At 49.4% G+C, this 57,502-nt stretch carries 56 protein-coding genes and 1 other RNA gene (2 of these 57 cut by a window edge); 29 read left to right on the top strand and 28 right to left on the bottom strand.

Annotated features, from left to right (window positions below; translation table 11 throughout):
• The 7 genes from ACO6UX_RS09915 to ACO6UX_RS09885 form a co-directional block, all read right to left on the bottom strand.
• Positions 1-299, bottom strand: partial view of a flagellar basal body L-ring protein FlgH gene (locus tag ACO6UX_RS09915; protein WP_422447159.1) — the beginning only. The gene continues 400 nt to the left of window position 1, outside the view; 299 of the gene's 699 nt are visible here — the first part of the coding sequence; the start codon lies at positions 297-299; its stop codon lies off the left edge, out of view.
• 25 nt (positions 300-324) lie between these two features.
• Complete coding sequence (gene flgG / locus ACO6UX_RS09910) at positions 325-1,107, bottom strand: flagellar basal-body rod protein FlgG (RefSeq protein WP_422447157.1); 783 nt, start codon at positions 1,105-1,107, stop codon at positions 325-327.
• 13 nt (positions 1,108-1,120) lie between these two features.
• The gene (locus ACO6UX_RS09905; RefSeq protein ID WP_422447155.1) at positions 1,121-1,846 is read right to left on the bottom strand and encodes a flagellar hook-basal body complex protein; all 726 of its coding nucleotides are present in this window, start codon (positions 1,844-1,846) and stop codon (positions 1,121-1,123) included.
• 31 nt (positions 1,847-1,877) lie between these two features.
• Positions 1,878-3,083, bottom strand: a complete 1,206-nt coding sequence (locus ACO6UX_RS09900) for a flagellar hook protein FlgE (protein ID WP_422447153.1) — start codon at positions 3,081-3,083, stop codon at positions 1,878-1,880.
• A gap of 38 nt (positions 3,084-3,121) precedes the next feature.
• Positions 3,122-3,799 carry a flagellar hook assembly protein FlgD gene (locus ACO6UX_RS09895; protein WP_422447151.1) on the bottom strand — a complete coding sequence of 226 codons (678 nt, stop codon included), beginning with the start codon at positions 3,797-3,799 and terminating at the stop codon, positions 3,122-3,124.
• Between the two features lie 400 nt (positions 3,800-4,199).
• Positions 4,200-4,634: a flagellar basal body rod protein FlgC gene (flgC, locus tag ACO6UX_RS09890; protein ID WP_422447149.1), complete on the bottom strand. Its 435-nt coding sequence runs from the start codon at positions 4,632-4,634 to the stop codon at positions 4,200-4,202.
• A gap of 269 nt (positions 4,635-4,903) precedes the next feature.
• Entirely contained in the window at positions 4,904-5,299 is a 396-nt protein-coding gene (locus tag ACO6UX_RS09885) for a flagellar basal body rod protein FlgB (protein ID WP_422447147.1), read from the bottom strand.
• Between the two features lie 246 nt (positions 5,300-5,545).
• On the opposite strand from ACO6UX_RS09885, the gene flgA reads away from it, so the two are divergent.
• From flgA to ACO6UX_RS09865, 4 genes are all read left to right on the top strand, one after another.
• Positions 5,546-6,208 (top strand): flagellar basal body P-ring formation chaperone FlgA, encoded by a 663-nt coding sequence (gene flgA, locus ACO6UX_RS09880; RefSeq protein ID WP_422447145.1) that lies wholly within the window; start codon positions 5,546-5,548, stop codon positions 6,206-6,208.
• Positions 6,208-6,621 (top strand): hypothetical protein, encoded by a 414-nt coding sequence (locus ACO6UX_RS09875; RefSeq protein ID WP_422447960.1) that lies wholly within the window; start codon positions 6,208-6,210, stop codon positions 6,619-6,621. Before flgA ends, ACO6UX_RS09875 begins: the two co-directional genes overlap by 1 nt.
• 271 nt (positions 6,622-6,892) lie before the next feature.
• A complete protein-coding gene (gene tnpA, locus ACO6UX_RS09870; protein WP_422447143.1) occupies positions 6,893-7,087 on the top strand; it encodes an IS66 family insertion sequence element accessory protein TnpA in 195 nt (64 codons plus the stop codon).
• 185 nt (positions 7,088-7,272) lie between these two features.
• A complete protein-coding gene (locus tag ACO6UX_RS09865) occupies positions 7,273-11,202 on the top strand; it encodes a hypothetical protein (RefSeq protein ID WP_422447141.1) in 3,930 nt (1,309 codons plus the stop codon).
• 462 nt (positions 11,203-11,664) lie between these two features.
• Here ACO6UX_RS09865 and ACO6UX_RS09860 read toward each other — a convergent pair whose 3' ends face one another.
• From ACO6UX_RS09860 to ACO6UX_RS09825, 8 genes are all read right to left on the bottom strand, one after another.
• Positions 11,665-11,973, bottom strand: a complete 309-nt coding sequence (locus tag ACO6UX_RS09860; RefSeq protein WP_422447139.1) for a hypothetical protein — start codon at positions 11,971-11,973, stop codon at positions 11,665-11,667.
• Positions 11,974-12,244: 271 nt separating this feature from the next.
• Complete coding sequence (locus ACO6UX_RS09855) at positions 12,245-12,595, bottom strand: hypothetical protein (protein WP_422447137.1); 351 nt, start codon at positions 12,593-12,595, stop codon at positions 12,245-12,247.
• Entirely contained in the window at positions 12,570-14,003 is a 1,434-nt protein-coding gene (locus tag ACO6UX_RS09850; RefSeq protein ID WP_422447135.1) for a FliI/YscN family ATPase, read from the bottom strand. The genes ACO6UX_RS09855 and ACO6UX_RS09850 overlap by 26 nt, the downstream gene beginning before the upstream one ends.
• Positions 13,996-14,844 carry a FliH/SctL family protein gene (locus tag ACO6UX_RS09845; RefSeq protein ID WP_422447133.1) on the bottom strand — a complete coding sequence of 283 codons (849 nt, stop codon included), beginning with the start codon at positions 14,842-14,844 and terminating at the stop codon, positions 13,996-13,998. Before ACO6UX_RS09845 ends, ACO6UX_RS09850 begins: the two co-directional genes overlap by 8 nt.
• A 4-nt stretch (positions 14,845-14,848) precedes the next feature.
• Entirely contained in the window at positions 14,849-15,889 is a 1,041-nt protein-coding gene (locus ACO6UX_RS09840; protein ID WP_422447131.1) for a flagellar motor switch protein FliG, read from the bottom strand.
• On the bottom strand, positions 15,882-17,537 hold the full coding sequence (gene fliF / locus ACO6UX_RS09835; RefSeq protein ID WP_422447129.1) for a flagellar basal-body MS-ring/collar protein FliF: 1,656 nt from the start codon (positions 17,535-17,537) through the stop codon (positions 15,882-15,884). The genes ACO6UX_RS09840 and fliF overlap by 8 nt, the downstream gene beginning before the upstream one ends.
• Before the next feature lie 280 nt (positions 17,538-17,817).
• Positions 17,818-18,132, bottom strand: coding sequence for a flagellar hook-basal body complex protein FliE (gene fliE / locus ACO6UX_RS09830; RefSeq protein WP_422447127.1), 315 nt, complete (start codon positions 18,130-18,132; stop codon positions 17,818-17,820).
• Positions 18,133-18,279: 147 nt separating this feature from the next.
• On the bottom strand, positions 18,280-19,365 hold the full coding sequence (locus ACO6UX_RS09825; protein ID WP_422447125.1) for an OmpA family protein: 1,086 nt from the start codon (positions 19,363-19,365) through the stop codon (positions 18,280-18,282).
• A gap of 93 nt (positions 19,366-19,458) precedes the next feature.
• Between ACO6UX_RS09825 and ACO6UX_RS09820 the strand changes: the two genes are divergently transcribed.
• From ACO6UX_RS09820 to ACO6UX_RS09755, 14 genes are all read left to right on the top strand, one after another.
• Positions 19,459-20,574, top strand: coding sequence for a FliM/FliN family flagellar motor switch protein (locus ACO6UX_RS09820; RefSeq protein ID WP_422447123.1), 1,116 nt, complete (start codon positions 19,459-19,461; stop codon positions 20,572-20,574).
• The gene (locus ACO6UX_RS09815) at positions 20,571-21,185 is read left to right on the top strand and encodes a FliM/FliN family flagellar motor switch protein (RefSeq protein ID WP_422447121.1); all 615 of its coding nucleotides are present in this window, start codon (positions 20,571-20,573) and stop codon (positions 21,183-21,185) included. Before ACO6UX_RS09820 ends, ACO6UX_RS09815 begins: the two co-directional genes overlap by 4 nt.
• A complete protein-coding gene (fliP, locus tag ACO6UX_RS09810) occupies positions 21,157-21,987 on the top strand; it encodes a flagellar type III secretion system pore protein FliP (protein ID WP_422447119.1) in 831 nt (276 codons plus the stop codon). Before ACO6UX_RS09815 ends, fliP begins: the two co-directional genes overlap by 29 nt.
• A gap of 153 nt (positions 21,988-22,140) precedes the next feature.
• Positions 22,141-22,407, top strand: a complete 267-nt coding sequence (locus ACO6UX_RS09805) for a flagellar biosynthetic protein FliQ (RefSeq protein WP_422447117.1) — start codon at positions 22,141-22,143, stop codon at positions 22,405-22,407.
• A 5-nt stretch (positions 22,408-22,412) separates the two neighbouring features.
• Complete coding sequence (fliR, locus tag ACO6UX_RS09800) at positions 22,413-23,174, top strand: flagellar biosynthetic protein FliR (protein WP_422447115.1); 762 nt, start codon at positions 22,413-22,415, stop codon at positions 23,172-23,174.
• 3 nt (positions 23,175-23,177) lie between these two features.
• Positions 23,178-24,347 (top strand): EscU/YscU/HrcU family type III secretion system export apparatus switch protein, encoded by a 1,170-nt coding sequence (locus tag ACO6UX_RS09795; protein WP_422447113.1) that lies wholly within the window; start codon positions 23,178-23,180, stop codon positions 24,345-24,347.
• On the top strand, positions 24,347-26,482 hold the full coding sequence (locus ACO6UX_RS09790) for a flagellar biosynthesis protein FlhA (RefSeq protein ID WP_422447111.1): 2,136 nt from the start codon (positions 24,347-24,349) through the stop codon (positions 26,480-26,482). The genes ACO6UX_RS09795 and ACO6UX_RS09790 overlap by 1 nt, the downstream gene beginning before the upstream one ends.
• 163 nt (positions 26,483-26,645) lie before the next feature.
• Positions 26,646-27,599 carry a DUF1186 domain-containing protein gene (locus ACO6UX_RS09785; protein WP_422447109.1) on the top strand — a complete coding sequence of 318 codons (954 nt, stop codon included), beginning with the start codon at positions 26,646-26,648 and terminating at the stop codon, positions 27,597-27,599.
• Between the two features lie 449 nt (positions 27,600-28,048).
• Entirely contained in the window at positions 28,049-28,276 is a 228-nt protein-coding gene (locus tag ACO6UX_RS09780; RefSeq protein ID WP_422447107.1) for an AbrB/MazE/SpoVT family DNA-binding domain-containing protein, read from the top strand.
• The gene (locus tag ACO6UX_RS09775; protein ID WP_422447105.1) at positions 28,276-28,698 is read left to right on the top strand and encodes a type II toxin-antitoxin system VapC family toxin; all 423 of its coding nucleotides are present in this window, start codon (positions 28,276-28,278) and stop codon (positions 28,696-28,698) included. Before ACO6UX_RS09780 ends, ACO6UX_RS09775 begins: the two co-directional genes overlap by 1 nt.
• 481 nt (positions 28,699-29,179) lie before the next feature.
• On the top strand, positions 29,180-31,270 hold the full coding sequence (gene zorA, locus ACO6UX_RS09770; protein WP_422447103.1) for an anti-phage ZorAB system protein ZorA: 2,091 nt from the start codon (positions 29,180-29,182) through the stop codon (positions 31,268-31,270).
• A gap of 1 nt (position 31,271) precedes the next feature.
• Entirely contained in the window at positions 31,272-32,024 is a 753-nt protein-coding gene (locus ACO6UX_RS09765) for an OmpA/MotB family protein (RefSeq protein WP_422447101.1), read from the top strand.
• The gene (locus tag ACO6UX_RS09760; RefSeq protein WP_422447099.1) at positions 32,021-33,469 is read left to right on the top strand and encodes an EH signature domain-containing protein; all 1,449 of its coding nucleotides are present in this window, start codon (positions 32,021-32,023) and stop codon (positions 33,467-33,469) included. Before ACO6UX_RS09765 ends, ACO6UX_RS09760 begins: the two co-directional genes overlap by 4 nt.
• A gap of 2 nt (positions 33,470-33,471) precedes the next feature.
• Positions 33,472-36,954 (top strand): SNF2-related protein, encoded by a 3,483-nt coding sequence (locus tag ACO6UX_RS09755; protein ID WP_422447097.1) that lies wholly within the window; start codon positions 33,472-33,474, stop codon positions 36,952-36,954.
• A gap of 229 nt (positions 36,955-37,183) precedes the next feature.
• Here the strand turns inward: ACO6UX_RS09755 and ACO6UX_RS09750 are convergent, their stop codons facing one another.
• Positions 37,184-37,612, bottom strand: coding sequence for a transposase (locus ACO6UX_RS09750; protein WP_422447095.1), 429 nt, complete (start codon positions 37,610-37,612; stop codon positions 37,184-37,186).
• A 456-nt stretch (positions 37,613-38,068) separates the two neighbouring features.
• The gene (locus ACO6UX_RS09745; protein ID WP_422447093.1) at positions 38,069-39,013 is read right to left on the bottom strand and encodes an ADP-ribosylglycohydrolase family protein; all 945 of its coding nucleotides are present in this window, start codon (positions 39,011-39,013) and stop codon (positions 38,069-38,071) included.
• Positions 39,014-39,210: 197 nt separating this feature from the next.
• Between ACO6UX_RS09745 and ACO6UX_RS09740 the strand changes: the two genes are divergently transcribed.
• Entirely contained in the window at positions 39,211-39,570 is a 360-nt protein-coding gene (locus tag ACO6UX_RS09740) for a hypothetical protein (RefSeq protein WP_422447091.1), read from the top strand.
• Between the two features lie 227 nt (positions 39,571-39,797).
• On the opposite strand, the gene ssrS is transcribed toward ACO6UX_RS09740, so the two are convergent.
• The 4 genes from ssrS to ACO6UX_RS09720 form a co-directional block, all read right to left on the bottom strand.
• A non-coding RNA gene (gene ssrS / locus ACO6UX_RS09735) (6S RNA) lies at positions 39,798-39,977 on the bottom strand.
• An 80-nt stretch (positions 39,978-40,057) separates the two neighbouring features.
• Entirely contained in the window at positions 40,058-40,363 is a 306-nt protein-coding gene (locus tag ACO6UX_RS09730) for a cell division protein ZapA (RefSeq protein WP_163373137.1), read from the bottom strand.
• On the bottom strand, positions 40,360-40,569 hold the full coding sequence (locus ACO6UX_RS09725) for a TIGR02449 family protein (protein WP_101749308.1): 210 nt from the start codon (positions 40,567-40,569) through the stop codon (positions 40,360-40,362). The genes ACO6UX_RS09730 and ACO6UX_RS09725 overlap by 4 nt, the downstream gene beginning before the upstream one ends.
• 264 nt (positions 40,570-40,833) lie before the next feature.
• Positions 40,834-41,601, bottom strand: a complete 768-nt coding sequence (locus ACO6UX_RS09720) for a class I SAM-dependent methyltransferase (RefSeq protein ID WP_422447089.1) — start codon at positions 41,599-41,601, stop codon at positions 40,834-40,836.
• Between the two features lie 129 nt (positions 41,602-41,730).
• On the opposite strand from ACO6UX_RS09720, the gene ACO6UX_RS09715 reads away from it, so the two are divergent.
• The 6 genes from ACO6UX_RS09715 (at position 41,731) to ACO6UX_RS09690 (ending at position 47,668) form a co-directional block, all read left to right on the top strand.
• Complete coding sequence (locus ACO6UX_RS09715) at positions 41,731-42,345, top strand: UPF0149 family protein (protein ID WP_422447087.1); 615 nt, start codon at positions 41,731-41,733, stop codon at positions 42,343-42,345.
• A gap of 35 nt (positions 42,346-42,380) precedes the next feature.
• Entirely contained in the window at positions 42,381-43,607 is a 1,227-nt protein-coding gene (ubiH, locus tag ACO6UX_RS09710; RefSeq protein ID WP_422447085.1) for a 2-octaprenyl-6-methoxyphenyl hydroxylase, read from the top strand.
• A gap of 56 nt (positions 43,608-43,663) precedes the next feature.
• On the top strand, positions 43,664-44,881 hold the full coding sequence (locus ACO6UX_RS09705) for an FAD-dependent oxidoreductase (RefSeq protein ID WP_422447083.1): 1,218 nt from the start codon (positions 43,664-43,666) through the stop codon (positions 44,879-44,881).
• Between the two features lie 66 nt (positions 44,882-44,947).
• Positions 44,948-46,123, top strand: coding sequence for a histidine phosphatase family protein (locus ACO6UX_RS09700; RefSeq protein WP_422447081.1), 1,176 nt, complete (start codon positions 44,948-44,950; stop codon positions 46,121-46,123).
• 246 nt (positions 46,124-46,369) lie between these two features.
• Positions 46,370-47,185, top strand: a complete 816-nt coding sequence (locus tag ACO6UX_RS09695; RefSeq protein WP_422447079.1) for a hypothetical protein — start codon at positions 46,370-46,372, stop codon at positions 47,183-47,185.
• A gap of 261 nt (positions 47,186-47,446) precedes the next feature.
• Positions 47,447-47,668 (top strand): DUF2835 family protein, encoded by a 222-nt coding sequence (locus ACO6UX_RS09690; protein WP_101745609.1) that lies wholly within the window; start codon positions 47,447-47,449, stop codon positions 47,666-47,668.
• A 41-nt stretch (positions 47,669-47,709) separates the two neighbouring features.
• Here ACO6UX_RS09690 and ACO6UX_RS09685 read toward each other — a convergent pair whose 3' ends face one another.
• Positions 47,710-47,883 carry a LysR family transcriptional regulator gene (locus ACO6UX_RS09685; protein WP_422447077.1) on the bottom strand — a complete coding sequence of 58 codons (174 nt, stop codon included), beginning with the start codon at positions 47,881-47,883 and terminating at the stop codon, positions 47,710-47,712.
• Between the two features lie 141 nt (positions 47,884-48,024).
• On the opposite strand from ACO6UX_RS09685, the gene ACO6UX_RS09680 reads away from it, so the two are divergent.
• Entirely contained in the window at positions 48,025-48,630 is a 606-nt protein-coding gene (locus tag ACO6UX_RS09680; protein WP_422447075.1) for an FMN-dependent NADH-azoreductase, read from the top strand.
• Positions 48,631-48,849: 219 nt separating this feature from the next.
• Here ACO6UX_RS09680 and ACO6UX_RS09675 read toward each other — a convergent pair whose 3' ends face one another.
• From ACO6UX_RS09675 to rsmD, 6 genes are all read right to left on the bottom strand, one after another.
• Positions 48,850-49,098 (bottom strand): YfhL family 4Fe-4S dicluster ferredoxin, encoded by a 249-nt coding sequence (locus ACO6UX_RS09675; RefSeq protein WP_101745606.1) that lies wholly within the window; start codon positions 49,096-49,098, stop codon positions 48,850-48,852.
• 87 nt (positions 49,099-49,185) lie between these two features.
• Positions 49,186-49,668 (bottom strand): pantetheine-phosphate adenylyltransferase, encoded by a 483-nt coding sequence (gene coaD, locus ACO6UX_RS09670; RefSeq protein WP_209200829.1) that lies wholly within the window; start codon positions 49,666-49,668, stop codon positions 49,186-49,188.
• Positions 49,669-50,119: 451 nt separating this feature from the next.
• Positions 50,120-50,698, bottom strand: coding sequence for a hypothetical protein (locus ACO6UX_RS09665; RefSeq protein ID WP_422447072.1), 579 nt, complete (start codon positions 50,696-50,698; stop codon positions 50,120-50,122).
• 291 nt (positions 50,699-50,989) lie between these two features.
• The gene (locus ACO6UX_RS09660; RefSeq protein ID WP_422447070.1) at positions 50,990-52,447 is read right to left on the bottom strand and encodes a coniferyl aldehyde dehydrogenase; all 1,458 of its coding nucleotides are present in this window, start codon (positions 52,445-52,447) and stop codon (positions 50,990-50,992) included.
• 137 nt (positions 52,448-52,584) lie between these two features.
• The gene (locus ACO6UX_RS09655; protein ID WP_209200832.1) at positions 52,585-53,679 is read right to left on the bottom strand and encodes a malate dehydrogenase; all 1,095 of its coding nucleotides are present in this window, start codon (positions 53,677-53,679) and stop codon (positions 52,585-52,587) included.
• Between the two features lie 252 nt (positions 53,680-53,931).
• Positions 53,932-54,609, bottom strand: coding sequence for a 16S rRNA (guanine(966)-N(2))-methyltransferase RsmD (gene rsmD / locus ACO6UX_RS09650; protein WP_422447067.1), 678 nt, complete (start codon positions 54,607-54,609; stop codon positions 53,932-53,934).
• Between the two features lie 533 nt (positions 54,610-55,142).
• On the opposite strand from rsmD, the gene ftsY reads away from it, so the two are divergent.
• From ftsY to ftsX, 3 genes are all read left to right on the top strand, one after another.
• Positions 55,143-56,486: a signal recognition particle-docking protein FtsY gene (ftsY, locus tag ACO6UX_RS09645; protein WP_422447065.1), complete on the top strand. Its 1,344-nt coding sequence runs from the start codon at positions 55,143-55,145 to the stop codon at positions 56,484-56,486.
• Positions 56,487-56,567: 81 nt separating this feature from the next.
• Positions 56,568-57,236 (top strand): cell division ATP-binding protein FtsE, encoded by a 669-nt coding sequence (ftsE, locus tag ACO6UX_RS09640; RefSeq protein ID WP_422447063.1) that lies wholly within the window; start codon positions 56,568-56,570, stop codon positions 57,234-57,236.
• Positions 57,233-57,502: the 5' portion of a permease-like cell division protein FtsX gene (gene ftsX / locus ACO6UX_RS09635; RefSeq protein WP_422447061.1), read on the top strand. It continues 816 nt past the right edge of the window; only the first 270 of its 1,086 coding nucleotides appear in the window; it begins with the start codon at positions 57,233-57,235; its stop codon lies beyond the right edge, outside the window. Before ftsE ends, ftsX begins: the two co-directional genes overlap by 4 nt.

Genomic DNA, 57,502 nt, shown 5'->3' with positions numbered 1-57,502 from the left:
AGGCTGGTATTGGCCTTTTTACTGGAGAAGGTCTTTTCCTGCAGCATCACGGTCAGAATATCGCCGGGGCGATAGGCTTTCAGATCATCAAACAGGCGCATACTGGTGGCATATGTATAAAGACTGCCCGGTGCCGGTGCCGGAGGGGGCTCCGGGGCACGGGTAAGCACGGGTTCAGTGTCTTCATCGTCGGCATTATTCAGGGGCTGGTTGTGTGGCAATACCACCTGACAGCCCGGCAACCCGATCACCAGCACAGCGATCAGCCAAATAAACATCGATGTAACTGTTTTGCCCATAGGGTGCATCCGGTTTGAATTGTTCCTAACTGCTTTTCACCAGATATTCCTGGGAATTACTGGCCACATCGATGGCCCTGGCCTGCATTTCATAAGCCCGCTGAATCATGATCAGATTGACCAGCTCTTCCACCACATCCACATTGGAGGCCTCAAGGGAAAACTGCCGGATTTCACCAAGACCATTGGTGCCGGGAACGCCTTCCACAGGGGAACCGCTGGCAGCGGTTTCCAGATAGAAGTTATCGCCGATGGACTGCAGCCCCATGGGATTGATGAAATTAACCAGAGAGATCTGCCCCAGAACCTGAGCTTCCGGGCTGCCGGGCATGGCAACGGATACCGTGCCATCCTGACCAATGGTGATGTTCCGGGCTTCCATCGGGATGGTGATCACCGGCTCTATCGGCTGGCCGGTGGCCATCACGATTTCACCTTCGGCATTGAGCTGCAACTGTCCGTTACGGGTATAAGCCATCTCTCCGGAAGGTAACTGAACCTGCACAAAGCCATCGCCGACAATAGCCAGATCCAGCGCATTACCGGTATTCTGGACATTGCCATTAGTAAATATTTTCTGGGTGGCGGTGATTCTGGCACCCGTACCCACCTGCAGGCCGCTGGGCAGTTCATCCCCACTGTTGGCCATTGCTCCGGCCTGTTTCAGGGTGGTATAAAACTGATCCGCAGCCACCACCCGTTCTTTTTTATAGCCATAGGTGCTGATATTACTGAGGTTCTGGGAAGCAGCCATCATTCTGGCATCCTGCAGGGTCAGGCCGCCCTGGTTTATCCACAGACTATTCATAGTGGCGCTCTCATTAACGACGGGACAGGTTCAGCAATTCATTGCCTCGCCCTGCCATCTGATCAAAGGCTGATAACATACGAACATGGAGATCCATGGTTTTTCCGGTTTCCACCACATTCAGGTACTCCGCCATCAGGTCAACATTGCTCTCTTCAAGCGCCCCGCTAACCATCTTGACCCGTGGATCAGGGACTGGCGCACTGCCATCCACCAGCCTGAACAGGCCATCCGGGCTCCGAATCAGGTTGGCCACGGGGGGATTGGCAAAGCGGATACGCCCCACCTCTTCAACGTCCTGACTACCGGCAGGAATGACACTGACAGAACCCTCACTGCCAATGGTCAGCTGACTGAATGCAGGAATGGTCAACGGCCCCGTCTGTCCCATGACGCGGGCACCATTGCCGGTCAACACCTCACCCGTTGCGGTCAGACTGAGCAAACCGTTTCGGGTCAGCCCTGCCTTGCCGCTGGCATCTTGCACCACTAACCATCCGGCACCGTCGATGGCTACATCCAGCTGGCGTCCTGTGGGTCTCAGAGAGCCGCTGGTGAAATTGGTGGCAGCCTGAAGGGAAAATGCGGGTGCCCGTTGTTGGGCCATCGCCGTCTGTGTCTGTGCCAGTTTTTGCGCAAATACCGAGTCGCCCCGGTAACCGGGCACCGACTGACCGGATAAATTACCCGCAAACACGGACAGGCTTTGCCAGATGCGTTCGGCACTGGCGGTAGTCATCTGCATTCCGGAAAACATGGCCAGGTGCCCGTCAGGTGAGATTGATCAGTGTTTGCGACAGGACATCTTCTGCCTGGAATGCCTTGGCGCTTACCTGAAAGTTGCGCTGGGCGAGAATGACATCCGACAACCCGCTGGCCAGATCCACATTGGACTGTTCAACAAACCCCGCCCTGATAAGGCCCGCGCCATTAAGGCCCGATGGACTAAAGAGCGGAGTGCCGGATACCATAGACGACATCCATGTATTATTCCCATTAACCACTAACCCGTTATCATTGGGAAAGGTAGCCAGTGCCACCTGACCAAGCAGGTATTGCTCACCATTGCTGTAGCTACCCTGCAGAAAACCGTTTTCGGCAAAACTGACCTGGTTAAGGCTGCCCGCCATTTGCCCGTCAACCACCTGGGGACGAAATGCCGAATCGATTGCGAACTGGGTGATGCCGGAAAAGTCCATGGCCAGGGGCTGGAGAACGGCACCTGAGGGCAGCTCCGGTGGTGTCAGTGAAAACTGCGCATCGGCGGGTGTCGTCAACAGGCCTGAGCTGTTGAATGTCAGGTTTTCTGTCTGTTTGAGGGACTGCCCATCCACCTGAAATTCAAGCAGCCACTGACTGGTCTCGGTTTTGGTGAAATAGCTACCCAGCGTATGTTGTTCGCCAAGGCTATCGAAAATATTCAATGCTCCGTACCAGCTGAATGTCCTTGGGTCTGACGGGTTAAGGGCAACCGTCGTACGATTAATCACCGGTTCACTGGCATTGAGGTTAATGATAGCTGATGCTTTAGTGGTTGCTTTGCCTGGCCGGTCAGCCTGACTGACCTGCAAGTCAACCAGTTTTGAGGTATCAACCGCACCCTGATTGTTGACACCAAAGCCCCGGAGGCGATAACCACTGGGGTTCACCAGATAATGCTCCTTATCCTGATTAAACAGGCCTGCCCGGCTGAAGAGCTGCTCACCACTATTACCAAGAACAAAAAAGCCCTTACCATCAATACCCAGATCAAAGGCATTACCCGATTGCGTCAGCTGTCCCTGGGAAAACGCCTGTTGGGTTCCCAGCAGCGTGACCCCGGACATATCCACCGATGTGGTTCCTGCCTGGGCATAGACATCACCAAGAATCGCCCGAAACGACTTATAACCATTCGTTTCCGAATTGGTCAGGTTCTGGCTGGCTATATCCAGCTGACTTCGGGCAGCATTCATGCCCGTGATACTGATTGACATAGACGCTTACCTCTCCGATTAGACAACAACCGTCAAGCTTATGGCCGGGTCACGGAATGAATGCTGGACAGTGCCACTGGCTCCATTGCCTCAAGCCTGATCTGCGGTGCCTGATCAGAGCTGTTGAAAACAATACTGTTTGCTTTACTGACAAGTTGCACAGGAACCACTTCACTATCACCATCCAGGGTGCTTTGCAGCCAGTACTGACCATGAGGCAGCGAGCCAAACAGTTGGTCCAGGCTTTTCTTTATGGAAGTACCCGGTGACTCATTATGACGCCCCTGATAATGGGCTTCTTTTACCGGGGTACCATTTTGATCGGTGAGCAAAAAATGCAACAAGTGCCCTGTACCTGGCGAAGGAAAGGCCAGGGCTAATTTATTCCCATCGCCATTGAATGAAAACTGGCGGGCATCAATAGCGACCTCCTGACCCAGCAGTGCCGTAGCGCTGGACAGTTGGGCCGTTGCAAACTGATCGCCCAACCGGCTGATACCGGCGTGAATATCTCTTAACTCTGACACGGAAGTCATGGCCGCCAGCTGATTCAGCAGATCACCGCTTTCCATCGGTTCAAGCGGGTTCTGGTGCTTAAGTTGAGTAATCAACAACGTCATAAAGTTTTTACTCAAGGCACTGGAACTGTCGGAGGAAGACGACGATGCGCTACCATTCGGAGTGGAGGCTAGTTCATGTTGAATGGATGAAATCATAGTGATACCCACATGTCATATCGATTTCGACGGCAGGGGACTGTCTCGAAATAGCCTTCCTTCTTTTAACGCAAATCCCACCAGACCAGGCACTGTTATACATACACAGCACATCTCTCACGGTTCCTCGGCTGTTCATATCCCTCCGGACTCCCTCGCAGAGCGTGGGGGGACTGTATGGGTATAAGTGCTTTATCTGCACTAGTACACGGTTTCAATGTAATTGATGGGTTCCCTCTATCAATGGCACCCAAACTCCGTTCGTCCTGAGCGGAGTCGAAGGACCCATAGGGCCTAAAGGCGTAAACTCCATGCCCTGAATAAAGACTGTACCAATCACCCTTCGACTCCGCTCAGGGTGAACGGAGATTGTGCACAGCAAGCTCATTGAAATGACGTACTAGCTATGAACACCGATCAGCTCCAGTGCCTGGCCCTGCATTTGACGGGCGCTGGTGAACACCGAGACAGCCGCATCAAAAGACCGGGCTGCCGAAATCATGGTTGCCATTTCTTCAATCGTGCTGATATTCGGGTAAAACACTTCACCGTTAGCATTAGCCAGAGGATGGCCCGGTTGATAGCGCACCTGGGGAGGTGACTTATCTTTGATAATACCCGCTACTTCAACGGTAAACGCCGGAATATTCTCTCTGGCAGCGGAGCCAGCATCTACGGTTCTGGCCTGAAGTAACGCTCGCCCCGGCCGCATCACCTCAGCAGCAGACGCTGCTGCAACCTCATTGTAAGAGAGCGCCTCGGCCACCAGTGTCATACGGGTCGCCTGGGCGACCATGGCGTAACCAGACATAGCCTGAACCAACTGCAGACTCATGGGGTACTCACTTCATCGAATTAACAATTTATGACGTCTATTCTCGGACAGCCTTCTAGTAGTACATGGTTTCAATGGGTTTGATGTGTACAATCTCCGTTCACCCTGAGCGCCCTTCGACTCCGCTCAGGATGCACGGACGAAGGGTGCTTGGCACAATCTATCAGAGTCCGGAGTTTCCGCCTTTAGGCCCTATGGGTCCTTCGACAGGCTCAGGACGAACGGATTACGGAGGCACGTCAACCCGTCAAACTCATTGAAACCATACACTAGCGACCGCTGATCACCTTATCAAGCATGCTCAGACGCTCCCGGATTAACGATATGCTGATATTGTACCCGGCCATCGACTGTGCAAGTTTTGCCTGCTCCAGTGCCAGAGATACATCGTTACCATTTTCCGAGGCAATACCGCCTGAATTTTTAAAGGCAATGGATAACTCAACATCCGCCAGTTGATTTGGGGTGATATGCCGTTTGTCTGAGACCGACAAATCCTGAGATAAACCATAAGCCAAATGGTAAAAGTTCAGATTAGCTTCAAGTGCCCGGTATTGTGGTGTTTCAATATTAAAAATATTGCCTGACTGGATGGCAATCTGAGAGCTTCTGAGCTGTGCAACTCTTGGGTGTATACCCATGGCCGACTCAAATGAAATCAACATACAGGCTATCTATTCGTCTATATTAAGTCGTGTGTAAAGAGTAGTACGTTGTCGTAAAAAATGTATTTATTTGTCACATATTTTATTCTCGTCAGGGAGCTATCAATCAGTCGTCGTTTTGTTTTTTCCCTGTGTCTGTGCTTACTCAATATTCCCAATATTGCAAACGCCCATACAGTGTCATGTACGGATACCAGCCCGCAGTCAGATCAATCAGATAAGAGCACTGATCAAAGGGTTCAGGGGGTGGTCATCAGTCAACTCTGTGAGCATTCGCGCTTATTGGCTAAACGCTTTAACGGCCGTAATCCCCGGGTGGTTTTGTTGCATAAAGAACGCTGGCAGCAATTGCCAGACTGTCCGGAAACACCGGATATCCGCTTCTCTGCCATGGCTCAGAACGGTAAACTGCCATTATTGATCAGCTGTCCTGATCATCTCGGCACCTTCCCGGAACACCGCTGGAAACAACGGCTGGCGGTCAGAGTGGATTTTGACGTATCGGTATTGCTTGCCGACAGGGATCTTAACCGGGGCGAGGCGTTGTCGGGGCCAGCATTGTCGGGGCCAGGACAGCCGAGGCTGAAAACATCAAAAGTCCGTTTGAGTTCCCTGAAACCGAATGTATTTCAGGATAATCCTTCCGGATACATCGCTACCCGAAAGATTAGCGCCGGCACTGTGATTACCACCGATATGGTAAAAAGGGCCACTGCTATCCGTCGGGGGCAGCATTTAACCATTGTTGTTCAATCAGAAAATATCGAATTAACTACCACCGGTGTCGCCATGGAAAGCGGCCATGTCGGCGATATTATCCTGGTTCAGAAAGAAAATGGCAGACCGTTCAAATGCCGGGTGATCAATGAAGGTGAGGTACGCCCGGTTGAAGGGGAGAGGCGGTCATAATGTCCAATGATGAGTCTCAAGACGATGGGGGCCAAAAAGAGAGTTCGCAACCTTATCAGTTACTGCAAAATCTGGAGAGGCTGTTGAGCCTTCAGGCCCGGGAAATAACCCGAAAAAATATTGAGTCAGTGGTGCACTTATCAGGGCAATGTGCTGATATTTGCCAGCAGTTAGAACCCATCTTATTAGCATCACGTCAGGATAAAATAACAAGTGACAGTCCTCAGGTGCTTGAAACAGAGCGATTGATCCGGTCGTGCCGGGCACTGCAACAGAGTAATAGCCATCAACTGGCGAGACTGGCCGATTATTGCAATGCATTTATAGAGTTGCTCCGTGGGCCGCCCTTATCCTACGGTAAAAATGCGACTGTCAGATATCAGTCCAGTCGTAATACTTTGTGCAAATTGTAAAATAAAAAAGAATACCAAAAGATTTTAAAGCCACAACAATCAAATATTTCGTTCTTTTGCTGATAAAAGTGTATTCAGAGGTCTCTGGCGATTTCACCATTTGGCTCGAACAGGGTTTAAATTGACATAGGCCATAAGCAGAGCCGCTTCGTTGAGCAGCGCCTGGCTTTTGTAACGTCCTTCCCGGAACGTAACCGCCAAAATAACCCACGTCCTACCCCGCTGAGATTTGATCGTGGATCATAAAGCCTCTGATTACATGGAGGCTCCGATGACCACCCCAGAAACCACTAAAGAACAATGGCTGCAACGGATCGAAGCCTGGCACGACTCCGGGCTTAGCCAAAAAGCCTGGTGCCGACAAAACGGCGTCAGAACATCACAGCCTGGTTATTGGAAAAAGAAGCTGTGTGAAGGCATCTCAAGAATAAGCCGATCCGGCGGGGTTAGCTATTACGCTGGTTAAATTAGCGTTTACGTTCTATTGTTGTCATCCCCAGACGATTCTCCAACTGGAAACAGGTAATCCCCGAAGAAACCATGCAGTCACCTTCCTCCTCAGTAACCGCAGACACGGCATCCCCGTTAACATCCACTGAAGCCGGAAGGCACCGGCCAGCAAACAGCCGAAAACAAGAAAGAAAGCGATCCATGTCAGGTTACCAGGTGGAACAGACAACAACGGGCACTGGAACATTTCCACCGCATCAACTGCAATCTGAATCCGGGCCCATCCCACCCATAAAGCGCAGGCGTGTTACTGACAACAGCAGGCGTATTGTGTGTTCTGCAACTTCGCTACCTACAGAAATTAACAGTGAAACATCAATTTCAGAATTTTCTGTAAGCCAGCAAAATGAACTGCGAACACATTTAAATAATCAAGAAATTCAAGCAATATTAACGAATGCCGGGACTCTTCTGAAAAACCTCAAAGACAGGAAAATCCAGTTAGCGCGAGACAGGGGAAAGCCGCCCGCACATTCCCTCTTTTCCAAGTTAAAAAACTTCAGCATTGTTAAAGATTCTCAGACTTTCAAAGGCTATTTTGCCAAGGCCAACACGTTCTTTTTAGCTGTCAATCCCCAGCAGATTACCAATACCAGCTGCCTTACCAGCATGCTCAACTCGAAGACTCAGATAAAAAAGTTTGCAGAAGAAAGCGAGGAAAACATTCAGGCGGTTGCTGCTAACCCATGCTTGAAACAGATTGCCTCCATGTGTAATGGCAAAGGCTTGCCCGACAAAGCGAAGGTGGAAGCGTTCGTGGCGTGGGAGTGCTGGAAGGTGAACGGCGAATTCAGCCTGGAACTGCTCCGGGCCTTTTCCTCCATGTGTAATGGCAAAGGCTTGCCCGACAGAGCGAAGGTGGAAGCGCTCAAAGCATGGGAGTGCTGGAAGGTGAACGGCGAATTCAGCCTGAAACTGCTGCGGGCCTTTTCCTCCATGTGTCATGGCAAAGGCTTGCCCGACAAAGCGAAGGTGGAAGCGTTCGTGGCGTGGGAGTGCTGGAAGGTGAACGGCGAATTCAGCCTGGAACTGCTGCGGGCCTTTTCCTCCATGTTTCATGGCAAAGGCTTGCCCGACAAAGCGAAGGTGGAAGCGTTCGTGGCGTGGGAGTGCTGGAAGGTGAACGGCGAATTCAGCCTGGAACTGCTGCGGGCCTTTTCCTCCATGTTTCATGGCAAAGGCTTGCCCGACAAAGCGAAGGTGGAAGCGTTCGTGGCGTGGCAGTGCTGGAAGGTGAACGGCGAATTCAGTCTGGAACTGCTGCGGGCCTTTTCCTCCATGATGAGCGGTAGGGGCTTGCCCGACAAAGCGAAGGTGGAAGCGCTCAAAGCGTGGGAGTGCTGGAAGGTGAACGGCGAATTCAGCCTGGAACTGCTGCGGGCCTTTTCCTCCATGTGTCATGGCAAAGGCTTGCCCGACAAAGCGAAGGTGGAAGCGCTCAAAGCGTGGGAGTGCTGGAAGGTGAACGGCGAATTCAGCCTGGAACTGCTGCGGGCCTTTTCCTCCATGATGCGCAGTAGGGGCTTGCCCGACAAAGCGAAGGTGGAAGCGTTCGTGGCGTGGGAGTGCTGGAAGGTGAACGGCGAATTCAGCCTGGAACTGCTGCGGGCCTTTTCCTCCATGATGAGCACTAGGGGCTTGCCCGACAAAGCGAAGGTGGAAGCGCTCAAAGCGTGGGAGTGCTGGAAGGTGAAGGGCGAATTCAGCCTGGAACTGCTGCGGGCCTTTTCCTCCATGTGTCATGGCAAAGGCTTGCCTGACAAAGTGAAGGTGGAAGCGCTCAAAGCGTGGGAGTGCTGGAAGGTGAACGGCGAATTCAGCCTGGAACTGCTGCGGGCCTTTTCCTCCATGATGAGCACTAGGGGCTTGCCCGACAAAGCGAAGGTGGAAGCGCTCAAAGCGTGGGAGTGCTGGAAGGTGAACGGCGAATTCAGCCTGGAACTGCTGCGGGCCTTTTCCTCCATGTGTCATGGCAAAGGCTTGCCCGCCAGAGCGAAGGTGGAAGCGCTCAAAGCGTGGGAGTGCTGGAAGGTGAACGGCGAATTCAGCCTGGAACTGCTGCGGGCCTTTTCCTCCATGTGTCATGGCAAAGGCTTGCCCGACAAAGCGAAGGTGGAAGCGTTCGTTCAATGGCTACCCTCGGATGAAAATAAGAATATTCTGAAACTTTCTTGCCGAATATTTGCAAGTTTTGGTTTGCCTTCACGAAAAAAACTGACTGAAAATGAGAAAACACTTCGCCAATGTCTTAATCAGCATGGTTGTACCACTGAACATGGCGACGATAATAGTGATGAAGATCTTTTAGAATCGAGTCAAATGAAAGCACTGGCTCTGTTCTTCTCCGGGCCCGCAAAATGGCGCATGAAAATTGCCGAATTCCACCAATATCTGGCTGCCCACAAGAGCCCTCGAAATGACAGAGTGGCTGTTCGTGCTGCGCTGAAATCGTTGCTACCGATATTGGCTATCCATGGAGGAACTGGTATCCAGTTCTGGATTGAAAAATATCGTAAAAATCCACGCTGCAAAGGAGTACTCACTAAGGCATTAGCCATTCCTGCACCACTGGCTTTAACAAAATTTGCACTAACGCAACTCCCTGAATCTGAGATGCAGGAATACCTTGAACTTTGCAGAAACCTGAAGCCAGCCCCGACTCAGGAACAGTGGTATGCATTAAAACCACTTTGCCAACAGCTTGGCCAGCGATTTGACTTCACGCAATCTAAACGCACGATGCTGGAGATTCTCTGGCAACAATCAGAAGCAGAAGATAACCGCTCAAAATACGCGGATAAGATGGATGAGCTATTCAAAACCTTGCCCACCATCTCACAGTGGCGCGGGTTACATCGGGTGCTTGGACAACACAAAATGCAGCAATTCATGGATGCCTGTCTTGACTATCAGGCTACACCTGAAACCGCTCCTGATGTCACGATTCAGCAACGGTTGCTGGAAGGAATGCTGCTCACAAACCACTCTCTACCTGAACAAGAGAAAATACCGGATCTCTGCTTTTCAAATCGAGTGTCAACAGATGATAAAAGAGGGGTGATGGTCGGTGGTGATCCCGCCATGTCGGGCCAGGAACGCCTGTGGCGCTTTATCACGGCCATGTTAATTGAGCTTGAACAAACAGAATATCAAGTCAAGAATCAAAGACTAACCGTTTTGCCAGACGATGGCGATCCGGTGGTACTCCAAAATCCAGAGTTTACCCTCAGAGATACCGGCTTTGTTATAAAGAACTGGACATTGCAACAGTTAACCGCCTTTTTCAAGGCAACCGAGTTCACAGAACAATGGTATAAAAAGCCTCAGGACAAGCGCGATCCCTATGCGATCAGGCTTGAGGCAAAATTAGCCCAAATGCAAGCGAGAACCAAAGAGCCCAAGAAAGCCGAGCCGAAAAAAATACCACACCTGGTGGCACCCTCTATGATTATCAGTCTAATCAATTACAATAAACCATTAAAGCCTGCGGTCTGGTCATCTCTTGAACACTATGCCAGCAGCGGCCAGCTAAACGCCCGTTTATGCACGGCACTCAGCCCGGTTATCAAAGATGATAAAGACGGCATTGTTCCAGACCTCGTTAAGAAAGCACTGGTTGCAAAGTTGGAACAGATTGAGGCAGCAAAAACGCCAGTAGTAACATCAATCCCTCAGCAAGGACTTCCAGCAGGGGCAAGCATACCAACTCAAGGGAACCAGGTTGCCAACAGTCGCATTCAAGGGCCGCTATCTGACTTTGACGCGGCAATGGAAGCGCTGGATCGTTTTCGCGAATTGGGAAATGCAGAACTTGAACTGCTGGAACCCCACCGAAGCCGAATGACTTCTGTTGAATTAAGCACTGCTATCTGCAAAATGAGCTACGCAGTGGATTCAGAAACACGGAAAGAATGGAATGAAGCCAGCGAGAAAAGGAGAAGAGACCCACTTGGGCTTGATGAAATAGTGGAATGGGATTTGGATTCATTGGCGACATTGGATTCATTGGCGACAGAGTCAGAACTGGTCAACAACGATGACTGGATAGAAGAGTTCCTACAAGGGCTGTGATATGCATTAAGAAGGTCTTGAAACTGTTGGGACTGCATCACAGAATCTCCCATTTCAGGGCTTTACGACAGTTTAGACTCATCGCCCCTTAAGGAAAACATAGCCTCCTACAAGGATAAACCAGTTGCCCTGACACAAGCATTTTACGGTTAAAATGGCAACATACGCAGGTTAAATGGGCGCTTACCCCGGAACCGTCCCTTACAGTTATCCTCTTTATTGGCTTTTCAGGCTGATTTCTTAGTTGTGAACTCGCGGTTCAGGGAATAATAAGAAGAGGGCCGAAGACCTCTTTTATAAGTAGTTGGCCAAATGGAATCGTATATTTCTGGCTAAGTGGGCAGTTGCTATGCAAGGCGCAACGTAGGGAGCATAGCCGTAGCTATGTGACCGTAGTTGCAACGCCGCAGAGTGACTGACAACTTAGTCAGAAATATATGATTTCATTTGGTTAACTACTTACTACCAGATGATATCGTTACAAGTCTTGATAGCATCTTTCCGTTGTTCGCGGGACATTTCCTTAGGCTTCTTACGGAAGCCAAATTTGTTGGATACAACGGCCCAGTTCAAGGCAGCCTTATCACCGGCGAAGTTATGGTAGTAATCATCCGCCTTGGACTTGAAGATAGCCGCCAGGAGGGGGTTATCCTCCAGTCTGGCAATCTCCACGCACGAACGAACGCGGGTGTAGAGAGCCTTCTCAAGGCGAGGTGCATCCGCCATAGCCGTGGATGATACAAGCAGTGCAGCGATAATAAGCTTTTTCATTTAAAGCTCCTTAATAAGTTTGATAAGACGGTCGAAACCTTCGTTATTCTTGAATTGTTCCAGAACCAGTAAAAATCCCTCGTCATTTTATAGGATGAAAATTCAAACGAAATAAGTTGTAATACCAATAATAAAAAAGGAAACCCAAAGATTTTAAAGCCACGACAATCGTATTGGGTTCGCTAAAAGATCACTGTCTATTTCAGGATAACTCCCGACTCAGACTCGCTCTGGAGGTTTCCTGTCTGTTGGAAAAAAGCTGACCTGGGCATTATCTGTACCGCTGGCGTAATCGTTCAAGTCGCTGCATTTTCACCGTTATCTCTGTCGATAGAGCCCTGTTGGTGTCGACCTGTCGTGAACGTGCCTCAATGCAAAGCTGCCAGCTATTCAGCAATTGCCAATGAAACATTGCCCGATTGATGACTTGTATGCCCGTATAGTATGACCCGGTTTGAGTATTTTGGGCCACTGTCGCACTGCCTGCGGTATCCAGTGTTTCGATTAATCGATTATGTTTTTCCAGTACTTCAAGCTGACGACGGATAGCACTCAGTCGCTGTTGATGTTGTAGCTCTTCAAGATGGAGTAAGCGGTTAATCATTTTTTTGCTGATGGCCATGACGAAGTCCGGAAATTAACGCCTTTAACTGCTGAACACTGTCTTCTAACGTCTCTCGCTCTTTGATATTTTGCTGCAAATAGCCAAGCATACCCGGCTCTGCAGCCATGGCCATATCCATATCAGCGTCATTACCCGGTTGATAGACCCCCAGTAATTTTAATTCACTCCCTTCACGGGCTTTTTCTAACAGTCGTCGGAAGGTCAACGACATCTTGAGGTGCTCTTCGGATACGGATTGCGGCATCGTCCGGCTGATGGAGGTCACCACGTCAATGGCTGGATAGTGTCCGGAGATTGCCAGAGCATGGCTGAGTACCAGGTGACCGTCCAGGATGGCCCTGGCGGATTCACCAATGGGGTCCGTATCTTGTTCCCCTTCCGTCAGAACGGTGTAAAAGGCCGTTAATGAACCACTTGATTGATAGCCATTGCCAGCCCTCTCAACCAACCGGGCAATCCTGTTAAAGACTGAGGGTGGGTATCCCCTGGCTGCGGGTGGTTCACCGGTAGCCAGGGCAACCTCCCGGCGGGCCTGGGCATAGCGGGTCAGGGAGTCCATTAATAACAGGGTATGATGTCCGGTATCCCGATAGTACTCGGCAATACGGTGTGCCACCAGCGCGGCTCGCAGCCGCATTACCGGTGAATGGTCGGCAGGGGCGGCAACAACAACGGAGCGCTGAAGACAGTGGTCATTGATATTCTGGCGGATAAAATCGCCAACCTCTCGTCCCCTTTCGCCAATCATGGCCAGTACCACAATATCGGCGCTGGTATTTCTGGCAATCATGCCCAGCAGTGTACTTTTGCCAGAGCCGCTCCCGGCAAACAGACCAATACGTTGTCCTCTGCCAATGGTCAGTAATCCATTAATAGAACGTACACCGACGTCTAATGGTGTGGCAACCGGGCATCGTTGCAGTGGGTTAATAGGAGGACTATGAAGGCGGATATTAGCGCTGCCTGTGGGCTTTGCCTTGCTGTCCAGTGGTCGGCCGACACCGTCAATAACCCGCCCCAGCAAGGCGTCGCCCACCACAATAGATGAATTATCCCCCATCGATGTGACTCTTGCGCCGGGGGATAATCCGTCATGGTAGTCAATCGGCATCAGCAGCAGCGTATTTCTGTCAAAGCCAACAACCTCGGCTTCTACAGTAAGACCATCACTGCCCTGAACCAGGCACCGCTGACCGGTTTGCATCCTGCAGCCCGCCACCTCCATAATCAGTCCGGATGCCTTGATCAGCTGTCCTGACAACCGCTGAGGTGTCAACAGGGTGACCTGTTCTCCGGCCGACATCAATTGTCGGATTAGCCGGTCCCAGAGATCGGTTCTGGTATTGTCGGTTCTTTCAACTGGAGGGGAAGGAAGTGTCGAGAGGGGCACGCTGGCATCAACCATTCATTAATAACTGTTCATGCACCGTATCAATGCAGGCCATAACACGACTTTCCACCGTCGCATCAACTTCGCCATAATCGGTAATAAGACGACATCCGCCTGCTGTCAGACGGTCATCCTCCTGAATGGACCAGCCTTCGGGTAACTGTTTGACAATGTTGTCTATCAGAAGACGATCCACCGGATTGATCACCAGATGCCCCCCTTTAATATCCGGAAGCATGGTCAGAGAGTCGGTAACCAGTTGCTGTAATGACTCCCGCGAGGTCGCAAGTTCATGGTTTACTACCTGCCTGACCACTGTGCTGATCAGTTCGCTCAGCGGCTGGCCTAAATGCAGCAGGGTTGATTGATGCAGGTTGTACAACTCATTCCAGAGGCTATTCATCAGAGCCAGCCATTGTTCCGCGCTGTCTTTCTGCTGTTGCTGTGATTCATGCAGTCCGGCCAGGTGTCCGGCTTCAAAGCCATTCTGATAGCCATCCTGGTAGCCGTCCTGTAAACCATGTTGCTGGCCTTCAGCATACCCGGCGTCTTCTGCTCTGCGACGATGGTCAAGTTGCCGTTTCCGGTTTCTTCGAACGATCTCACGCAGCATTTGGAAATTACTGGTTGGTTTTTGAGCAGGAGTCCCGTGGCCAGTGCCTTGGTCCTGTTGATAACAGGACGGTGGAAACTGATAGCGATGGATGCAGGGCTGCTCAGGTTCTGAGAACTCATCCCAGGGCAATCCGCCGTCCGATGGAGTCCCACTATTATGGGAATGGGTACGGGTACGGGTCTTATTCCGGTCAGCACTGTGCATTTCAGCGCCTTGCGTTAATGCTGTGGTCTTGATCATCGGGTTACTCCAGCATTACTTCATTACCACGGGGCATTTCAATCTCTCCGCTTTTCAACAGATCGTCCATTACCTGCACCACTTTCTGCCTTGCCTCTTTGACTTTACTCTGTGGAACGGCACCTAATGCCTCTATTTCTTCCCGCAGGTAGTTGGCAGCTCTTTTGCCCATGGACTGGTAAATATGTTGACGAAAATCATCCGTTTCTCCTTTAAGCGCCATGGTTAAATCCAATGGATCAACACTGGTAATGAGTCTGGCAACATTATCTGTTGAAAGGTCGATGATTTGGGCAAATACCAGCATTTGCTCTTCTATTCGCACCGCCATGGCACTGTCAGATTGCTTCAGGTTGAGAAGAACCTGGTCCCTTGATTCACTGTCAAAAAGATTCAGAATGTTAGCGACTTGCTGCTCACCGTTAACGGGCAGAAAGTGGTCAATCGCCTGTTCATTAAGGAAAGACTGCAGAAAGGTTACAATGGCCCGCAGAGATGTCTGGGACAAGCTGCCAAGATGGGCAATCCTTTCCAAAATACCCTGCACCCGTTCCCGGGGAAGCAGGTTAATGACATCCGAGGCCTGATCCGATTGCAGGCAGGCGAGCACTGCCGCCTGAAACTGCTCCGGTTCATCCCTGATCATGGTCGCCAGAAGTTCCGGCTTCATTAACTGCAGCCCGGTCAGTGGTTCCCGGTGGCTGCCAGGCGGGTTTACCAGACAGCGAGCCTGTTCTTTACCCAGTGCTTTTTGCAGGACCTGCCGCATCTGGATCTGATAATCACCCAGCAATAAACTGACATTGGCGTAAGACTGCTCGAACTGATTCAACATCATCATCAGCTGGTCACGATTCTTTACCCGTATTTTTTCAGAATATTGGCTGATGACTCTTATTTCGCCGGGTGTTAAGTGTTTTATCACGTTGGCGGCCGCCTGCTCACCGAGCAATAACAGAAAGACAGCAGCCTCCTCCCCGGAGCAATTGCTACCGGGCAGGCTCTGTGCGGAGCTGACAGGCTGCCCTGTTTGCGGCTCAGCCATTGGCGTGATTCCTGTTGATCCACTCTTTTAATACGGCAGCGACTTTTTCCGGCTCATTCTGGGCCAGCTCCTGGTATCGGGCGACCTGCTCCTCCAGAGTGACCGGAGTCCGATCAGTGGGGATGTCACCATCGGCCACTGTTGACCTGAACTGATCCGCCATGGTGGAGACGGTGGTACTGTTACTGCCTGTCGGCCCGGGTGACGACAATAAGACTTCCCGTAAAAGCCTTCGACAACCCAATACAATTAACAGAAGGAGTGCCACCAATACTATCAATTGAATCACTTTGATACCGAGGTCAAGCCAGCGATGGAAGCTCTTCTGGTCGCTAGTGGTCAGGGGCGACGGAGTACTGGCAAAAGGGAGAATGGCGAGGCTGACGGCATCTCCCCTGGAGGCATCAAATCCTGCCGCTTGTTTGATCAGTGTCGTCAATCTTGACTCACTGTCCTGTACCATTGTTTCGGGTTTTAACCTGCCGTCGTCAATGACCACGGCAATGGTTAATCGCTTGAGTTGACCGGGGTATCGGGTTTCGTTGCTGATCTGGCGGCTGACCTCATAATTACGAATCACTTTCTGTTTACCGACTTCTTCCTGACCGGGTTCAGGTGCTTTTGCCCCGGGTGCAGGAACTGCAGGTGCCTGGCCGACAGGGGCTGGTTTGCCCAGCAAAAACGGTGTACCGGACTCCATCGATTCGCTTCGTAAAACAATGTTTGGGTCAAACTGTTCGGAATTTTGTTCTATTTTGTCGTATGTCAGATCAACGGCGACATCGACCCGGTAGTAACCCGGGCCGACCACCGCATCGAGAATTTTCGATAACTGCAGCTCCAGATGGCTTTCAATACGGGTTCTGGCCGTAAGATAGGCATGACCGGTGCCATCAGTGCCGGTGATCAGTGAATTGGCAATAGCCTGGCTGAGCAGATTGCCGTATTGATCAACGACCGTAACCTCCTGTTCACTAAGCGTGGCAATACTGCCGCTCACCAGACGCATAATACCTTCAACCTGATCCGGCTGAAGCCGCATGCCACTGTAGAGTTCCAGATACACCGACGCTTTGGCTGCCGGGCGGCTCCGGAAAAAGACACTTTGTTCAGGGACAGATAAGTGGACGCGGGCATAGCGAACCGAATTGATACCACTGATGGTTTCGGATAACGATGTTTCCAACGCACCCAGAAACTGCATTTGCTCGACAAAGTGACTGCTGCCCAGCCCCGATGGCTCCGGCATCCATGGCTGTGAGCCGGTAGCGATAATTCCCCCGGTGGCCATGGTCATACGTGCCTCCGAAAGCTGATTGGCGCGAACCAGTAGCTGCCCGTCGTCCGGGTTGATTCGGTAGCCAATTCCCTGTTTATCCAGAATGTCGATGATGGCTGACATATTGTAGTGTTCGCCATAACCATACAAAGGGCGGAAGCCATGGTCATGCCACCAGAGGGCGGTATTAATCAGCACCGCTATCAGCAAGGCACTGGCCACCAGCAGTATCAGCAGTCTCTGGTTGGTTCCAGAGCCTGTGGGCGTTTCTTTCAATATTGCAGCAAACCAGCCATACAGCTGGTGCCAGTATTTTTTAAACGCCGCACTGATACCATCTGACGATTGCAGGGAGGTGTTTTTATCCACCGTTTTTGCCCACTCTTTTCTTTGCCCACCAGAGATTCTAATCAGCCCCGGGCCTGGATTTTCACGACAATCTCAGGGTATATGTAATAAGTAGTTGGCCATGGGGGATCGAATATCGTTGGCTACTCAGGAATAGTTCCTGTACGGACGCTCCCCGCTGTCTGCCACCCGCTGCCCGAAAAGCCGTAACCGCTTGCGCTTTTGCGGGCGGCGACCTTTCCCAGACTGAGTAAAATGATGAAGCTGTTCCGGGACAAATCCTTAATAGACGACTGCTTGATTAAATCTGCTGATTAAAGGTTTCATGATATCCTTCAACGATACGATTTCTGACCTGTATCAGCATACTCATGGTCTGGCTCGCTTTTTGAATCGACATCACCGTCTCAATCAGATTATCCTGCCCCGCTTCCAGTTCAGTCATGTGCTGCTCTGCTTGCAGCTGGGTATTGTTGGTATGGTTCAACAGGGTGGCAAAGACCCGATGAAAAGAATCAGGTTGCTGAGCGCTGGCATTGATGGGGATTGGCATGAACTCCGACAGAGAACCTGCCTGAAACGCACTGTCCAAAGACAATATTACTGGATTGGGCATTGATAATTTACTCGCATACTTGAGCCGTCGCTTATTACTTCAATACACTCAACACGATGTTTAAAAGCAATGTTTAAAAAATGTTCTGATAACCGGTTCAGTTTTGAACCCTCTTAAAGATAGATTGTTTACTGGTACTTGCCATGATTAATGAGGCAGAGAATCTTCAGATTCTTCCATCGGGCCAGTGATGGTATCTCTCACAAGGGTAACCTCAACCCGTCTGTTTTTATATCGTCCGGCAGCGGTCGCATTGTTGGCGACAGGGTAGCGTTCGCCATGGTAACGGGTAATGACCTTGACAGGCCGGGCAATCCTGGCGTCCTTCAGGTATTGATCCAACTGGTTGCGCACAGCATCAGCACGTTTTTTTGACAGCTCCAGATTTTGTAATCGGTCAATGGTCTCATCGCTGCCCGTGAAGGGCGTATTATCACTATTGCCGTCAATGGTAATTTCGCTGATGCTTTTATCCACCGCTACATAGCGTGCAGTATCCAATAACCACTGTCGTTGATATTTATTTAATAAAAACTCTCCGAGGGCATAATGAAGATTGTATTGATGCAACTGCTGGAAGTTTCTGGGCAGCAGGCTGGTTATGCAGTCTGACATTTTTTCCATCGCTGGCAACATACCCACCGTGGGAATTCTGACTTCAATGGCATTACTGCTGTTTTCCGACGATTTTTTAACCATATAAACCGAGAGATAACTGCGACTGTCAAGCAGGTCAAGCAACTGCCTGACAGGCAGTTGCAGTTTCAGTTCAAGACCTTTCACCGGAACATTATCGGACAAATAATAATCAGTAATCTGGAGTTTTTGGCCGTATCTGCCTGGTGTGCTTTCGTCTGATGCGCTTTCGAAAGAGTCTTTAGAGGAATATTTCGAGGAATGATTGCGCCCCCATGGCTGGGGCCTGATCCAGACCTCTACTGATTCCGGCCGTGTTGGGAACAGCGAGGTTTCCAGCTCAATAGCCTGCTGGTGTCCCGCTTCAGCGATAATGGCAACGCCGCCAAATAACGGCACCTTCTGATATAAACGACATTTAAAGTGTTTTTTTTCATGTAGTTGCCAGTCAACATCATCCATCACTACATCATAGAGGCTGGCAGAATAGAGGCTGGCAGAGACTGGCGAATGAAGCAGCATCAACAATAATGCCCGGGTTATCAGGAAAACAGGGTTAGTAAGCAGTAATGACAGTAAAAAACTAATCTGTTTCATAGCACATTCATATCACAGGGTTCTGTCCGGCAGGATGGAAAAAAAAACAGTATGAACTACTTTTTCAGGAGGCTGCTGACGGGAAAGTATCGAATGCCTTCTACAGAGTTTAGTTCCCCGGGTCGTGGTGTGGAGCACAATTTGGCGAATAGCAGTGTGGCGAATAGCAGCAGTGATTCGGGGCTTTTGCAGCGAAGTTATCTGCATCAGATGTCCCCTTCGGTATTGCACATGACAAAGAAGCTGGAGACGCTTTCACAGTCATGTCCTGAGCAGATGCTGAAGGCTTTGGAGGAAATTATAGACAGCCCGATGATTGGTGCCCGCTGTCACTTCAATGGTGATGTTTATACGACGATTAAACAATTACAGCAGTTGCCCAGACAAACACTCTACCGTTTTCAGCTGCCGTTTGGTGATCAGCATTTTTCCAAGGCAATTTGCCGTGAATCCAGCTTTGCATTCTTACTGTTAGATCCGCAGCTGCCGGACTTTCTGACGGTCCTCTGCTTTGGTGGCAGCCTGTCTTCGCTGGCTTCCGGGGCTGAGGATTATGCACCTGACGGCTCTTCATCTGACGGCTCTTTAGCTGACGGTTCTCCCCCGGCTTTTACCAGAGAGTTCACAAGAATTGGCAAACAACTTCTGGATCAGGTGGCCAGTGCGCTGGCAGAGGTCTGGATGGCGCTTTGTGCGGCTTATTGCTCAGTATCAGATACTGGCTTTTCTTCTTTGGCTGAACGGATGGGCGCTCAATGGATGGGGGGATCACGGATAACCCCCGTGTTATTCACGGATGACTGTCTGCTGAATCAGTTTGATCTTGAGTTTCATGACCCGGCTTACGCTGACTCGCCATGGTTAGTCCCTGTTTGCTTCTATACCCCGGTCAATGCTTTTACCAGTGCCATGGTAGAGCAGGGTTCAATGGCTGACAGGGAAACGTGTTCAAAGCCGTCATGCCGGGATCGTATCATGCGGTTTCTTGGCAAAATCGAAGTTGATATTACTGTTGATCTTGAGCCACTGTTTTTGCCGATGAGCAAATTATGTGATCTGAAAGTTGGTGATGTTCTATCGATACCCCATCCAGGAAAGTCACATATAAGCGTGGAGAACTCTCTCCTGTTTCGAGGAACTACAGGGCAGCATAGAGGTCACCTTACCGTGCGAATCAATGAGTGTTTAAGAGGAGAGAACAGTCAGTGAACGACTTAAGATCATCAGTTGATGAAAAGCCCTTAGCTGATGAAGAGCCCTTAGCTGATGAAGAGCCCTCAGCTGATGAAGAGCCCTCAGCTGATGAAAAGCCCTCAGCGGTTACTAATCCAGAATCATCGTACACTACAAGAGAAGTCTTGCCGTATGAATCTTCTGATCAACCCGGGTTGAGTGGCTCTGATGAACAGCCTGTGAATGAGGTTGAGGCCGACAAATCAGCAGGCGTTCCTGAAGAGTATGATCATAATGAAGCAGACCATAAGACGTCAGAGTCGTTAGAAGATGGTCGTGCGGAACCAGTGACAGCAGACAATGCAGAGCCCGATTCCCATGAACAACCTGATGAACAGCCTCTGGCCAGGCTTACTTCGTCCAACCTGGGGCTTGTCGAGTCTGTAGAAGTCACTATGACCCTGAATGTCGGCAGCAAACGTATGACCATTGCCGATATTCTCAGCCTGCAACAAGGGTCTGTCGTCAGTCTGAACCGTCGGGAATATGACCCTCTGGATGTCTTGATTAACGGGGTATTATTTGCCCGTGGCGAAGTCGTTCGGACAGGGGAGTATTATGGCCTGCGCATTCTGGAAATCCTCTGATATTGATCTTTTGTCCGGTGTTTCAGGTATTCCTGTTTATGTCCGCCTTCTCTGGATACCCGTCACGCTGCTGATTTTACCCGCAGTATCCGAGGCATCGCTTCAGTTGCCGTTGTTATCCGTCACCTCCGGTGATAACCAGCAGGATTACACGGTTAACCTGCAGATTTTTTTAATATTGACGGCACTGGCTTTTCTCCCCGGGCTGCTGATGGTAACCACCAGCTTTACCCGGGTATTGATTGTTCTGGCCATACTTCGTCAGGCTCTTGGGCTGCAGCAAACACCACCTACCCGGATTCTGATTGCCGCAGCACTGATCCTGACGGCATTCATTATGAAACCGGTATTTAACGAGATCCGGGAACAGGCAGTGGAACCCTACCTGGCAGAGCGAATGCCATTTCGGGAAGCGATAGAAGTCGCGGGACTGCCGCTGCATCAGTTTATGCTGAAGCAAACCCGAAAGGTCGATATGGAGCAATTTTTAGTATTAGCCGGTGAAATTTCTCCTGTCGACGACAGCGGCGGTAAACCGGATGTGGTACCAGAGAATATTCCGTTTTCTGTACTGATGCCGGCTTTTTTAAGCAGTGAAATTAAAACCAGCCTGCAGATGGGGCTGATGATCCTGTTGCCATTTCTGGTTATTGACCTGCTGGTTGCCAGTATTCTTATGGCACTGGGCATGATTATGCTCTCGCCGATGTTGATCTCTCTGCCCTTTAAACTGTTGCTGTTCGTTCTGGTGGATGGCTGGGGTCTTATTATGGCTGGTACTATCAGGAGCTTTTCTACCTGAGAGGCTGTTTGGGAAAAGCTCGCCGCCCGCTTCCCGCAAGAGCACAAGCGGTTACGGCTTTTCGGGTAGCGGGTAGCGTCTGTAGAGTAGAAATGTGGAAGTTATTTCAGGGCAGTTCCTTACAACATGTTTTTTACGACGCGGGATACATAAATGTCACCTGATGATGCGGTCTACATGTTTGCCAGTGCGTTGCGGAGTGTTTCCTGGATGGCTCTGGTGCTGATTGCTCCCGGTCTTCTGGTGGGCCTGCTGATCAGCATTATCCAGGCGGCAACCCAGGTAACCGAACAAACCCTGAGCTTTCTGCCCCGGTTACTTATCACATTGTTAACGCTGTCACTGTCAATGCATTGGCTGGTTCAGGAATTAAGTGCCATCTTTAATGACTTTTTTGTTGCCATTGTGAATAGCCAGTGAGCATTATGGCACTTTCTGAGCTGTCACATCAGATTGTGCTTTATTTGCTGGTGTTCTGTCGTATTTCCGGATTTGTCATGACCTGTCCGCTGACCCGGGAGTGGTTACCTCTCTCAGCACGCTTACTGCTGGCTTTAGCACTGTCTGTGGCCGTCATGTTGCAACTGTCATCTGCAATGACTACCGATCTGTCACTGAGCCTTGTCCTTGCGGCCTGTTCTGAGTTTATTACCGGACTGTTATTTGGCGCGGTATTACTGATCTATTTCAGCGTGTTTACCCTCGCAGGGCATTTAACCGGCCTGCAGATGGCGCTGGGATTTGCAGAGCTGAGCGACCCTGCCAATGGCATCAGTGTTACCGTGGTTGCCCGTATCTATCAGGTTATGGCTCAGCTTCTTTTTGTTCTGATCAATGGCCACCTGCTGTTCTTTATGGTGGTTATTAACAGCTTTCATGCATTACCCATCGGGCATTTTCTGATGATTATCGACCGAGTACCAGCCCTGATCACCATGGCTGGCTGGATGTTCGGAGCCGGGCTGCTTATTGCTCTTCCCGCTATTGTCTGTCTGCTGATTGTCAATCTCACCTTTGGTTTCATGACACGATCAGCACCACAGATGAATCTGTTAACCCTCGGTTTCCCCATGATTGTTCTGGTCGGAATCGTACTGTTGAGCCTTAATATACTGCAGGTGCCTTATGTGGTCGAACAGCACATCCACTATGCATTGAAGACTCTTGGGTTTCTCCTTTCTGGTTAAGTGATGAATTCCGAACAGCAAGAACAGGGCAGTGAACCCACGGAGCAACCCAGTGAGCGGCAGAAAAAGAAAGCCCTGCAAGAGGGGCAGGTCTCCCGGTCAAGAGATCTGATGATTGCCATGCAGACCCTGGCCATTTTTTTACTGCTTGGCCATTCCCGTTATTTTGATCAGATCGACACCGTTATAGCCATGCTGGCACAGGTTGACGCACCATTGAGTGATGCCTCCGGAGCCCACGCATCAATCATGGACAGTCTGCAGACGGCATTTTCCGTATTTCCGTCGGTCATGATCACCATGTCCCTGGTGGTTGTAGTCAGTGTCACCGCTGGTGCCCTGATTTCCGGCCCCTTTATCTTCAGTGTGACCATCGTGGCAGCAAAAGCCCGGCGGATAAATCCGGTGGCAGGGTTGAAGCGGATCTGTTCTGTTCAGGGGCTGGCTGAGGTGGTGCGGGCATCATTAAAAACCCTGTTATTAGCCGTGGCGCTTTTTTTGATTATCCGCTACCGATTGCCAGAAATCATGGCACTGCGTAACTACCCTGTGCCGATGGCCGCAACCCGGGCACTAACGCTGTTATTGTCCACCGGACTGGCATTATCGGGTGTACTTATGGTCATTGCCGCTGGTGATGTTGTGTGGCAAAAACACCGCCTTCAGAAACAACAGCTTCTTACACGACAACAAGTCAAAGACAATCTGAAGAACGAAGATGGCTCACCACAAACCCGGCAGAGGATTCGACAGACACGGCAAAAACTGGCCGCAGTGACGCGCAAAAAAATGCTGGATGCTATCCCCGGTGCAGATCTTGTGCTGACCAATCCGGGCCATTTTGCGGTGGTATTGAAATACCAGCCGGACAGTTATCGGGCTCCAGTGCTGGTGGCCCGGGGGGTTGATCATATGGCAGAACTGATTATCAGTATCGGGCGCTCGGCGGGCAAGCCGGTACTGATTCAGCCCATGCTGACCCGGGCCCTGTATTATCATACTGACATTGACCAGGAAATTGCCCCGGATTTGTATCAGGCGGTGGCAAAAATCATGGTCTACCTTTATCAACTTGATCGTTATCGCACTCACCAAAGTACCTTCTGTCCCAGCTCACCCAATATACAGATACCTGAAAAATATCAGCATTCATCAAGCACAGGAAATCCATAATGAGCAGTACCGGCTTGTTCCTGCCGACTCCTTCAAAGGCTTCCTTATTGGCGACACCGCTGCTATTGCTGGTGGTTCTGGCCATGCTAATGCTGCCTATTCCGCCATTTCTACTGGACTTCCTGTTCAGTTTTAATATTACCCTGTCGTTGATTCTGCTGATTCTTACCATTTACATAAACCGCCCCCTGGATTTTTCCCTGTTCCCGACACTGTTGCTGGTTGCCACTCTGCTGCGGCTGGCCCTGAATATTGCCTCAACACGGGTGGTGCTGATCAATGGTCATAATGGACCCTATGCGGCAGGCAAGGTGATTGAAGCTTTTGGCAGCGTGGTGATTGCCGGTAATTATTTTGTTGGTTTACTGGTTTTCCTGATTCTGGTGATCGTCAACTTTGTGGTTATTACCAAAGGTGGCAGTCGTATATCGGAAGTGACTGCCCGTTTTGTGCTCGATTCGATGCCAGGCAAGCAAATGGCCATTGATGCGGATCTGAACTCCGGCGTGATTGACCACAATGAAGCCAGGGTGAAACGGGAAGATATTACCCGTGAAGCTGATTTTTACGGGGCTATGGACGGTGCCAGCAAATTTGTCCGTGGTGATGCCATTGCCGGGTTGATGATTTTGCTCATCAATATTCTGGGCGGTGTGAGCATTGGCGTCTGGCAATATGACATGAGTGGTACCGAAGCCGTGCAGCTTTATGGACTGATGACTATTGGTGACGGGCTGGTGGCCCAGATCCCTTCACTGCTGCTATCCACCGCCGCCGCCATTATGGTGACCCGTATATCCGGGGCTGTGGACATGAACCAGCAGGTTCAACAGGAAATTATCGGACAACCCAGGGCGTTGATGGTCGCTGCTGCTGTATTGGTTGTGATTGGTCTGGTACCGGGTATGCCTCATGTGGCCTTTGTTATACCGGGCTTACTGATGATGTTGTTTATCTATCGACGTATATCCCTGGAAAGAGCGACTGAACGGAAAAATGCACTGGCTGGCAAAGGTGATAAAAGTGGCGTGGCATCAAAGGAGCGACTCACATGGCAGGATATATCGATCGTTGACCCCATTGGCCTGAATATTGGCTATCGTGTGATATCACTGCTGAGTCAGAACGCTGCGAATCATGTAACCAGTCATGTAACCAAAGGTGAATTGGCCAGTCAGATCAGGCACCTGAGACGGGAATTGTCGGAAAAATACGGCTTTCTGGTACCAATGATTCATATACGCGATAACCTGAATCTGGACCCGGACAGTTATTCTATTCAGCTGCATAATGTTGCCGTTGACCATTTTAAACTGCACCTGGATCAACTACTGGCCATTGCCATGGAGAATGCCCGGCCTCTGCCTTATGATCCTCCGGTCAAAGACCCCTGTTATGGGTTGACGTCTTACTGGATTCCAGTGACTGAACGGGAGGCATCATTACAGGCCGGCTATACCGTGGTTGACTGTGCCACCGTGATTACCACCCATGTCGGCAGAATGATCGAAAATCATATCGATGATCTCTTCGGGTTCGAAGAGACTCAGGGGTGGCTGACCCATCTCCGACAAATCTCACCGAAGCTATGCGACGAACTGGTTCCGGATAAACTGCCTCCGGGCCTATTGATGCAGGTTCTCAAGCGACTGCTGGCTGATAATATTTCGATTGCTGACAGCCCACGCGTTGCCGCTACATTACTGGCTGCTTCAGGGCCACAGCAGGATATTCTGACCCTACTGAGTCTGGTTCGTATCACCTTACGACGACAGATTATCGACCCACTGATCAATCATCAGGTTCTGCCGGAACAGCTTGTTGTGTTTACCCTGTCGCACGAACTGGAAAAAATGTTGTTGATGGCCAGAGAGCAGGCCAGACGGGATCCACAGTTTTCAGAAGAGTCTTTCGTTATCGAGCCCGGCCTGTCGATGCAATTGCAGAATAATATTCCGGAGTTGGTCAGTCAGGCCCATAACCAACAGGTAGAACCCGTACTGCTGGTTTCACCCCAGCTCTGGCCTCTGCTTTCCCGATACAGCCGCATCGCGCAATACCGCTCATTAACAATATTGTCGTTTCAGGAGATCCCTGATGATCTTCAGGTGGAAATTATCGGACAGCTGGGGTGAGATGATGTTGGGAGCATCAAAAAAATCCGGAGGGTCCATCAAAAAAAGGCTTATGGGAAGCTGCCATCAGGAATAACCGGGCAAACCCTTCAAGGGCTGTATCTTAACACCGTGAAGGTCTATCCTAGCGGCCAATTTATTGAATACGTTGGATTAACTGGTTATGCCCCTTTCTACCGAGGATCTCTCCAGACTGAAACAAAGCCTCTCCCGGGTTTCCAGTGAGTTGCCTCTGCCAGCCTTAAGAGAGGCCACAGAGCATCGGCAGGAGATCACTCCCATGCTTCTGCAGGCGCTGGAAGCGGTGAAAATACGTGGTCAGCGCAGCAGCTCATCGGCAAAAAGCCGTCTGGCACTTCATGCCCTTTATCTGTTAACGCAGTTTCGTGAGCCAGCGGCGTGGCCCATTGTTGTTGATCTGTTCAGCTCCATGAGTTCTGAACAGAATGTGGCGATTGGTGATGACTTTGATGAAGTGGTTTGTGATCGCCTGAGCCAGATTTTTGCCACTGTATGTCCCGGCGATATTCGCCCACTGCAGTCCATTATTGAAAACACCAGCATTGATGAATATGTCCGGGATGCCGCACTGGGAGCCCTGGTGGTCCGTTATCAACAGGGAGACCTGGAGCTTCAGGTGTTGACGACCTATCTGCATCAGCTGTATGAGTACGGTCTTGAGCAGGAAAAAAATCAGGTGTGGAATGCCTGGGTTCAGGCCTGCTACAACACCCAGCCCGAGTCTTTTATGATGGCCCTGAAAGACCTCTACGAAAAAGAGTGGGCGGATACCTATTACATCACCCTGGACGAACTGAAATTACGCTGCGGTGTTGCGCCGGAAGTGATTAATAAGTCAGTGATGAAGCAGGAAGGTGAGTTCTACTGCTATCTGGACGATGCTGTGGCGGCATTAAGGCAGTTGAGCTGCTATTCCGGGGAGGGCAACGAGCTGTTAACCAACCTGGAGAATATGGTGATCAATCAGACAGCACCAAAGCAGGGTGAACAGTCTCAGCGAGCATCGACGTTTACTTCATCACCCGCCGGTGTTGGCAGAAATGATCCCTGCCCCTGTGGCAGCGGCAAAAAATTCAAGAAGTGTTGTTTGCACTGATAACCAGTAGACAGTTTCAATGTAATTGATAGGTTTACTCTATCAATGACTCCCAAACTCCGTTCGTCCTGAGCGGAGCCGAAGGGCGCTCAGGGTGAACGGAGATTGTATACCGGGGCATAGAGCGCAGAGCAGAAGCAAACCCGCAGGGCAAAAAAACGCCGGTACATTCCTGCAACCGGCGTTTTTATTGTTAGCTCAGGCGGCCATTAGCCCATCAGCTGAACAGCGTACTGTGGCAGACTTTTGGCCTGGGCCAGTATAAAAACCGGCCTGCATCAGCATCTGGCTCTTGGTCATGGAAGTGGTTTCCTGAGCGAAGATTGTTCGCATCAAGCTCATTGAAATGGTGTGCCAGTGCTGATGTCTGAAAGTGAAAATTTGCTTAGTGATATATTATTAACTATTAATTTAGTACTTATTAAGTTATTTCAGAGCGATCAAATACCATGATGAAACTGACCACGCAGGGGCAGGTCACCATACCCGCCAATATCCGCAAAAGCCTTGGTCTTAAGCCCGGTGACCGGGTCAGCTTTCTGGAGAATGACCGTGGTGAAATCGTGGTTCAGAAAGTTGACGTTAAGTATTCCGACCCGGTAGAAAAAGCCGCCGACGATTTCAGTTTGTCCATGGGCGCTGACGAGCTGATGAAACTGCTGAGGGATGATCGCTGATGCCCAATCTGCTTATAGACACCTGTGTAATATTGGATATTCTGGATCGGGAAAGTCGCTGGCATAACTGGTCTAAAGATCAGTTCCGTCACCTTTCGAAGACCCATAGCCCAGTAATAAACCCCATTGTTTTTTCTGAACTCTGTGCAGGAATGGAATCTCCCGCTGTCGTTCTGCAGCTATTAAGCAGCCTGAGTATCAGCGAACAATCACTGAACCATGAGACCTTGTTTCTGGCCGCCAAAGCCTTTGTGCAATACAAGAAACGGGGTGGTACAAAAACCGGTGTATTGCCGGACTTCTACATTGGTGCCCAGGCTGCAGTATGCAGCTGGCCCCTTATCAGTCGCGACAAAGGGCGCTTTACCCGCTATTTTCCAACCGTTCAGGTTATCATGCCCGAAGCCATTAAATATAATTAATGTGAATTGGTGTCAGTAATTGTCCAGCCCCAACTGTGATTTACGACAGTATAATGAGTGGGTTTTGCATGCTAGAATGTCAGAATTTTTATATACGTCGCTGTCTGGCTAGATAAGTTTGGCATACTTAAAGCAACCTGCTCCGTACTTGGTAGCAAGGCTACATGGGCTGTTTCGATATATGCGTACTTTGCACCTTGTAAAACAAGTGGTGCATATCAAGTCTTCCTACCTGAATCCGTGCCATTGGTGGTAACGCCCTCTACTACTCGGAGACTATTTCGTAGAACATCAGGCGTCACCTGAGCTTCGGAATGATGTTTACTGCAGACATTTTTGGCTTTTCTCTCTTACGTTAATTCAGGAAAGAAGAAACAGCGAGCCAAAATATGGATTATCAGGATGGCTATTACTGGTACGGTAAATTCAATGTGATTTGGCCTATGCGTTTTGGGACGGGAACTATCTTAGGAAATATTGTATGGCGTCCGATACTTACAACACTTTAAACCTCGGGCAGTTAATGCCCGAGTTCGACACTATTCTTAACGGATTCCCCAATACCGGAGCCGAACTCAGTGCCTGGTTTGTGGCGGTACTGCTGGGTTTAACCGTTCTGTTCTTGTTGATTTCCCTGCGACAGGTATTTTTAGCTCGTCAGCGGATTGAGTGGATTAACGATCTGTTAAAAGGACACACATCAGAATCCATTGCCAGGAACCGGCAGGAATTGATCGAAAAAGCACAGGAAACCAAGCATGAAGCTGGTCATCTCTGGCTGGAATTTGATGAAACCCTGATTGAAGACCAACACTTGGGCAGGGTTAATCTTTATAACACATATGACGCCGCCTATTTTTTCAACAACTCTACTCTGGCTGCCGGTATCACCGAAAGCCGGTTGCTGGCGGCAGTGCCCGGATTTCTCACTGCCCTGGGCGTTATCGGTACCTTTGTGGGGTTGCAGCTGGGTTTATCGGAGCTCAATATCGCCGGTGATGTATCCATTGAAGAAATGAAGGGCGGCATTGCCGGAGTTATTAACGGTGCCAAGTTTGCCTTTATGACCTCGGTCTGGGGTGTGGCGCTAAGTGTACTTTTTAATTTTATCGAAAAATGGATAGAGCGAATTGCCCGCTCCAAGGTCTCCGAACTTCAGAACCGTATCGATAAGTTATTCCCCCATATCACTGCCGAAAACCAGCTGCAACGGATTGCTGATGACAGCAAACAATCCCGGGAAAGTTTACAGGGTCTGGCTGAAAAGATTGGCGAGAAAATGCAGGAATCCTTGCTTCAGGTCAGCACGAATATTCAAACAGGCTTAGAAGAGAGCCTGGAAAAAATCATGGCACCCGCTATCAATAAGCTGGTCGATGAAACCTCGGATGGCAACCAGAAAGCACTGGAAAGCCTGGTTGAAAAATTCATGGACAGGTTTGGTGAACAAGGCACTCAACAGCGTGTAGTCATGAACCAGACTTCCGAAAAAGTGAATGCTGCCCTGGATGGTTTGAATACGTCCATGTCCGACTTTATCAGTAGACTGGAAGCGTCACAAAATGCCTCTGGTGAACGAGAAATAGAACTGGTTAATACCATCTCCCGGCAAGTCTCACAGCTGGTTGAACAGGGTGATGAACAAAAGCGGATGCTTACCGGATTTGTCAATGAGCAGCTTGGCAATATGACCACGGAATACAACCGGCGGGAAGAGGCAGCACAACAACGGGAGCAGGCCCTGGTTGAAAAAATCTCTACTCAGGTGGACGCCCTTGTCTCCAACGCTAAAGAGCAAAATCAAGCCATGGCTGAATTTGTGGACAGCAAACTGGGGGCAGTCAGTCAAACCTTTGCAACCCACCAGCAGAGTGCCGCCGAACGGGAAACAGAAAGCAACCGTATTTTTGTTGAACAGACCACTGCCATGAAAGCTGGCACAGAAAAACTGATGGAACGTGTTGAACGGGGTCTTCAAACTCAAATGAACGCATCCAGTCAGCTGCTTGAACAAGGCAGAGCCCTCCAAACCAGTATTGAAACCTCTGTTCGTGCCAGTGCTGAAGCTTCATCAAGCATGAAAGCCACAGCCACCGAGTTAAATTCTGCGGCCAGCAGCATGAATTTGTTTGGTTCCCATATCAGAGAGGCGGGTAATCAGCTCTCGGGCGCTGTTACCAGCGCAGTAGAAAGTACTAATGATCTTGCCCAGCAAAATCAGCTCAGCAGTGAGAAGATGGAACAACTGCGTGGTCAGTTACGTCAGGATACCGCCCGGCTGCATGATGTTATTGAGAAAATGAATGATATTGTTGAGATAGCGGATAATACCTTCGACAACATGACCAGCCATCAAAATGCTTACCTGAGTGGGCTAAATAAAAATGTTAAGGAGTTAGCTGATCATATGACCCGGCTTCTTAATGATTACGCTGAACGAGCAAACAGCCAGACAGAACGTCATTTGAACGTCTGGGCTGAAGGAACAACTCAATATACAACCCAGATGAACAGTCTGGCTAAATCGCTCTCCAGCGTAGTAGACGAAATTCAGGGTAAGACTGGCCGCTGATATGAAACGACGATTTGGAACACAGCCGGTTCAAATTGACGAGGAGAACCCTTACTGGCTCTCCTTTTCCGACTTAATGTCAGCCTTACTGGTTGTTTTTATTCTGGCGGCGATTGCTCTTATTATAGAGCTGACCCAAACCCAGAAAATCATCCAGCAAGATATTGAAGAGCTGAGAAACGCAGAAAAAGCCCGGCGGGAAATACTCTACGAAATCAGAGATGAGCTGGAAAGACAAAATATTCTTGTTCAGATCACCGACAATGATACAGTCTTGCGTATTCCGGAAAGTACGTTGACCTTTGCGTCCAATAGCTACGACATACCCACAGATCCTGACGTACAGGCAAATATTATCGCTATCGGTAATGCATTGCACAACGCCATCGATAAGCCTTTTGATGACAGGGATTATAACTTTAAACGCTTTGAGTACCTGGACACGGTGTTTATTGAAGGTCATACCGATAGCCTGCGCTCTCCAAGAATCAAAGGTAACTGGGGGCTGTCATCATACCGGGCTATTTCACTCTGGGAATTCTGGGAAGAGCATCTGGAGCAGCAACCTCGCTTCAACGATATGACTAATGCGTTTAATCAGAAGCTATTTTCTGTCAGCGGTTATGCGGCCTCACGACGGGTACAGGCTGTGGAGACTACTCGTGAACAACGCAGTCACAATCGTCGTATCGACCTGCGCTTTACAATAAAACGTCCGTCTATTTCCGAGCTGGAGAAAATTTCAGACCGATGAGACTTAATATTGGACAACTGCCATTTTCATTACCCGATAAACCTTTTGGTGGTCGGCTGGAAACCATAAAAAAATTACAGGTTGAGTTAAGCCAGCTTGCCACCAGAGCGGGCACTGGTAATGTCAAGTTCGAGAAGGCTTTTGCCGATGTCTTAAACTGTGTGAGAGGAGGTCGTGATCTTTATCTTGTGATGGATGAGCCAATCAAGGTAAGAGCTTTGGCACTGGCTTTTAGTACGAAAATCGGGCCAGATATCCGAATTACACAGCCATTGCTGGATAATATTGACGAGCTGAGACCCACGCCAACAACCTTGTTTATTGAGAGTCTTTACCAGCACTTTTTGAAAATGTATGACCGGCTTGGCGATTATCAAATGGTCGCCCGCTGGCTGCTTAATGCCCTGCCAAAACGTAATTTGAAAAAAGATTTCCATAATCATCTTTTAGGGGAAAATGGCCCTCAATGGGTGGCTCAGCAAGCCATAAAAGAGCAGAGAGAATTTCACAATCAAGTGCAGCATATTGGGCTAGGTAACTACGTTTCCGGACGATTTATGACCGTTGCCAACAATATTTACTTTGTTGAGCAGCTAAAAACCATCCCAGTTAATGAACCCCATAGAATTTTGCAGGAAGTTCAGAAGCCATCTGTCTATGAAGCACCTTATGACAGTCGCTATCTTCTGGGTCATAAGATTCTTGAAACCCTGATAACCCGCGCGCAAAACACCAATGTCCATGACAGCTGGCTTCAAGTAGTCATCGCAATAGCAGGAGACCCCAGAGTTCCCAAAACTCATCCACGATATCAGAAGTGGTGGAGTCAGCTGGATAGCAGCCTTCATCGAGTGGTTCAGGGTTGGTTATCAAAACTGGACTTACGTTTGTTTCTTGAAGCACTTGAGGACTTTTCAAACCTGCCAGGTAAAGAAGAGTTACGCAGGATGTTCCCATCCCGGAAAAAATTTCTTGAGGGTTTGGACGATAAAGAGCTGGTTGGGCATACCCGGCTTTATCTTTCACGCGGTGCCGAGCAATATCTGAAAATGAACTACAAGAAGGAGCATTTGCCTGCTTATTCCCGGGTGAGTAACGGTGATAAATCGCTGATCTATGTTCAGCTGGCTAACGGGCAAGCTCATATGGTGGAAGGCAGTCATAGTTGCTATTTGTGGATCTACCGCGACTTACATGAGACTGCACTGGTTTTTGATCATGCAAGGACGTCTGTAAGTTACGACAATCTGACGAGTGGGTTAAATAGACATATGGAGAGACTGGGTTGCCGTGCAGAAGCCAATATTACGCATAATCCCAGCAATTTCCATTGGCAGCGGCAAGCGATAGAAACCCTCAGACGTATTGGCATCCATGTTAGTCCACAGGATGTTTTATCGCCACAGGATTATCAAAGCTTCAAGCGTCGATTCGGAGTGATGTGACAATGATCAAAGGATGGCTGAATAGATTACGGGGACTTTCCGGCTCCGCAGAAAACTATCGCTTTGAAGCTGATTTTGAAGGTTTAAATTTTTCTACAACAACAGTGAATTCGGAAAAAATCCCTACAGGGAACGCTGATGTCTGGATTACCCATCAGCATATTGCCCTGACTATGCTGGTTGAGCAGGGTGATGCTGAAAAAATACCAAACGGATTTATTGTTCCTACCGAAATCGCCGTTCAGCTGGATGAAGAGCATCGTGAGCTTCTGGGGTTGCCCGAGCAATGGCAGGGGCATATCCAGGCCGATATAAAAGGAGTGACCAGTGGCTCAAACTTCGGGGTCAGCCTGAAAGTAGAAACAGCTAATGGTCAACTAACGCAATCTTTCAAAATTGTCGGGCCGTTACTCCGTTTTACCGAAAAACAACAGTATATTCTCACCCCTGCTCAGCAGTTAATTTTCGGTGCTTATGATGCTCACGAAGCATCGGAAAAATCAGAGTATGACAATCTGAAACTACTGCTGGCCTTACAGAAAGGTCAAAGCATTGGAGCCAAAATTAATCTTGGCCATTTTGATAATGACAAAAAAGAAATCAAGGCACCGGACTCCATCTCAATAAAAGCAGAGCTGGATACTAACGGTAATCTGATTTTAACGCCCTTCATGGGGCAAAGTGCCAGTCCGGAAAGAATTGACAGGGTCTTGGGACAGCTACACTCTGACAAAGCCACCGCACTGCGAGTAGATGACGAAATCATTCTGTTTGACGAGCAGAAGCTAAAAGCCGTTCATGAAATACTGAATAACCGCACAGTTCCCAAGAACAAAGTTAAAGATTTCATTAAAAATCCTACGGCGTTTATCGATGCCAGCCTGGTTGATCTCGACCTTGGTTTTTCTCTCCGGGTTAAAGGCGCAACAGCGTTTAAACATGCTTATTTTGGAGAAACGGACGGTGCTGGTATTGACTGGTTTGGGCGATCTTCTTCTGGTTCAGAAGTGTTGCCTGCCAGTAAATTAGCCGAACAGGTTGAGGATCAGGATACACTCAATAAACTGAAAGGCGATATTGAAAATGCCCGGAAAACAGGGGCTCAGGAAATAAACTTTCAGGGAAAATCCTACGATATATCCTCAACAGAAGCTGTTGCACAAGCCTTAGACAAGATTGAGAAGCGTATTCAGGAGGGGGCAGATAAAGAGGATTCGGATGAAGCATTGGATGATGAGCCCACTGATCAGAGTGAAAACTCTGATAATGAACTGGAATACGATGTTCCTGCGGTTGTGGATATTGAGCTTAACGATGAAGACTTACAAGCGTCCTCACCATCAGTAAATAAAGCTATCAGTGATATTCTCTATCCTGCTGAAAAACTCGATTGGTCAAACTACGCCAGACAACCTTTCCCCCACCAATTGATTGGTGTGCAATGGATTGCAGGGTTGAACAAGAATAGTGATGGTGGCCTGCTCGCGGATGATATGGGCCTGGGCAAGACGTTTATGGCTCTTTCAGCTATTGACCAGATATATAAAAATACTCCTGACAGCTCGACAAAAAAACCAGCACTGATTGTTGCCCCTTTGAGTGTATTGGAAAACTGGAAAGATGAAGTCGATAAAACATTCACTGGCTCACCGTTCAAGTCAATTGTGATTCTTCAATCTGCTGGGGATTTGAATACTTATCGCTCAGGCGGAGTTGAAATCAGGAACCAAAACCTTAGTTCAGAAAAGACTATTTTCGATGATGGTCAGGCAGATATTAAATACTCCCTGAATATAGGCAAGAACTTTGGTCATGATCGTCTGGACATGCCAGAAAGACTGGTGATTACCACCTACCAGACACTGCGGGACTATCAGTTTTCCTTGTGTCAAATTGACTGGGGCATGGTAGTTTTTGATGAAGCACAAAATATAAAAAACCCCAATGCCCTGCAGACCCGTGCAGCTAAAGGTCTTAAAGCTGATTTCAAGCTGATCGCCACGGGTACGCCTGTAGAAAACAGTCTGGCTGATTTCTGGTGTTTGATGGATACAGCTTGCCCTGGTCATTTGGGCAGTTATCAATCATTCAGAGCAGAGTATGTTACCCCTATTCTGCGAGCAGCAGGTGATGAAATTGAAGAAGTCAGAGCAAGGGTTGGCCGTGACCTCAGGTTGAAAGTCGGCTCTTTCATGTTAAGGCGAGTGAAAGAAGACGAGTTGGAAGGCTTACCCCAAAAAACTATTTTTGTGGGTATTGAAGGTGACGACTGGTCTTTCATGGATTTACTGAAAACTGAAATGACCGGTCTCCAGCTGGATAGTTATAACGCAACTCTTGGGTTGCAGGTTGAAGCAGAAGGCAATCAGGTCCTGGCCTGCTTACAGCGGCTTCGTGATGTATCACTCCATCCACGGTTAGCTGACCAGGGACGGCTTGATGTTCCTAATCATAAAAAAGAGCTGCTGAACCTTTTTGGTGAATCCGCCAAAATGAAAAGCCTGATTGAAACGCTAGAGCAAATTAAACAGCGTAAAGAGAAATGCATCATTTTTTCCGTTAATAAACGGCTTCAGGCGTTTTTAAGTCTGGCTTTGGGCTCATGGTTTGGGTTGGGACCGTTATCGGTTATTAATGGCGACGCTAAGGCTGTGGCTAAGCGGGCTTTAGTGCCAACCCGTAAAAGCATGATTACTGATTTTGAGGCAGTCAATGGCTTCAACATCATTATTATGTCTCCAGTAGCCGCCGGTGTTGGCTTGACTGTAGTGGGTGCCAACAATGTGATCCATTTTGAGCGGCACTGGAACCCGGCCAAAGAAGCTCAGGCTACCGATCGTGTTTACCGGATTGGCCAACAAAAAGACGTGAATATTTACGTGCCTATTTTACATCACCCGGAGTTTGAATCGTTTGACGCTAACCTGCACAAGCTGTTGAGCAAGAAAACGTCCTTAAAAGATGCTGTTGTTACCACCGAACAGGTTATACCGACTCCGCCGGGGTTTGGTTCCAACGTATTTACGCCAGGCCACCGCATTACACCTGACGACCTGCTGAAAATATCCTGGGAACAGTTTGAAGCACTTTGTGGCCTGCTGATGGCAAAAAGCCTGAATGCAAGCAGTTGCTGGTTGACTAAAACCGGGGCTGATTATGGTGCCGATGCTGTCATCCTTGCAGATTCATGCGGTTATTTATTGCAATGCAAACACACCAAAAATGCCAGTTATGATGGCTACAGGGCTGTTACTGAGGTTTACACGGCCAAGCTCAAGTATGAAAACGGTGTAGGCAAATCAATTTCACATCTGTTGTTTTTGACTAATGCAAAGCAGTTATCTGCCAAAACTCGGAAGATTGCCAAAGAATATGGTGTAGAGGTGATGAGCTATGACCAGATCGAATCTTTACTTGAATTGCATCATATTTCATTTGAGCAGATACTGACACTCCTGAAAAAGAAACGACTGAATATTGATTAGTCAATTAGCACTTAATGTGGACAACCGGAAAAACAGGGGGGCTTGACTCTTGAGTGTGCCGTAGCGCAATTTCCAAATAATCTATAACCCGGATTCGGCCGATCACCTCCATATCCGGTTTCTGGGTACTTTTAACTTCCATACCTTTAAAGGTGATATGGAAGCTGCACAACGCCTTTTTATCGCCCTCCTTTCGCTAGTGCATCCAAGCCTTAATACCCATACATCTTCACACCTGCAGAGGACGGTCTTTGAAAGCCCACTTAAATGGCTTGGCCATCCTCTCATTGAAGAACTCAATGAAACCGTAGAGCCGTACCTTCAGGTCCTCTTTGGTAGTGAAGCTGTTCCTCTTCAAAAACCTTCTGACCAGGATGGAAAACCAGATTTCAATCTGATTCAGCCAACACGCATGCTTCGGTGTGTAGTGGAACATAATCTTGTGGGTTGGATCGGTCAGGTACATGGCACGGGTCTTTAGATTCTGCAATATCCCTGACTTACGTTTGGTGCCCAGTTCTTCTTCAGACGTCTTCTCAACCCTTGCTGCTGTCATCACTGCGGCTTCACACATATGAGTGTTCAGCAAATCGGAGAAGTCTATTTCGGCCCTTGTATCTCTGATCAGGGGAATGATTTTCCCGGTTACAACATCCATGTCGGCCTGATTTTAAAAAACGCCCCACCTGCCTCTGAGAGATAGATGGGACGATACCTTTATCTACTGCTGCCATGGCCAATGAGTTTTCTGACCAATGACTGAAGGGATAACCATGGTCTTCAGGTTTGTCGCAAGACATGGCGATAATCTGGCAAATTTGTTCTGCATTAAACTTGGGTATGGAGGAAAAGAAGGGATGGCAATCAAAACATACGTGCGTTTGTATGGATATCAGGGCTTCTCGGTACTAGGATGGTGGTACGCCCTATAGCTGGTTGAAAATCCGGGAAAATGCAGGGTATCAGAGAAGGGGGATAAAACCTCCCCACCCTGCCGCTGCCACGTTTGTCCGTAACGGTCTCTGTTATTTATCGTAAATACTTGAATTTAATCTTCTAAAAAATCGAGTTCAGTTGTTTGGGATAAATAATGGGATAACTCTGTGTGTTGGTCTTATAAGGCTTGCCATTCAGCGGGCAACACAGAACCGGGTAATGAGGTTCGTGCAATCCAGGCGGTTGGCATTGCTTTATCTGAACCGAAGAAGCATGCAGACAAAATTGCACCTAATGGAATGGCCCTTCCACAACTGTCACCCCCGCAGTAAATATTTTCTCTCACTGTTTTTTCATAGTTCTCGGCCTGCAGCAGAAGATGGGTAATCACTGTAAATGAGGCGTCAAGACCGCAGTGCATTCCCACTTCCTGTGCAACCTCTTTTGGGCTGCGCTTGAGCATTGATTCAGCGATTTTGATTGCCTTGGTAATGTCTTCGTTTACCTCTTTTGCCTTTTCCACGCACTGCTCAGGTGAAAGGCCCTCATGAGCACTTTTTATCATTATTGCAACGGCTCTGGCGTAGGTAACGGCACTGTCGTTATTATTGGTGACACGTACTGCTGATTCTACCTTTTCCATCAAGTCCTGGTTCTGGCCATGGACAGCAATCAGAGGTGGTAGCTTTGATAATGCCGGATTCTGGGTATCGTCAGCACCGCAGGCAGCAAGAGGTTCATCATTGCTCTTTCTTTGATGGAGATTGAGCAGGGTTTGCCTGGTTGGATGATCCGTATAACCTTGCCACTGACCACCAAAGTCAAACCATTTTTGGAAAGATTCTATGTAACTCTGCTCCGAATAATGGCTGTTGGCTATGATGGCATCCTGCATCGACAGCAACTGAGCGCCGTAATGGGAAAACTCACCGGCCTGTTTTCCTTCATGGGCAAAGTATCCCTTGTCCTGGTATTCGGCCCGGACAGGCGTATGAAACTCGGGACTTTCACCTCCGTACTTTGCAATCAGGGCCTGATCGTATAACCAGTGAAATCCCATGGCAGCGGCATCAGCGACCAAGGCACCAATAACTGATTCATAGGCTCTTTGTCGTTCATTCATTGCAATACCTTTCTGTTACGTTATATGCCTGTCTGAATTTTTAGCATACTCCCTGCATCATCACCCGGTTTCCTTTTGTGAAGGACTTTGTCTTGGTCAGGGGGGGCACCTGTTTTGACTTTTAATTGATAAACCTAAATTCAGCGGTTAACCCATCAGCTAAACTCTAAACCCTCAGCCATACCGAGGGTTCACAGATGGTTCGTCCACCAAAACCCGCTCCCCTAAAGGGTGAGCTGTCAGAAATGAAAAAAGACCCCTTGTCGGTCACGCTCGAAGTCGATTCTTTCGATGGAAAAATTCATGTTGAATGGGACCCGGAAGCTTCGGTCACTCCAATGGGGCAATTGGCTTTTTTTATCCAGTATTTAAAAGCGGGTCATCGATTTGGACCTTGGGTCGATGATTGCCCATTGATCTATAAAAGCCCCAATGCACCTCAAAAAGTTGATGTGCTTGGGTCTATAATGCTCTCCATACTTTCCGGACATAAACGATACGCACGCATTGGAACCATTAATCAGCTCGGGATAAATGCTGGTATAGAGCTCAGTTGAGAGGTTCAAAAGCTATCCCTGCGGGCATGGCTAAGGGGGGATCAACTGTTGAATTTAGGATGATGCTTTTGAGTGGGCAGAACGTAATCAGTTTGCCCATCCCGGGTTTTGAATGTTTTAAATGGTACGAATATTTAATTAAGTTAAAAGGGCGTGCATCCTAATGGCAAGGCAATCTATTGGAGTAGAGGGGAAGAGTGAGGGGGCGATTTGTATCGAGTGGTTGAAACCTCCCCACCCTGCCGCTGCCACGTTTGCCCGTGGCCGTAACGGTCACGGTGGGGGCTGCTGAGGTGAATCGGGCTTTCCGCTACAAGGCGGACCTGCACTCCAGCACCTGCCAGGAGCTCCCTGGGTAGTATTATCGGCTCGGGACGTATGATGACTGGCGAACAGGCCAGGGAGGTTTCTGCGGCATTATATCGACTATTGAGGAGATGTCTGCAAGTTTTTTTTGTTTTCGTGAACATCAGAAACGGTGATCAGATCAACGCTCCACGGCTGCCAGTGCCTGATCCAGTTTACCCAGCAGTTGGTCAATGTGCTCCTGGGTGTCCTGCTTCTCATCTTCATTCTGACGACGGCTCTGCATTAACTCGTAGCTGATATTCAGCGCGGCCATCACAGCGATTCGCTCAATACCGACAACTTTGCCTGAAGAACGGATTTCATGCATTTTTTCGTTCAGGTAGCGGGCAGCGGTGTACAGTGCCTCCTGATTGTCTTTGGGACAGGCAACACGGTATTCCTTATCCAGAATATGAACGGATGTCACTGATGATTTATCCGTCATGACTCGTGCTCCAGAGACCTGAGATGCTGGATCATCGCTTCTACTTTTGTACGTGCAACGTCATTTTTTTCCATCAACTTCGCTTTTTCAGCTACCCAGGACTGCTCCTGCTGTCGAAGTTGCCTGTTTTCAGTCGTCAGCTTCTGACAAAGGGCAACCAGATAGTTAATTTTCTGATCGAGGGCGATGAAATCGGATTCTTTCATAGCTTCCCTGAATGCTCGGTTATTAGGGTTACTATAGCCTCTGGAGAAATTCAGAACAATGACTTAATGGTTGACAATGTTTTATTTTTAATTTGTCGGGTAATACCTTGTACCAATGGATCAAGTTGTCCTTTGTTGAAGAGGATATAACGCGAAATGCCTGCAAACAGAGGCGACGCATTTTGGTTGATCGGGGTAATCATAGTAACCTTAAGACTGTCAGCCCGGGCTTGCAAAAACGACGTCCGTAATAAAACGGGCAAATCATGCGGGCTTTCTGGCAATAATCCGTATTTGATCCTGATCACCATGACTCCATACCGGGTAATGGGGAGCCTCACCCTGTTCGCATACTTCGATAACAAATCCGGCATGTTTCATTAATACTTCCAGTTGTTCGGACGCAAAAAAACAAAAGTCTCTGCCGGGGATATTAATTTTGTGGGCAGCCAAAACCGGATCGGTTATCTCCGGACAGTTAACTGCTTTGGCCGCCTCTGCCAGCAGGTTGAGATAATCCCGCTGACCGGTAACGGTTAACGGTGATTTTCTTACACCGTCGTGTATCTCCCTGCCCAGGTCGGTACTTTTCAGCACTTCAACGTCACAGGAACAGCAGGTAAGCAGAAGCGTGCCCCCTGGTTCGAGAATTCGGTAGATTTCATTAATAGATGGCACCACTTCTTCATTGGCCAGAAAATGGAAAACTTCGGCGCAGAGGATTCCGCAGAAGGCATTATCGGCAAAAGGGATATGCTGTGGCAGTTTTGCAGCTTTGCAGGTCACTGCTTTCTGCTGAGTCTCAGGCAAGTCCTTCAGCCATTCGGACAAGTCTGGTTTATCCATATCAGTGGCTATTACCTGTGCGCCATGCATCAGGGCTGCGTGAGTATTAACTCCGTGGCCACAGCCAATATCCAGCAGGGGTTTATCGTTTTTCCAGCTGCCTAGCCAGCGATCCAGATAGATAACCGGATTATGAAACGTAAAACCAACGCCCAGCTGATTTCTTTCGTACAAAGGCTCTGGCATGGCAGTATTCCAAACGGGTTGGACTTAACAGGATAGACACTTTCTTTATTTAATGACTGACAAGTTTGCCCGGGAAGTCTGTTAGAATCCCGGTTAAGTTCGACTCAGTAATTTCAATGGCCCTATATCATGACGATCCACATTTCCCAGCCCGGCGACAAACCCACCTTCATATCGTTTGATGAACTCGCCAGTCATCTGGCAGAGCAGACTCATCCATCAGAGATTCATGGCTACCTATGCGGCCTGTTTTCCGCCGGTGCCCATCCGGGCCTTGAGAAATGGCTGGAGCAGCTTGCTGAGCAGATGGGTGACCAATCGATTGATGAACCTGCGAGGCAGTTATTAAGCCAGTTATTTCTGCATACTCAGAATGAGCTGAACTCTGGTAGTCTGGCGGCAACACTGCTGCTTCCTGATGATGATGAAGCGCTTGGGCTGAGGACGCAGTCACTTGGAATATGGTGCCAGTCATTTATCTCTGGCTTTGGTCAAGGGCTGGACAGTCGTCAGGTCAGTGAGATGGTGGAAGAAGTGCTCAGGGACTTTGCCGAAATCAGCCTGATAGAAACCGCAGAAGAGAGCGAAGAATCAGAAAAGCTGTATGTTGAAGTGAGTGAGTTTGTTCGTTTGGCCTGGCTGAATGTCTATGCAGAGGTTTGTGGTTTGCCCGAGCTGCCCGACGATGATGGCAGTGCTGGACAACGTTCTGTAAAACAAGGCGCTGCCAAAACCCTGCACTGAGCAGAGTTCCACAAAATCATGGTGGAGGCTGAAACGTGAATAATTCTACAGACAAGATGGATTTCGATGTTTTGGTGATTGGTGCCGGGCTGGTGGGAGCCAGTCTGGTCTGTGCATTGGAACAAGTGGTTATCAAGCAGGGGTTGAGGCTGGCGATGGTGGAAACCCATGACCTGAGTCAACCCAGAGATATTCCGCCGAGTTTTGATGCCCGTGCCTCGGCGCTGTCCTGGGGAACCTGTTGTATTTACCAGCAGCTTGGGCTGTGGCCGGATCTTGTGGATCAGGCTCAGGCGATTACCGATGTTCATGTGTCTGATCGGGGCAGTTTTGGGGTTTCCCGCTTGCGGGCTTCTGATGAAGGTGTCCCGGCACTGGGGTTTGTGGTCAAGAATCATGTGCTGGGTGATGTGCTTTTGCAACGGTTAAAGGGTTTCCAGAAGCAGGGCAGGGTGACCATGTTCAGTCCTGATAGGGTGGCAAGCCTGAGCCCTGTTCCCGGAGGTATGAAAGTTCAGCTCAGGCACTCAGAGATTTCCGCCTCGCTGGTGGTTCTGGCTGATGGTGGCCGCTCAGGGTTGATGGATCAGCTGGGAATTGGGCTGCAGCAGTGTGACTATCATCAGCAGGGGATCATTGCCAATCTTGCCCTTGACCGCTCGCATAATGGTGTGGCCTGGGAACGCTTTGCCGGTCAAGGTCCGATGGCACTGCTTCCGTTAACCGGTGATCACCATTTTGCACATCGGGCAGGGCTGGTGTGGACGTTACCGGATGAGGAAGCCGATTCGCTTTATGCTCTGGCAGATGATGATTTTCTGGCGTTATTGCAACAGCGGTTTGGCTATCGGGCCGGCCGCTTTATTGCCGTGGGTCAGCGGGACAGATACCCACTCACCATGCGCATCGCCAAGGAGCAGGTAAGGCCGGGGCTGGTTATTTTGGGTAATGCTGCTCATGCCATCCATCCAGTGGCAGGTCAGGGTTATAACCTTTCTATTCGGGATACCCTGGCTCTGGCAGGCAATATCTCGGACTCATTGGAACGCCAAATCCCCGTAGGTGATCTTGGCCGGTTGCAGGAATACTGGCAACAACAGTTGAGCGACCAGAGTCTGACCAGCCAGTTTTGTGATGGCCTGGTGCGCCTTTTCTCACGGACTGACACGGCCTCGGTAGTGTCCCGGAATCTGGGATTGGTGGCGCTGGATTATTGCCATCCGGTGAAGTCAACATTCACCCGCAGGGCCATGGGATTATAAACCGGCGAGACTCTACAGTCTCCCGTACCTTTGAATCTGGGAAATAGGGATCAGAAATGCAGACAATTGACGTCATTATTGTCGGGGGAGGTATGGTGGGGGCCTCTCTGGCCCTGGCGCTTGCCCGATCTGGTATGCAGACGGCCCTGGTTGAGCAGCAGACATTGCAGCCCGGCTCGCTTTCGATGGATGATCCCTGGCAGCCCAGGGTCAGTGCCTTGACGGAAGCATCGATAAAACTGCTGAACTATCTGGGGGCCTGGGAAGGAATCATTGCCCAGCGGGCCTGTCCTTACACTCACATGACCGTCTGGGATGGTGAGGGTACGGGACAAGTTGAGTTTGACGCAAAATCGCTGCCACAAAAAAATCTTGGCTACATTGTCGAAAATGACGTGATTCGCAACGCACTGTTGCAACAGCTGGCCAGTTCAACCGTGCAATGTTTTGATCAACAGACCACCCTTGAATACAAACTGTCCGGCCAGGGCGGTGAAATAGTTCTGGAAAATGGTGACGTGCTTTGCGCTCCTCTGCTGGTGGCTGCGGATGGCGGCGAGTCGCGTTTGCGAAAATTGTCTGGCATTCCGGCAAATCAGAAGGACTATAAGCATCATGCGCTGGTCACCACCGTGGAGACAGAGCTGTTTCATCATCACACAGCGAGACAGGTGTTCCTGGATTCCGGCCCATTGGCATTTCTGCCCCTGCAAAGTCAGGGAGGGCGGCATTATTGCTCAATTGTCTGGTCCCTTTTACCGGCAGAGGCAGACCGGATAGAGGCCTTGAGTGACGATGCTTTCTGTCAGGAGCTGGCGAGAGTTTTTGAGCATCGGGCGGGCAATATTCTGAAGGTTGATCAACGGTTCCGCTACCCACTGCGTCAACGGCATGCCCGGCAGTATCATCGACAAGGTGTGGTTCTGGTGGGCGATGCTGCTCATACCATTCATCCCCTGGCGGGGCAGGGGGTAAATCTGGGCTTTATGGATGTGGCCGTGCTGGCGGATGAGTTGATCAAAGCGGCCGGTCGCGGCGATGACTATTTTGCCGCGCACGTTCTGGATCGCTATCAGCGTCGTCGCATCGGAGATAACTCGTTGACGATGGCGGCCATGACTGGCTTTCAAAATCTGTTCGGGGCCAATGCCCTTGGTATTCGCTGGATACGGAATACCGGGCTCAGTCTGACCAATCGATTACCATTCATTAAGGATATGATTGTGGATCAGGCCTCCGGGTTATCAAAGGATATTCCCGGGTTTCTTCAGTAAATCTCAACCAGTCCCTCAATTTTTTCCTATCCTGTCTGCTGGACGTAATTATCACGCAGGCAGGGTATGAAACTTCAGTCTGATATTAAAAAAAGAGGTTTGGTCTTTGGTGCTGTATTTGCCATGTGTTTGCTATCTATCCGTTCTGATGCAGCGGATATTGAGTCGGCATTAGCTGCACCCGCTGATTACCTTATCAGCCTTGTCAGGCACGGCGACCGCTCTCCCAGGGATCTTGGGGGAATGACAAAATACTGGCCAATGGGGCCCGGGCAGTTAACGGCTGCAGGCCTTCAGCAGGAGTACCTTTTGGGGCAGACAATCCGGAGATACTATTTTTCTGAAACCCTCCCCGATTCCTGGTCACCCAAAGTCAGTCAACATTTTGCCAAAGGTCTGGATCGTACCATTCAGAGCGCCAGTGCCTTATTGCTGGGGTTTTATCCTGAACAGGCGGGTAAAACAGGCTTGCCGGGGGGCATTCAGGTTCCTCCGGTTTATGCGTCACCCTTGGCCCATGATGATCTTTTTTCAGCGCAAAGATTATGTCCGGGGTATCTTCATCGTGTTCAGGCGCTGGAAAAAAGTGCGGACTGGTTAAGAAAAAAAGAACAACACCGTGATCAGCTGGCTTTATGGCTGGAACTGAGTGAGCGTGAAGGTAATGGCGATCTCTACTCTTTTCTTCCCCTGATCGATCAAATTGCCATACATAGAATTCACCAGCTGCCAATGCCCGAAGGTATTTCAAATCAACAGGCGGTGGAACTGGAGGAGTTATTACATTGGATCGTGAGCCGGATTGTGGCTAATTATGAAATTGCCCAGCTTATCGGTTCCCCTTTAGCCAAAGCGATGATCAGGGATTTCAAGCGTGTGCAGCAGTGTCTGCAAGAAAAAGGCAGTTGCCACTCCTGCCAGCGATGGACGCTTTACTCAGCCAGTGACAGTAACTTATTGGCGATCATGACCATGCTGGGTGCGCCATCTGACAAAATGGTGGATTATGCAACACACTTTGGCGTCCAGCTTAACTGGAATGATGGTCGCCCGGAAGTTGCCCTGTCGTTGAATCACCAACCTTTTGCGGTACCCGGGTGTGCGGGACGCTGCTCGCTGGATCAGTGGCTGGTTTTGCTTGAGCAATCATTGCCCGAAGACTGGGATTATTTGTGTGCCAGGGAGCGGGGTGGAATGAACTTTGAACCTTATATCCCCACGGGGAGTGTTGCTGCCCGTTAATTGCCGACCTCCTGTTGTGGGTGGAAACATTAATGTATTCAGGCTGTTACTGTTATTAATCGCTGTGCTCCGGAAACAGTAAAGCAACTCATGTCATTGACCTTCAAAGGATAAGGGCTTTATCAGGAAGTTCATAAAATCAAGTGCCTTCAGGGAAATCAGAAAAAAAACTGAACTATATTTAATCAGTTCCGTCAAAACTGTATTGAATAACAAGTTCATTAGTTTCTTTGAAGGAGTAATTAAATGCAGAAATATTTTCTGGCGGCAGTATTGCCAGTGGTTGCAATACTGATTGGTCTGCAAGGCTGTAATAAAGCCCATGAGTGTCCAGAGGTCACGACGGTAGTGTATGAAGACATGGCCAGTGTCGATCAGGGAGCTGAGTCCTATACCTGTAATAATCCAGACAAAACCAGCTTGCTTGAGCAGACATGGTGTGAAGCCAAAGACCAGTTCGAACAGCGTGGTCAATCCACCAGTTCGGATGATTTTCTGGTTTATATCAACGGATTTCGTGAGGGATATGCATTGGCCAACCAGGCGGCTGACAGTCGATTGGGCCTTGGTGGTGATCTCGATAGTCCATCTGATACTCCCTATGACATGGGCTATCGTGACGGTTATTTTGCCGTTATGGAGGCAATGGGCATTGTAGAGTATAACTGTGCTTCAGCAGACTTGATGAGTGAGTATAAAGATCGCTGGTGCGAAGCTGCCGATGCTTATCGGAGCGCTGGTGCTGGCAGTGATAACAATCCGTTTGTCAGGGGGCGGTTTATTGATGGCTATATGACCGGAGGGCGTGTTGCCTTAACGGTTCCTACCTCAATGGAGGCATTTTTTGGTGGCGAGAATCCTGAGGGTAAACAGCCTGCCGTTGTTCAGCCATCCGGTGAGTTGAGGAGCACAGAGCTGGCTTTCTACCGGGGCTTTGATGTTGGCTACAAGGCAATGATTGATAGTATTCGAGATTCCATCAATCAGGTCATGCAACAGATGCAAATACCCAACAATATGGATTTTCCTGAAGGGTTGATGCCTCCGCCTCCCGGGCAATAACTGCCTGGTTTTCCTGCAGTTATGGTTATCAGCCGGGTACCTGGTACCCGGCTAATTAAGGAAATGGTCCTCGAACAAGCGATTTGGTGTCTGAAAACGATCAATTTGCTGATTTCAGTTACATAGGTTTGGATAGCCCACTTCTTAGAAAACTAACCGTAATTTAGCCTTGTTCTATAACCTTTGTGAGAGAAGGTTGCTAAACTGAGAGATGCCTTCTTTTAACGATTAGTCTTAATAAGAAACACAAAGGTTTGAGCAATGCATAAGGCTGTGTTCTCCGTAAAACTCAATTCTGAGCAAGTTCTTCAGTTCTATAAAGGGCAGAAGCAATCTGTAAGAGTTCGCACTGAATCGGGCCAGAGTATGAGTATTCCCTATGACATCATGCTGAAATTTGTCACCAGAGAGGGAATTTATGGTCGTTTTGAAATTTCCTATGGTGATGATGGCAAGTTTCTGGATCTTATCCGCCTAACCTGATTCTGAGAAACTCTGGTAAGCGGCTCCTTGGCAGCAATTCCTTAAGATGGCTGCCAGTTTTTGTGCAGCAGGGCCAATATAGCTGAGGTCAGGAAATACCAGGTACAGCTGATGGTGGACGGGCTTTTGAAAATCGCCTCTGAAGCCTGGGTAAAGCCGCCATGTTCTACCACTGCCTGAAGCATACGCCACTGATCGAGTGTTGCTTTTGACATTTTGCAGTTCTCTATATATCCAAAAAATCGATACATTCATGCAGTATTTTGAACTTTTCTTTCGTTAATTTCGACGATAAATTTAAACCATGCATACAACAATCAAGTAAATAACAATAGTGATCTGAAAAGGTGGGAAGCATGGCTAAATTACTCCAAATCAACAGCAGCCTGTTTGGTGAACATGGGCAGTCGACCCAACTGTCACAGAAGTTTGTTGAGCGATTTCTGACAGCGAACCCTGACACTCAGCATCAGGTAAGAGACCTGGCTAACCAGCAGATTCCCCATCTGGATGCGGAAATCGTGATGGGCTTTGGTATCCCTGAGGACCAGAAAAACCATCGACAGGCTGAAATGACAGCGCTTTCTGATCAGTTGATTGAGGAAGTGAAGACCGCTGATATTCTGGTAATAGGCTTGCCTATGTATAACTTCAGCTTGCCTTCAACCCTGAAATCCTGGTTCGACTTTATTGCCAGGGCAGGGATCACATTTAAATATACCGAGCAGGGACCGGTCGGTCTGGTGGAAGGTAAGAAGGCTTACATTATGGCCGCGCGAGGTGGTCAGTATCAGGGGACTGATCTCGATACGCAAACGGCGCTTGTTCGCCAGTTTCTTGGCTTTATCGGTATCCAGGATGTTGAGTTTGTTTATGCGGAAGGGCTTAACATGGGGGATGATATCAAGGGGCAGTCAATCCATGATGCAGAGGATGCAATGGACCATCTTGTTGCAGTTTAATGGGTAAAGTCTGAAGCTGGATGCCGCAAATGTAACGATAAGTAGCTGGCCATATGAAATCATATATTTCTGGCTACTTGGGCAGGTGCTATGCGAGGCACAACGGAGGGAGCATAGCCGTAGCTATGTGACCGGAGTTGTAACGAAGCAGAGTGCCTGAACAAGGAGTCAGAAATATATGATTTCATATGGTTAGCTACTTACATTTGCGGGGTATTGTCAGGCAGCAGTGATGATCAGATACTTTTCCATCAGCTCATCCTGAGTTTCTTCGCAGTCCGGGTTCTTCGGAATACAGTCTACCGGGCACACCTGTTGGCACTGAGGTTCATCATAATGGCCAACGCACTCCGTGCACAGCAGTGGGTCAATCTCGTAAATTTCTTCCCCGGGTGAAATAGCACTATTCGGGCATTCCGGTTCGCAGACGTCGCAGTTAATGCAATCGTCAGTAATCATTAAAGCCATAGGTGACCTTTGGATTCCGCTCCGCCTGTAAGTAGCTAACCTGGCTACCTTTCAGCTTGTAAAAACAAATGAATAACGGACAGTATCTCAGTTTCCGTTGAACTTATCTGTCAGTGCTTTCTGAACACATGGTGATACAAACTTGGAAATATCCCCATTCAGAGAGGCTATTTCCCGAACCAGTGTAGAGGAAATATAGGAGTATTGCTCTGCTGGTGTCAGAAAAAGGCTTTCCACTTTGGGTGCCAGCACCCGGTTCATATTGGCCATCTGGAATTCATATTCAAAGTCAGAAACGGCTCTTAACCCCCTGAGAATAACCTGGGCCTGCTGCTCCGCCACAAAACTGGCAAGCAGAGAGCTGAAGCCGGTTACCTGAACATTTGGCAGATGAGCGATGGATTCTTTGGCCAGATTGACCCGGGTTTCCAGATCGAACAATGGCTTTTTCTTGGGGCTTTCAGCAACGGCAATAACAATGGTATCAAACAGCTTGGCCGCTCTTTCAACAAGATCCATATGACCCTTGGTAATAGGATCAAACGTACCAGGATAGATTACCTTGATCATTAAAAATGACTCTCCGGCCACAAATCCAACAACAGATCAGAGATACAAAACATTTCAGGAGTTCCGTTGTTTACCAGAAAACTGTCTTGTAATTTGCTGGACAGACTCCCATTGACGTCATTCACTGATCTGCGAATATGGCGACCTTTTTTTAGTAAAAGGGCATGTTAACGAAATAGTCAAAAGGGTTCAAATGATCAGCGTTCTGGGGCACTTAATGTTGAGGATATGAGAGTTTTCAGGAGTTATGCGTTTATATAGTCATGGCACTGGAATGGTTATTAAGTATACAGATTCATGTTAAAAGTCTGAGAATGTTAAACTGCAATGCGGACTTAAACAGTGGGTAGAGCAGACGACTGGATTACCCTGATTGGCATATTATCTCTTTATCCAGCTTGACATGCCTTGGCCAGGGCCTTGCGCAGCACGATGAACGTGCTCCTGTTTGTCAAACATAGTCTGCCTGTGAACCCGGGCAGAAGGCAGGGCACGCTATCCCCGTGGTTGATTTCTTCCCGGCGAGGTCAGGCTGTAAAAATACTGGAGGGTCACTCTGAATGCCGTTGCCTGATAATAGGAACGGATTCATCAGTTCTGGTTGGGACTGAACAGGCGTTGTGTAGTTAGAGTTAGCATCTAAACTTTCTGCTCCCAATAAAGGTGGTGCCGATGGTAGCTTCAGGCTCTGTTGCTGCCCATTGGCAAGGGAGTCCTGTTTGGTGCAGGTGGTGATCTGTCGCTGCCGAAGTTTGACGCACTCGCTACCATAACAGGCAATAAGAAAACCGGTGGTGAGGGTTGCACCAACACCAGCGCCAGCATATGCACCGGCCAGTAAACCCATTTCGCCGCCGCGAACGCAACCTATGAGACCACCAAAAAGGCCAGAGGGAATTGTGCTCATGACAATCGGGCAAGCCCATTCGTTAGAGAAGTCATCTGGACAAGTACAGGTGTAATCCGATGCCCGTTGGGCAAATTGTTTAACGGTTGTCAACGGTAAAGTCAGTGCATTACATGGATTCATGTTGCGTATTTCCTCAAAATAGAAGCTGCTTCCACCCCATACTCTGTTGGCAGTTAACCTGACAGAAAATTGGTACTTTACTTTCAGACTGATTTATCCCGCAAAAGTTCCTATGTCCTGAGTTGCATAAGGAATAATGGAACTTTCGTAATAACTCGATGGATTTCAGTGCCGACGAAATTGATCATCTTCGTAAGTTTCTGGTGTTCAGTGAAAATACGTACCTGAACGTCTGAACCAGTTTTTGCAGGACCGCTGGCAAGCGGCCCCGAAGTCTGAAAGAGAAAGGGCCTATTGTCGGCCGGAAAGGAACTTCAGCATTTTTTTCTGCAGCCAGCCGCCATAGGGCGGGTAGATCATTTTAGTGCTGTTCAGCTTGCCTTTGGTTAACACCGACTTGGCCTTGGAGAATGTCAGGAAGCCCTCATGGCCGTGGTAGTGTCCCATGCCTGATGGGCCAATGCCGCCAAACGGCATATCTTCAACAGCGACGTGTAACAAACACTCATTAATACAGACACCGCCAGAGTGGGTCAGTGCCAATACGGCTTCCTGATTGTTTGTATCAGAACCGAAGTAGTAGAGTGCCAGTGGCCTGGGTCGTTGCTGGACAAACTGAATGGCTTCATCAAGGCTGTCGATGCCGATGACAGGAAGCAGTGGGCCAAAAATTTCTTCCTGCATAACGCCCATATTATCAGTTGGATTCTCAATTAAGTGGATGGGGATTCGACGGCTTCCGTCGTTAATTTCCCCATTACCCGGCGTGTGGATGGTTGCGCCCTGCGCTTTGGCATCAGCCAGTAATTTCAATAATCGCTGGTGGTGGCGGTCATTGATGATCGAGGTGTAATCATTATTTCCGTTGACCGTTGGGTACATTTTTCGAAAGGCGTTGAGATAGTGCTCGATAAAGGCTGCCTTCTGGTCATTTTTCACCAGAATATAGTCCGGCGCTACGCAGGTTTGACCGGCGTTCAGGGCTTTTGCGTAGCAGACTCTTTCTGCCGCTTCCTGAATCGGGAAGTCGTTATCGACAATAACCGGTGACTTACCACCCAGCTCCAGGGTTACCGGGGTCAGGTTTTTTGCAGCGGCTTGCATAACATGGTGACCGACCGCTGTTGAACCGGTGAAAATAATGTGGTCAAAGTGCAGGCTGGTAAACTCGGTTGCCACTTGTGCATCACCGCAAACGACGGTGACCAGATCAGCAGGAAATGTTTGCTCAATGATTCGGGCAACCAGCTCCGAGGTTTTTGGTGTGAATTCCGACATCTTGATCATGGCCCGGTTGCCGGCGGCAAGAATCGTCAGTAATGGACTTAGAGACAGGAACAGTGGGTAGTTAAAGGGCACCACAATACCGACCACGCCCAAGGGCTGGTACACGACTTTTGCCGAGGCAGGCAAGAACTGAGGGTTCAGCTTTCGCTTGCTGGGTTGCATCCATTTTTTAAGCTGCTTGATCGTGTAGTGGATATTGCCCAGGTTCGGTATGATTTCAGTCAGTGATGACTCACTTCTGGATCGGCCGCCAAAATCTTCATCCAAAGCAGACAGTAATGCGTCTTTATTGCTCAGCAATGCTTTCTTAAGGGCCTTCAGGCGATCCACCCGCTCCTGATAGCTGGGGTTAGGGTCTTGCAGAAAGGCTTTCTTCTGGGCGGCAAGCAGATCTTCCAGGGGAGGGGGGATTTGCCGGGTCACTTTCCTGTGCTCGGACATAATGGGTTCGGCAGCGGTCATTGTTGTTTCCCTCTTGGGCGCTAATGGTTTATTTAATAATTTTTATTGTCTGTTTTCTTGTGTTGATGACGTTGACAAAAAGAAAGGCTCACATAGAGCCTTTCCTGTATTTTTGTATCACTGACCAGGCAAACTGCTCAGCAGATACGGTCAGCCTTGTAGTATGACTCGCCGGTATCAATGCCTGCATCAAACTCAGTCTGGCCGCTGCGGCTGGACGTCCTCAGCGCTTCGCGGGAGGCAGCTGTTTCTTTGGGCAGCAGGTGATCTACCGCTGCCTTTTCTTCTAACAGCTCCTGTTCAGTTTTCTTCATCATTGACTGACCGTAGTCGTTAATGTGAAGGTTCTGAACAATCTGGTAGCTGCCAAATTCACAAACGACAGGGAAAGAGTAGTAGATGCCTTTGGCAACACCGTAGCTGCCATCGGAAATTATGCCCATGGATACAATACGACCATCGCTGCCCAGGGCCCAGTCACGCATGTGGTCCAGAGCGGCCTGTGCGGCGGAGGCGGCACTGGAGAGGCCGCGCCACTCGATGATTTCGGCACCACGCTTCTGGATACGAGGGGTATATTCTTCCTTGTACCATTGCTCATCGATCATATCGATGGCCGCTTCATCACCCAGTACCTGGGCGTGGTGCAGGTCAGGGTACATGGTTGGGGAGTGGTTGCCCCACACGCAGACACCTTCGATATCCGCAGGATTAACCCCCAGTTTGTTACCCAGGATGCCCTGTGCACGGTTGTGGTCCAGTCGGGTCATGGCGCAGAACTGGGATGGTGCCAGGTCGGGCGCATTGCGGGACAATATCAGACAGTTGGTGTTTGCCGGGTTACCCACCACCAGGGCTTTAACGTCACGGTTAGCCACTTCGTTCAGCGCCTTGCCCTGTTCGGCAAAGATAACGGCGTTGGCTTCCAGCAGGTCGGCGCGCTCCATACCCTTGGAACGGGGACGGGCACCGACCAGCATGGCGTAATGAATGCCACGGAAACCATCAAACGGATTGTCGTGCAGACTGATACCGTGAACCAGTGGGAAGGCGCAGTCTTCCAGCTCCATGGCAACGCCACGAAGTTTGTCCATAGCCTGTGGGATCTCAACCAGTTGCAGAATCACAGGCTGATCAGGTCCCAGCATTTCACCGGCAGCGATTTTGAACAGCAGAGAGTAGCTGATGTTGCCAGCTGCACCTGTGACCGCAATTCGTACGGGTTGTTTCATGGGGAACTGCTCCTTAGAGTTTTCAGGTTCATTCTTAGATTAGCAATGCGTCTAAATCACCATGAGCCGTTCTTTAAAGCAGCTTTTCGTGCTTTCTTGCACTTAAAAGTCATAAAAGAGACATCCGGCCACGGCCTACTGAATGGTAAGCCTGTGGATGATACAGCGTTCAGACGTACTGTTTATTTGATAAAGATCAGCCGCGCACAGATTACTGATATCATTTCGGTAAGTCCATATGTGAGACGTTGGTTATTGTTGTTTTTTCATGCGCGACCAGAGGCTGAAGCTTACTTGTCCTGCGGTTTTGCACTTTTCCAGCTGCCAGTTCTCCGGGGTTGGCAAAGGGTTCAGCTCTTTCTCTACCTCAATGTAAATATGGCTGTTTTCATTCAGGTAACCATTGCTTTCCAGCAGCTGGCAAGCAGGCTCCAGCAGGTTCATCCGAAACGGTGGGTCCAGGAAAATCAGGTCAAAACCGGTTTCAGCCGGTTGCTTTAACCAGGTAAGGCTATCGCACTCAATCACCCTGGCACGCTCAGCTTTTAACAGTGCAAGGTTACTCTTCAACGTTCTTGCGGCAACCGGACTTTTTTCCAGCAGCACTGCTGACGATGCGCCCCGGGAAAGCGCTTCCATGGACAGTGCGCCGGTACCACTGAATACATCCAGCACCCTGGCTCCCGGTGTCATCATGGTCAGCCAGTTAAATACTGTCTCTCTTACCCGGTCTGATGTTGGGCGCAAGCCGGGTACATTGGCTACGGGTAACTTACGACTGCGCCATTCACCCGCAATAATCCGCAGCAGACCACCACCGGTATGAGCAGGGCCGGTGTTAGCGCGTGATTCAGGATGCTTGGGGTTTCGAGACTTGCGAGGCATTAACAGGCTCCAGCCGGGCAGGGGGTCAACAGGGAGCGTAAGCATACTCGTTTCATCGCTTCAGGTCATGGAGTTACCAGTCACCCTGATGTGTATAGACAGCAGAGTCTGGTGAAATACAACAAACCCGGAGAAAGGTGTCAGACTTCCAGTAGCCCGAAGTCGCCGTTTTTTATTGTGGATGGTTCCATTCGGGTTCATGAAAGATGGACTATTTTCCCTGAGAAAGTTCGTTTCGTGACAGTCTGAATTAAGATAGGATTAGCGATTATCCATAGCCTGCATGATGGATTGTCATTGCGTTTCATCGCCTGTTACGGGGACTTCTCCGGCCAGGCTTCAGATCAATGGCAATCCTGATAGGAGCCTGTCCGAGAATAGCGCCCGACTAAGCGTCCCCGTAGCGAGGATGGCAGAAAATTGAGGATAAAAATTTCATTTTGTGAGGTGAATAGCGGGGCTATTTGCCGAACAAAACGGAATTTTTAGACCAATTTGCTGCCACCGCAGTAGGGCAGTCTATTCTCGGACAGGCTCCTAGTCATCAGGCGCTCCCACCAAGGTTATAGAAGTAGTCTATGTTCGGTTCGCGCAAAGACGATGAGAAAAAAGCCAAACGCAGTTTTTGGCCCTGGGGTCGACGTTCCCGGGATGAAGTTTCTGAAGAACAGGTAGAGGCAAAGGCTGAGCCTGAAGTAGAAGACGTTGTATCCACTGTAGAAACACCGGAAGTTACTGCTGAGTCGGCTTCTGAGTCTTCAGCCGGTGTTGTTGACGTTGTGCCTGAGATTGTGCCTGAGATTGTGCCTGAGATTGCGCCTGAGGTCTTTCAGGGCACTGAAGATAAGCCTGTTCATCCTGAATCCACTCATAAAGCACCTGAGGCTTCTGACAAAGAAGTACCGGTTGTTGCTGCCCCTGGAATTCCCCGGGTTGCTGAGCCAGAATCACCGCCCGAAAAAACGCCGGTTGAGCCAGAGAACAAGCCTGAAGCCAAAGGTGGCTTCTTTGCCCGGATGCGTCAGGGGTTGAGCAAAACCCGTAACGTTCTGGTGGAAGGCGTTGCAGAACTGTTTATCGGTAAAAAGGAGATCGATGATGATCTTCTGGATGAACTGGAAACTCAGCTGCTGGTCGCCGATGTGGGCGTTGAAGCCACCACTGACATTATTGAAAAGCTGACCAGAAAAGTTAAGTACAAAGAGCTGGATGATGCGGATGCCCTGATGGCTGCGCTGCAATCCGAGCTTGCTGATATTCTTGAACCGGCTGACCAGCCACTGGTTATCCCGAAACAGGACACCCCTTTTGTTATCCTGGTGGTGGGCGTTAATGGTGTGGGCAAGACCACCACGATTGGCAAGCTGGCCCGTAAGCTTCAGTCCGAAGGCCGCAAGGTTATGCTCGCGGCTGGCGATACATTCCGTGCGGCTGCGGTTGAACAGTTGCAGGTGTGGGGTGAGCGCAATGAGATTCCGGTGGTTGCCCAGCATACCGGTGCTGACAGTGCTTCCGTTATCTTTGATGCCTTCGAAGCAGCAAGAGCCCGCAATATCGACGTCCTGATTGCCGATACCGCTGGCCGCCTTCACAACAAGGATCATTTGATGGAGGAGTTGAAAAAGGTGAAGCGGGTGCTTGGGAAGCTGGACCCTGATGCGCCTCATGAAGTGTTACTGGTACTGGATGCGGGCACCGGGCAGAATGCCCTGAGCCAGGCTCGTCTGTTCCATGAAGCGGTGCAGTTAACCGGCATGGCCCTGACCAAACTGGATGGAACCGCTAAAGGCGGGGTGATCTTCGCGCTGTCCAAACAGATGAAACTGCCAATCCGTTTCCTGGGCGTGGGTGAGCAGATAGATGACCTGAGACCCTTCTCGGCTAAGGAATTTGTTAAAGCGCTATTTTCCCGGGAAGGTTGATATGACCTGCAATGAGCGACAAATGTCGCTCATTAGAGTGTTGGTGACTTGAATACCATCCAATAGATTAAGGACAGCTGGATGATTCGCTTTGACGGTGTCAGCAAGCGTTACCCGGGAGGTCATGTTGGCCTTGAGCAGGTCAGTTTTCACCTGGAGCGGGGAGAGATTGCGTTTCTGACAGGCCATTCTGGTGCAGGAAAAAGTACCCTGATGAAGCTGATTATGCTTCTTGAGAGGGCCAGTGCAGGTCAGGTCTGGGTGGGAGGTCATAACCTGCGGGCTCTGAAGAACAGCCGGATTCCCTATCTTCGCCGCAATATTGGTGTGGTTTTTCAGGATCACCAGCTGTTGTTTGATCGTACTGTTTTTGAAAATGTCGCTTTACCACTGCTGATCGCAGGCTATTCTCCCAGTGATTGCGCTGGTCGGGTTCGCGCTGCCCTGGATATGGTCGGGTTATTAAATAAGGAAAAGTTATTGCCAGTGGCTCTGTCCGGTGGTGAACAGCAGCGGGTTGGCCTGGCGCGGGCAGTCGTGAATCGCCCGGCTTTGATTCTTGCGGATGAGCCCACTGGAAACCTTGATCCGCAGTTGTCCACGGAAATCATGAAGCTGTTTGAGAACTTTAATCAGGTGGGTGTTACCGTGTTGATTGCCAGTCATGACCTGGCGCTGGTGGCCCGGATGCGACACCGTATTTTGACCCTGGATCATGGCAGGCTGGTTGCAGACCAGGAGGTTCAGTGAGTCTGTTTAGTAAGAACAACAGGCGACAGCAACATGGTCGTCGGCACACAGTGGATGAACAGGCGGGTATGGGCAAAACCGCTGGAAAGAGTGCGGGAAGCCTGGTTTCTAAAGAAGCCAAAGATACCCACAAAAGAGGTGCCAATCGCCAGACCGTAGCAACCCTGACACTGCACTCTTTCGTTAGCCTGCATCGGCAGGTGGGCAGGGATGCACTGACCCGTCTGCTGAACAACCCTGTGGCCAGTCTGTTGAACAGCTTGCTG

This window comes from Endozoicomonas sp. ALB091 (genome assembly GCF_049310265.1).
Taxonomy (GTDB): Bacteria; Pseudomonadota; Gammaproteobacteria; order Pseudomonadales; family Endozoicomonadaceae; genus Endozoicomonas.
Note: the sequence above shows the minus strand (reverse complement) of the source record. Positions and strands in the feature narration are given on the sequence as shown.

Coding starts and splice junctions, on each gene's coding strand:
- tnpA (WP_422447143.1), top strand. CDS start 6,893: ATGACCACCCCAGAAACCACTAAAGAACAATGGCTGCAACGGATCGAA.
- rsmD (WP_422447067.1), bottom strand. CDS start 54,609: ATGCTTACGCTCCCTGTTGACCCCCTGCCCGGCTGGAGCCTGTTAATG.
- zorA (WP_422447103.1), top strand. CDS start 29,180: ATGGCGTCCGATACTTACAACACTTTAAACCTCGGGCAGTTAATGCCC.
- ACO6UX_RS09780 (WP_422447107.1), top strand. CDS start 28,049: ATGATGAAACTGACCACGCAGGGGCAGGTCACCATACCCGCCAATATC.
- ACO6UX_RS09850 (WP_422447135.1), bottom strand. CDS start 14,003: ATGGTTGATGCCAGCGTGCCCCTCTCGACACTTCCTTCCCCTCCAGTT.
- ACO6UX_RS09895 (WP_422447151.1), bottom strand. CDS start 3,799: ATGATTTCATCCATTCAACATGAACTAGCCTCCACTCCGAATGGTAGC.
- ACO6UX_RS09820 (WP_422447123.1), top strand. CDS start 19,459: ATGCCTTCTACAGAGTTTAGTTCCCCGGGTCGTGGTGTGGAGCACAAT.
- ACO6UX_RS09900 (WP_422447153.1), bottom strand. CDS start 3,083: ATGTCAATCAGTATCACGGGCATGAATGCTGCCCGAAGTCAGCTGGAT.
- ACO6UX_RS09660 (WP_422447070.1), bottom strand. CDS start 52,447: ATGACCGCTGCCGAACCCATTATGTCCGAGCACAGGAAAGTGACCCGG.
- ACO6UX_RS09715 (WP_422447087.1), top strand. CDS start 41,731: ATGACGATCCACATTTCCCAGCCCGGCGACAAACCCACCTTCATATCG.
- flgG (WP_422447157.1), bottom strand. CDS start 1,107: ATGAATAGTCTGTGGATAAACCAGGGCGGCCTGACCCTGCAGGATGCC.
- fliP (WP_422447119.1), top strand. CDS start 21,157: ATGGCCTGCGCATTCTGGAAATCCTCTGATATTGATCTTTTGTCCGGT.
- ACO6UX_RS09840 (WP_422447131.1), bottom strand. CDS start 15,889: ATGGCTGAGCCGCAAACAGGGCAGCCTGTCAGCTCCGCACAGAGCCTG.
- ACO6UX_RS09765 (WP_422447101.1), top strand. CDS start 31,272: ATGAAACGACGATTTGGAACACAGCCGGTTCAAATTGACGAGGAGAAC.
- ACO6UX_RS09775 (WP_422447105.1), top strand. CDS start 28,276: ATGCCCAATCTGCTTATAGACACCTGTGTAATATTGGATATTCTGGAT.
- ACO6UX_RS09785 (WP_422447109.1), top strand. CDS start 26,646: ATGCCCCTTTCTACCGAGGATCTCTCCAGACTGAAACAAAGCCTCTCC.
- ACO6UX_RS09750 (WP_422447095.1), bottom strand. CDS start 37,612: ATGGATGTTGTAACCGGGAAAATCATTCCCCTGATCAGAGATACAAGG.
- ACO6UX_RS09720 (WP_422447089.1), bottom strand. CDS start 41,601: ATGCCAGAGCCTTTGTACGAAAGAAATCAGCTGGGCGTTGGTTTTACG.
- fliR (WP_422447115.1), top strand. CDS start 22,413: ATGGCACTTTCTGAGCTGTCACATCAGATTGTGCTTTATTTGCTGGTG.
- ACO6UX_RS09855 (WP_422447137.1), bottom strand. CDS start 12,595: ATGGCCATCAGCAAAAAAATGATTAACCGCTTACTCCATCTTGAAGAG.
- ACO6UX_RS09885 (WP_422447147.1), bottom strand. CDS start 5,299: ATGTTGATTTCATTTGAGTCGGCCATGGGTATACACCCAAGAGTTGCA.
- ACO6UX_RS09725 (WP_101749308.1), bottom strand. CDS start 40,569: ATGAAAGAATCCGATTTCATCGCCCTCGATCAGAAAATTAACTATCTG.
- ACO6UX_RS09675 (WP_101745606.1), bottom strand. CDS start 49,098: ATGGCTTTAATGATTACTGACGATTGCATTAACTGCGACGTCTGCGAA.
- ACO6UX_RS09695 (WP_422447079.1), top strand. CDS start 46,370: ATGCAGAAATATTTTCTGGCGGCAGTATTGCCAGTGGTTGCAATACTG.
- ACO6UX_RS09690 (WP_101745609.1), top strand. CDS start 47,447: ATGCATAAGGCTGTGTTCTCCGTAAAACTCAATTCTGAGCAAGTTCTT.
- ACO6UX_RS09685 (WP_422447077.1), bottom strand. CDS start 47,883: ATGTCAAAAGCAACACTCGATCAGTGGCGTATGCTTCAGGCAGTGGTA.
- flgC (WP_422447149.1), bottom strand. CDS start 4,634: ATGAGTCTGCAGTTGGTTCAGGCTATGTCTGGTTACGCCATGGTCGCC.
- ACO6UX_RS09790 (WP_422447111.1), top strand. CDS start 24,347: ATGAGCAGTACCGGCTTGTTCCTGCCGACTCCTTCAAAGGCTTCCTTA.
- ACO6UX_RS09825 (WP_422447125.1), bottom strand. CDS start 19,365: ATGAAACAGATTAGTTTTTTACTGTCATTACTGCTTACTAACCCTGTT.
- ACO6UX_RS09665 (WP_422447072.1), bottom strand. CDS start 50,698: ATGAATCCATGTAATGCACTGACTTTACCGTTGACAACCGTTAAACAA.
- ACO6UX_RS09730 (WP_163373137.1), bottom strand. CDS start 40,363: ATGACGGATAAATCATCAGTGACATCCGTTCATATTCTGGATAAGGAA.
- ACO6UX_RS09760 (WP_422447099.1), top strand. CDS start 32,021: ATGAGACTTAATATTGGACAACTGCCATTTTCATTACCCGATAAACCT.
- ACO6UX_RS09875 (WP_422447960.1), top strand. CDS start 6,208: ATGTCCAATGATGAGTCTCAAGACGATGGGGGCCAAAAAGAGAGTTCG.
- ftsY (WP_422447065.1), top strand. CDS start 55,143: ATGTTCGGTTCGCGCAAAGACGATGAGAAAAAAGCCAAACGCAGTTTT.
- ACO6UX_RS09865 (WP_422447141.1), top strand. CDS start 7,273: ATGTCAGGTTACCAGGTGGAACAGACAACAACGGGCACTGGAACATTT.
- ACO6UX_RS09740 (WP_422447091.1), top strand. CDS start 39,211: ATGGTTCGTCCACCAAAACCCGCTCCCCTAAAGGGTGAGCTGTCAGAA.
- ACO6UX_RS09680 (WP_422447075.1), top strand. CDS start 48,025: ATGGCTAAATTACTCCAAATCAACAGCAGCCTGTTTGGTGAACATGGG.
- ACO6UX_RS09745 (WP_422447093.1), bottom strand. CDS start 39,013: ATGAATGAACGACAAAGAGCCTATGAATCAGTTATTGGTGCCTTGGTC.
- ACO6UX_RS09705 (WP_422447083.1), top strand. CDS start 43,664: ATGCAGACAATTGACGTCATTATTGTCGGGGGAGGTATGGTGGGGGCC.
- coaD (WP_209200829.1), bottom strand. CDS start 49,668: ATGATCAAGGTAATCTATCCTGGTACGTTTGATCCTATTACCAAGGGT.
- ACO6UX_RS09860 (WP_422447139.1), bottom strand. CDS start 11,973: ATGAAAAAGCTTATTATCGCTGCACTGCTTGTATCATCCACGGCTATG.
- ACO6UX_RS09905 (WP_422447155.1), bottom strand. CDS start 1,846: ATGACTACCGCCAGTGCCGAACGCATCTGGCAAAGCCTGTCCGTGTTT.
- fliE (WP_422447127.1), bottom strand. CDS start 18,132: ATGCCCAATCCAGTAATATTGTCTTTGGACAGTGCGTTTCAGGCAGGT.
- ACO6UX_RS09700 (WP_422447081.1), top strand. CDS start 44,948: ATGAAACTTCAGTCTGATATTAAAAAAAGAGGTTTGGTCTTTGGTGCT.
- ACO6UX_RS09845 (WP_422447133.1), bottom strand. CDS start 14,844: ATGATCAAGACCACAGCATTAACGCAAGGCGCTGAAATGCACAGTGCT.
- ftsE (WP_422447063.1), top strand. CDS start 56,568: ATGATTCGCTTTGACGGTGTCAGCAAGCGTTACCCGGGAGGTCATGTT.
- ACO6UX_RS09795 (WP_422447113.1), top strand. CDS start 23,178: ATGAATTCCGAACAGCAAGAACAGGGCAGTGAACCCACGGAGCAACCC.
- ACO6UX_RS09755 (WP_422447097.1), top strand. CDS start 33,472: ATGATCAAAGGATGGCTGAATAGATTACGGGGACTTTCCGGCTCCGCA.
- ACO6UX_RS09655 (WP_209200832.1), bottom strand. CDS start 53,679: ATGAAACAACCCGTACGAATTGCGGTCACAGGTGCAGCTGGCAACATC.
- ACO6UX_RS09805 (WP_422447117.1), top strand. CDS start 22,141: ATGTCACCTGATGATGCGGTCTACATGTTTGCCAGTGCGTTGCGGAGT.